The sequence below is a fragment of the Paenibacillus marchantiophytorum genome (assembly GCF_014640555.1).
GTDB lineage: Bacteria > Bacillota > Bacilli > Paenibacillales > NBRC-103111 > Paenibacillus_E > Paenibacillus_E marchantiophytorum.
In genome coordinates this window covers 1-57,671 of sequence record NZ_BMHE01000025.1, presented here as the reverse complement: position 1 = coordinate 57,671, position 57,671 = coordinate 1, and the positions used below count along the sequence as shown (strand labels likewise).

Sequence of the window (57,671 nt, the reverse complement as noted above, 5' to 3'; positions counted from 1 at the left end):
CTTTTCTGATTTAAAAAAACACCAGCATCCCTTCGCCGAAGAGCGATTGGAACTTACTGTGCTTCTATGGTTTGAATAGGCTAGTTTAGGTTACGTCGTAATCTATTATAACCTGAAGCGGCACTCTTTCAAGCTTAGAAGAAACCGTTCTACGAGTCTTCCAATACTGCAAGTTCGAATTACAAAATTGTAAGGTAGATGTAAGGCAAATCGATAGCTTAGGCCAGTCTGGCGGGATAAGATTGGAACGAACGAAAATAGAATTTTTTTAAAAGGAGAATCGAGATGAGGCTGTTTGAACTGTTGCTTTTTTTGTCAAACATCGGCTTGTTTGCTTTAACAGTCCTATTAAAAAAAGGACGGCGTAGGATTCCAGTATTCGTTGCAAGCGGGATCGCCACACTTTTACTGGTCATTCATTGGACGGTGGAAGGATACAGAGTTCAGCTATTTATCCCATATGGCATAACGATCATTTTTTTAGCCATTTCAGGTTATAGCTATTTCAGAAAAACCGGCCCCCAAAAAATCCCGCGATTTATATTGGGTTCAGCTTATACCGCTATAGCATTAATGCTGGTCGTAACAGCGGGTCTCATGTATGCTTTTCCTGTATGTAAACTACCTGAACCGACAGGCGAATTTAAGGTAGGAACGCAAACTTTTCATTTCGTGGATACAAATAGAGAAGAGATTTTCGACAAAGCTAGAAATGGTAAGAGAGAATTGATGGTTCAGGTATGGTATCCGGCTCAAGCTGGCACCGGCAAGTACGCTCCCTTTATTCCTGATGCCCAGATTTTACCTTATATGGCCGCGAACTATGGCCTTCCTGGGTTTACTTTTGGGCACCTGAAGTACGTATCCAGTCATGCATATTCGGAAGCCGAAGTCTCTTCGGCACAGACTTCATACCCGCTGATCCTTGCGAATCCCGGCTTCGGCTCTTCCAGGTTCCTCCACACGTCGCAAGCCGAAAATCTGGCGAGTCATGGATATATCGTGGCAGTGATCGACCACACCTACAATACATTTGCAACCGAGTTTCCGGACGGTCGAATCACGACCCTCTCAACTAACGACTTATTCTCGCCCGACCATGATTACCGGACGGAAAGCGGAAATCGCGACAAGTTGGGAATAGTTTTAACCGGCGATGTGGCGTTTACGCTGGACCAATTCGAGATCATCCAATCGGGGCAGATTCCAAGTCATCTACAAGGGAGGATTGATCTTGGTCATGTCGGGGTGTTCGGTCATTCCATCGGCGGAGCGACGTCTTATGACGCTTCTTACGATCCGCGAATCGCGGTTGGAATAGACTTGGATGGAGGGCTTTATCGACTGCGTGACAGAGAGGGTCTGCGAAAGCCGTTTTTGTTCATCAATTCGGAAAGCGAATTCGAAAAATTAAAGTTGGTGATGAATAACCACACGTACACGGAGGCAGAGCTTAAACGTATGGGCAACACAAAAGACTGGATGGATCAAGTAACGGAAGACAAAAAGTTGGAGCTTAAACGGATGCGCGAAACGCTCGACGAAGGAGGACAAGTCCTTTATATCAAAAATACGGAGCACTTGAATTTTGCGGACGTACAGTTCATTTCTCCGATTTTCAAAATGCTAGGCATTACAGGAAAGATTGCGCCCGAAAGAGCGAACTCCGTTATCAATGCCTATATGCTGGATTTCTTCGATAAGTATTTGAAAAATCAAGGCGGAATCTTAATGAAAGGACCGGATAGCCGCTTTCCGGAGGTGAAGTTCGTAAGTTCGCTATTATAAATTTGTCTGCACCATCCGCTGCACAGGAGGCAATTCACGCCCTTTGCATTTGTGGAGGGTGTTTTGCTTTGTATCCAAACTTTTATTTTGTATGATGATTGACAATAATTAAGAATTGTCATACTCTATAATAGACCGTCGGTCGGATTATTAATAGATAAGGTGGTGCTACACTTAATGGCCAGAACCGATATTCACCATGAAGAAAGAAAAAAAAAACTCGCCAAAGAATTGTGGAATATCTTTATCAAGTACGGCTATGAGAATACGACATTAGCGCTTATTATCCGGGAATTAAACATATCAAAGGGCGCTTTTTACCACTATTTCCCGACAAAAGAAGCCTGTGCGGATGTGGCAGTCGATTTGTTCGCATCTGATTGCAAACATAATATCACACAAAACATTCAAAATAATCTATTCGCTGTTGAGAAATTAAAGCGGCTGTTTATTTACAGCGCCACATTGTCAAGTGAAAACGCACAGGGAAATGAGAACCTTAATTCACCAACCAATGCCGTTTTTCATCAGAAATTAATGGCTGCACTTGTCAAAAAAATGGCGCCTGTTTATGCGCTTGTTATTGAACAAGGGGTGAAAGAGGGAGAATTTAAAGTTAAATACCCACTTGAAACAGCTGAAATGATACTGACTCTTACGAATTTCTTTTTTGATTCCGATCTTTTTAACTGGCAGCCCGAAGAAATGGCAAATAAGCTTCTTGCATTTAAGGAAATATTAACGCTGTCCTTACAAGCTAAACAGAACACCTTTGATTTCTTACTAAAAATGATGGAGGAAGAATCATGAAAATATTAATTGTGGGAACCGGTATGATCGGTACAATCTACGGTCAGGTTTTGTCTGCTCAAAATGAAGTTTTTCATTATGTCAGAACAAGCAGGTACTCAGAAAAAAACAACAAAACCATTCATTTTGATTATATTGATGAGCGCAGGAAAAAGAATGATCAAAATATAAACGGTTCATACCAATATTCCTGTGTTACCGCCGCAGACAGCAGCTATGACCTGATTATAGTTCCAGTTAAAACATTTCAGCTAATCGAGACCATGAAAGAGTTGGCCAAGCAAGCGCCAAAAGCAAAATATCTGATCTTCACACTCGATTGGAATCAAATGGATCAAGTTGACAGGATTATCTCCAAGGACCAGTATATCGTAGGTTACGCTGGCGGGGGAGGCACTTTTAAAGGGGATCTTCTTTGGGGCAACGTGGGAAAAGATATTATGCTTGGTACAATTTATCCGGAACAGCAGCCGATATTGAAGAATATTGATCAAGTATTCAGAGTATGCGGAATTATACCGGAAGTCCCGCAGAATGCACTTCACTGGTTATGGATGCATAATGTAAGCACCGCTCCTTTTGGGGCTGCGTTGGCAAAGCACAGAGATTTTATAAAATACTTGGACGATAAAGAATTAATCAAAGTAACATTTGGAGCTTGCAGGGAATGCTGCCTTATTTTGAAAGCGCGCGGCGTAAACCTCAAACAATTTCCAGAATCAAAAATGTATACAATGCCTTCATTTCTATATTTCATTCCTATCGCTATGATGAGATGGAACTTTAAAAAGAATCCGGTTATGCAGAGATATACTGCCCATGCGAACGACTCCCTGGATGAGATGTGCCTGAATTTTGAAGAAATCTATCAAACGGGACGTGAATTAGAAATTAATATGCCAAATATGGATTTCCTTCATAAAATCGTCGAAAAGAATCATACCATTTCCTGCATTTAAATTGAGCAAATGACACATGCTTTCAAAGAAAAGGCTCGTAGTTTCTCAGGCAATTACGTGCCTTATTTGCAAAATGTCCCCATTCAAATAAGTCTGCTACTGCACTCCCCACCCGCTCCACCCACCTAAATCCCTCTCCCCACAAGGCTTCAGACTCCCTATCTCCTTTTTGCAGCCTGCAATCCATTAAAATCTCATTTCTCGTACACTAAAACTTGCTTATAATCGTTTATATCATACGAAAAGTTGTCCACTTTTTTCTTAGTGTTGAGTTCCTTCTAACCCTTTGTAACCTTGTTTTTTCCCATCCTCTTTACAGAATAAAAAAGCACAAGCGACTGGAGCATACTACTCATGGTCGCTTGTGCTTTAATGGGTGGCGATTTTTGGTGGCCAAATGTGTTTTTTATAATTGCTGCGCACAACATACAATTCAATACTATTTAGAACTTGGCTCCAGCGGTCTCTTTTGCAGGTTAGTCAACAATGGTTTGATATTGCTATGTAATATGCTTTGACAGACCCCTTCAGCTAGTTGGAAGAACTGGACTTCCGGATGCTCAGCAGAACCGTTACAGCCTCTGCTCTTGTGGCATGGTCTTGAGGGGCGAATTGGTTATCGCCTTTCCCTTGCATAATACCTGCTTGCTTCACGTAAGCAACGCAGTCTTTTGCCCATACAGGAACGTCCTTATCATCTGCAAAGCCGATTGCAGCATTGGCTTTGATAGATTTACCCAGAGCTTTAGCGAGTATGACTGCCATCTCAGCACGTGTAATTTCTATATCCGGACGGAAAGTATTGTCCTCATAGCCATTAATAATGCCTGCTTGTACGGCTTGCACGACTGCTGTCTTCGCCCAATCTCCGATATTCGCTGTATCCGTGAAAGTCAGTGCCGATCCTTCTCCTTGAAGTTTCAGCGTATTCATTAACATAACTGCAAATTCAGCACGCGTTACGGTACGATTCGGTTTAAAAGTTCCATCCGGGTAACCCGTAACAATTCCGTCGCTTACCAATTGCTTGATATTGGCCTCCGCCCAGTGTCCAGAGATGTCGCTAAAATTCATAATTGGATTTACTGGCATATCAATTACTTGACCTACAGCCAATACCGCATACTTCGTAAAGTGATTGACATCCACAGTAATGTGATTACCGTTTACCTTGCCACCGACTTCTACCCATGACTTTTTCACTTCGTCATAATAGAATACAGACGCCTTTTGATAGCTTTTCAAGCTTGCTGGATCAAATACAAAGGTCAGTGTTACCGGATTACTGAAGTTCTCTGAGAAGTTTTTTAGAATTTCGAATACTGGACTAGCTAAAACCACTTTATTTGCGAGAAGCTTTTGAGTATCCAACACTTTTTCGATTGTTAATTTCAGTTCTTTGTCTGTTGCATTGGCTGGAATCGAGACGGTTACTTGATTACCTAAACTAACCTCGCCCGTTTTACCTGCAGAAAGTGTTAATTTGCCATCTGTGGAGGTTACTTTGGTGTCGGTTGGAGTTGCTGAACCTCCACCGCCACTATAGTTCGGTGCTGGTGTGTTGGCACGGTCCACTGTGAGAATATACGTATTGTTCGTCGTGCCATCCTGCGCGGTTACCTTAATCTGAATCGGATTAAAACCAACTATTAGGTTAGATGCAACGTAAGCATACACATTGCCCGTTACAGAACGGTAGGTCGCCCCCGTTACTGTAAGCGTTTCGTTTGGTTCTCCTTTGATTACATGAATAGTGAGATTTGAAACAGAATTGGACACACCTACTGCGTAGTTCAAATTCGATAAGGAAAACGCCGGTGATAACGTGCCTTGATCTACGGCCAGGCTGGACAAGAGCGCATTGTGGTTTGGTGCTGGCGCATTCACCGTGATGGTGTATGTTACCTTCGTTCCATCCTGCGCGGTAACTAGAACCTTCTTGCCTGTTTCCAAAGTTGTTGCTATGGTTGCTCCGTCTGCTTCGTAGACTTCAAATGATGCCTTCGCTGCTGGCGTGATCGCTGCCTTCAACGTGGCTAAGGTTGTTCCGTATGGAATATTCGTAATGGTTTCATTAGCTGTTCCGTCTGTGCTTACCGTTCCGATTGTTGAGGTCAACGTTGCAGCTGTACTTAGCGCTTGTGTTGCTGGGAACAGAGCATTAATAACGCCTGAACCAGCCGTATTTGTTGCTGCTGCTCCAGCTACTTTAAAGAAGTTTGTATCCACACCTGTTAAGGTATATCCTGCTGCTGGTGTCATTGTAATGGTTGCTGTGTAGGCTGTATTTGCAGCAAATATTGCATCCGCTGGTGACCAAGCAATCGTTGCTGTATACTCTGTAGCAGCTATTGAAGATACTGGCGTTGCCCCTGTTACTGGCGTTGTTACTCCAGCTATGTCTGCTGTTGCGATTATCGCTTCAGTTGCTGGGAATACCGCTGTTACAAATCCATTATTAGCATCATTTTCTGTTGTTGCTCCAGCAACTTTAAAGAAGTTTTGAATCACACCTGTTAATGTGTATCCTGCTTTGGGTTTGATTGTAATCGTTGCTGTGTAAACTGTATTATCAGCAAACGTTTCATCCTCTAATGACCATGTAATTGATGCTGTATATTCTGTTGTATCAGCTATTGTTACTACCGGCGTTGCACCTGTTACTGGTGCTGTTACTCCAGCTATGGCTGCTATTGTGATTTGTACTGCTGGCTTGATATTTCCTACATCTGCAATCAACAATTGTTTGGCGGACGCCGCTTGCAGTATTGTTTCCTTTACTCGGACGTAAATCTCATCGCCTTCCTCGACAGCAATGTTGTCCACGCTTGTTCCGTCAATCGCCGTGTACGAGCCTGTATTGACTTTGTACTCCATTGCACTCGTCACGCCGGTTAACTTCGTTGTTCCGAAATTCGTTCCTTGTACCAAAATTCCTGTTGTCGGTGCTGCTAACGGCTTGATGTCCGTTAGACTGACCGTCAATGTTTTTGCTTTTGAAGCTGAGACATCAGCTGCTACTCGGACGGTGATTGTATCTCCCTTTCCTACAGAAATGTTATCGATACTGCCATCGACAAATTCACCTGTGATCGGAATATACGCTCCACCGTTAACCGAGTACTCGATGCCAAATAAAACATGGTTCAACTTGGTTGTTCCGTTGGCAGTTCCTTGTGTCAAAGCTATAGAATTCCATCCATAGGAGCTGGCAGTGATTGCTCCAGTTCCGGCTCCAACCAAGCCACCCACAGATTGAGTTCCACTCACAGGTCCTGTGGCGTAGCTGTGGCTAATTGATGCATTTGCTTCAATGTAACCAGCCAAGCTACCTACATATATAGTTCCACTAACAAGTCCTACCGCATAGCTGTTGCTTATCGTTCCTCCCACAAAATAACCAACCAAGCCACCTGCAAACCAAGTGCCAATTACACTTCCGGTGACGTAGCTGTCGCTGATTGTTCCTTCATTTGTACCAACCAAACCGCCTACTTTCTGCCCGCCAGTAATATGAACATTTTCCAACTTCAAATTGGCAATAGAACTGCCCGCACCTGTATGACCAAATAACCCCACAGAATTGGTAGACGGCCTATTAATTGTTAGCCCCGTAATATTGTGACTGTTGCCATCTATGATTCCGTAAAATGGTGAATTATCAGTACCTATTGGCACCCAGCCCCCATTAGCTATGTAGGCTCCCAAATCAATATCTGCTGTAAGCTTGAAATATTTACCCGCTACTAAATAATTCCTCACCTCATTAAGCTGATCTGCGGTTGCTATCTGATAAGGATCCCCTTGTACACCTGTTCCTCCAGCGAAACTTGCTAGAGCATAGGCTTTTCCTCCAGGTGCAATAATTCCCGACATTCCACCCATCACCATCAACATCACTAGAATGATGGACATTCCTTTTTTATACATGTTACGCACTCCGAATCCTCCTTCAAATTTTGCATGTCATCAGGTTTCTTGATTTCAAATCTATGAATATCCTTTCTACTCATGATTAAGACAAGTATATCCCACCCCAATGACGGCAAAATGACAAACTTCGACAGGCGGGGGCAAAAAAAACACCGCCTTTTTTTAGTGGCGGTGTTTATAAGTGTTTATATCGTCAACCCCCAAACACGGGGTAACACAAAGACAGCGTGGTCGACGGCATTCCCACAGCCACCTCAAAGCAAAGGCGTACCACTAAACTATGATGGCCCTATCAAAGAAATCTGACGCAGCATACGGATCAATAACACAGCTGTTTCCGCGCGTGTCACCAGTTCAAGCGGGCGCAAACTTTGGCTGTCATCCCCCTGAAATACGCCCAGTCCGGACATGCGAGCAATTGACTCCTTCGCCCAAATGCTGGTCTCGTAACCATCTCGATAGCCATTAATAATTGACGTTACATCTATCGCGTCCCTGCCGGCTATCCAGTCGACAACCCTGCTCAGAATAACAGCCAGCTCCTTGCGGGTGACCAGGCGATCCGGCCCATACATGCCATCCTCGTAGCCTTCAAGCAATCCGAATTGAGCTGTCACAGCAACAGCATGCGCATACCAGTTTGCATATACATTCTTGCGAGGATAAATCTAAAGTTTCCTGCCATTATGTCGGAAAAGCCATTTCACGACCTGCTAATAGGGAACTTTCAACTTTCCTGCCTAGCACCAGCCGGACGTTCCAAATCTTGACGGACATGGTCCCAGGCGTGGCGCTCTCGCTCGTTCTTCGGTTTACTCCCAATCAAACGTAATACGCCTCCCGCAGCCGCTTCTCGTAATGCTCCTCAACGTAATCCATATTCACCCAAGAAATTGAGTGAACGCCTTTGAAAGAAATTCGTAAATTTCATTATTTCTAATGACATGATTCGGTCTCTACCTTTACTAACTTTCAAAATGTGCTAAGCCGTAACTCATAAAAATACTGCACAATTGGATGCTTTAACTTCATCTTCTCGGTCATGTTTAAAATTCGCTTTTTTCCAACTCTCCTGTCCACCAAAGCTAAAATATTCAATAAGATATCATTGCTCTCCAGGCTTTCCTCTATAGAAATAGATAAAAACTTATTTGCTACAACTACAAAATTGGATTTACTTAATGCTGACTGTACGGATAAAAGCTCTTTTGCATATTCTGATATTTTTCTATTTCTTGCAATTACTTTGAGACGATCCTCCGGAACTATCCCCTTGGTATCTTTTCTGACAGCTTCGATTTCTTCATTGTTGATAGGAATCTGGATATCTGGATCATTCTTTATTTCCAGTTCCGTATGATACCATCTGATTAAGGTAGTTATATCATTCATATTGAGTACGTTCTTTTTATCTACCGCAATATAACAAAGTCCTGCTTTATCAGGTAAATAACGGTAGCTGGTTGCGCGGTATTCGAACCTTCCATATAGCGCAGGACAGAGAAAGCTCTCCAGAAGTTGCTTCAATTTGCTCCAGGCCATGTAATCCTCCTATTTAACGAGTGAACTTGCCATTTAATACTTCTTTGAATTCCATAAAGGCTTCTATACCCTATTGAGGCAAGTCTTTTATTATCCATCATACAATAACCATCACTTCGATCATAGTGAACCTCCCCCACTTACTTGCTAGCACAAGTTGAGGTCGGGGCTCTTACCAACCCTAGGATGCATGACAGGAATGTCATACCTTGCGGTTTCTTATATAAGATTCGCTTCTGCTGCCAGAAGTAGAGTATAGTAGGAGTAGTTGAAAATATATTTCAGGAGGCTACAGCCATGTCACAGGACATTTGGATTAACCTGCCGGTCAAAGATGTTGAAAAGTCAACTGCCTTTTTCAATGCGATTGGGTTCCATGCGGTGAGCGTTGGTAACGAGAGAGCCAAGCTTGCCATAGGCCAAACAACGATTCTGCTGTTCCCGGATGCGGCGTTTGAGAAATTTACAGGTTCAAAAACCGCAGATACTTCCCAAAGTGCTGAGGTAATATTCTCCATTGGTGCTGAAAGCAGAGAAGAAGTAGATGCTTTTATTCAAAAAGTAGAGTTTGCCGGAGGAAGCATCTTTGGCAAGCCGAGTGAAACCGACGGCTGGATGTACGGCGCAGGATTTGCCGACCTGGACGGTCACCGCTGGAACCTGCTGTACATGGATGCGAGCAAAATGCCGAAACGCTAATATGGAACCGCCGGTCACCTGGTTAAGGTCACCGGTTTTTTTTATTTCAGCGATCTGCTTCCGTTTTTGAAATAACGTTCATCGTTCTTTTCTTTGACCAAACTTAGTGTGGAAAAGGCAGCCGAACATCATTTCTCGGCTGCCACGGTGTCTCTTATTCAGCTATCGTTTCTCGTGGTACTCACTAACTGATTTATCATCGGAATTATAAAGATAGCCTTCTTTTTTTGCGAAACTCCATAGATGATTAAATAGTTCCGAAAAAGAATCATTCTGATGTCTCCAGCTTTCGTTATAAGCTAATATTTTCTCGGGTGCAATTTGATTTTCTTTCCAAACCGTTCCCTTTGTATGTACGTTCTGAGCAAAAGCCTGCATCTTGTCTATTGTTTTAACGAATTGTGATTCGAGTGTGTCTCCTGATTCAAACTCATCTCTTGTGTAACAAAAGAGCAAACATACACATGTGCCAGGTATGTTCTGCATCATTTTCACGTCGTGCCGTATTCGATACATAGGTTTTACGTTCGATAGTTTTAAATTTGTCTAATACTGAAAGAAAATCAATTAACTGAGTAATACGGGTAAACATTAAAATTTCTGCCCCTCTATAATTGAGAATTTTATGAGTTCACTTCCATTTGGAGTAGCTTAAGTTTGAGGAAAATAAAGATTTTATTATTTAATATTTCTTACATCTCTATTCGTATTAGGAAGGAAGTGTAAGTAATCGAACTGCACTGCACATCCATCACCAACTGGACTCTGGGCAACTACACCGACTTTTAAACTTTGAATATTATTCATTCCAAAATACCGCACTAATGCCCATTCAGTACCATCAAGAGAGTAATGAAAAGCAATACAATTATCATATCGAGATACTCTTAAGAAAGGATTTATATTCCCGACAAAGTCACCGATACAATCATCCGAAATATCTTTAGTTACAACACTAATAATGGAAGGTCGACCTCTAAAATCCTCATAACATAACTTAGCCCAGTTATTCTCGTCTGCCATTACCATAAGGCATCCGGAGTCATTCCGTTCACGTATGTCAACGCTGACCCGAGTGGTTACAATAAAATTTGCATTTGTTGTCGTATACAGGAATGGAGCAGAATTATTTCTACTTTCCTGTGTTGGATTATGGAAGAAGTCTGCGCGAGGTGGCGCGGTAATCCTAAGTGAATTTTGTTCAGAAAATTCCCATTCATGTGGTTCATTAATCCATTTAAGAGAATTATTTAGACTCTTCCCCACGCAGTTATTAAAAAGACTCATATCTAACCATCGCCACCATTCGTATAGTATAAATAACATAGTGTATATCTAATGTGATTATAAAAGGGTTTCCACTCAGATAAAAGCTTTTCATGTAGTATGACGAAGCTGATAAGTAAAATGCAGCCCGAATCCTAACGGACACGCGCTGCATTTTATTATAAACTCAGTCGGTTCTCTGAAGCCCTGTTCGACAAAAAATCAAAGGTTTTGCAGTGATCTCTCATCGTGCGTCTTTCTTCGTTTAAAGTTCGCTATGAAATTTGGGAGGCGCCGTCGCCGGGGTGAGCCTTCGTTCACTGGGACTGTCGCGCCTGGAGGTTGTGAATAAAATTCTCGGCCAGCTCTCGCGGGACAAGTTGAGCCGGATCGCGTCCACTCAAGATCCAGAAGAAGCTAGGTCCGATCAGCAAGGCAGTGGCCTGGTCGAGCGGGACTGGCAGCGTATCCTTCCCGAGCGCGCGCTCGATCACGACACGGGCGCTATCGCCGAGCGGGTCTTTCGCGGATAGCAGTTCCGCCACGACGGTGTCATGCTGCGCTTCACCGAGGAGTGCCCGATAGGCGGTACCGGCCAGTGAGTGCGCGAGGAAGCGCAGGAGTGCTTCCAGGTAGGCCGTGATGTCGTCCAAAGGATCTCCTGAGAGACTAATCGCAAGCTCCTCCTCCGCATCGGCTGCGCTGGCCTCAAACAAGATCTCTGCTTTGTGTGACCACCATCGATACACGGTCTGCCTGGACACTCCGGCTCTCTCGGCGATGCCCTTCATGGTCATTGCCGCATACCCGACCTCGAATAAGAGGTCATCAACTGCATTCAGAATAGCCGTCCTCGCTTGCTCGTTTCGGGGACGTCCGACGGGATTGAGTTCTTTGTCCATGTCACAATTATACAAGTGGCGTTGCTCCTTGTCTATTTATGGAATTGCGACACAGCTGGCCGCTTTTCAAATCGGTGGCCGGACGTTTCAATTGATGCACAGCCGTCGCCTTCCCCACGCCTGTGATCCTGTTCACCGGGGCTCTTGTTGCTTTGACGGCATTCACACATGTTTATTTTAAATAATTAGTGGACACCATGCACCGTTTATAGTACATTAAGTTACACGGTGTCTCGTAATTGTAAAAAAGGATATCATCTCGTATTTTGATGATGTGAGTAACCGCAAAAATATGCTGTAGCCCACAAAGGCTGCAAGGAGGAAACAAGAATGAATGTATTTGTCACTGGAGCAACAGGGTGGATCGGTTCGGCCACCGTAGATGAACTGCTGAAAGCTGGACACAAGGTCGTCGGGTTAGTCCGTTCGGACGTCTCTGCTGCGTCGCTCGAGGCGAAAGGCGCGAAGGTTCTGCGCGGGGACCTCGATGACCTCGACTCTCTCCGCCGCGGAGCGGCCGAGGCGGATGCTGTCGTTCACCTGGCGAACAAACACGACTTTGCAAATCCGGCGGAGTCTGACCGTACTGAGCGGGTCGCAGTCGAAACCATTGCTGAGGCGCTGGTCGGTACCAACCGCCCTTTCATGGTCGCGACTGGAATGTCCGGTCTGTTTCAGGGGCGGCCGATACTGGAGACGGACCCGTCACCTGATGTGGGCCCGGATTCTCACCGAGGCGGCGCGGAGAACCTCGCTCTCGACTACGTCGGTCGCGGAGTACGGACTATCATCATCCGGTTCGCACCGACGGTTCACGGGGCAGGAGACTGGGGCTTTGTCAATTTCCTGATGAGCGCTGCACGCAAGCATGGCGTGTCTGGGTACATCGATGACGGCTCCCACGCATGGTCCGCAGTGCACCGTTCCGATGCCGCCAAGCTCATCCGGCTCGGAATTGAGAAGGCGCCGGCCGGATCACGCCTGCATGCGGTCGCAGAGGAAACCATCTCCACCCGGGCGATCGCCGAAGCCATCGGCCGCGCCCTCCATATCCCGGTGGCCACGATCGCGCCGGAGGATGCAGTTGCGCACTTCGGTTTTGTCGGCCGCTTCTTCAAACTATCCATGAATGGTTCCAGCGAACGCACCCGTGAACTACTCGCATGGACGCCCGCCTGTCCGACTCTAATTGATGACATCTTGGCCGGTGCGTATAAGAAAGCCGGGCAATAATGAGCGACCCACAGACAATGTCGCCTGGTGCCGTGAACCCGTCACGGCAGCCTGGGCTGGTTCTGGCTTGCGTGTGCGCGTGTACCATCTTGGTCGTGGGCCTTGTCGCCGCCATCAATTTGGCGGTTCCAAAGCTTGCTGCCAGCGGGTTGCACCCGAGCTCTTCGGAGCTGCTGTGGATCGTTGACGCGTATGTCGTCGTGTTCGCTGGCCTGGTCATTCCGAGCGGCGCGGCCGGAGAACGGTTTGGACGCAAAGGCGTACTGATTGCCGGTCTCGTCACATTCGCAGTTGGAGCTGCGATCTCAGCAGCCTCGGGGAACGTGGCTTGGCTGCTACTCGGCCGTGCGATCACCGGCGTCGGTGCAGCCATGGTGCTTCCGAACTGTGTGGGCGTACTTATCCACGAGACATTACCAGAACGACGCAGCCGGGCCCTCGCCATTTGGGGCGCGATGACCGGCATGGGCGGGCTCGTCGGCAACATTGCCGGCGCGGTGCTGTTGACTGCAGGCTCGTGGCGAACCCTATTCGCGGCCATTGTGCCAATAGCACTTCTTTGCGCGTTTTTGACGGCACTGGTCGTACGACGCAGCAGCCGCAGCCCGCGCAAACTTGACCCTGCTGGCACGGTTTTGCTTATCGCAGCAACCATAGCTCTCTTAATCGGCATCATCGAGGGGCCGGAGAACGGTTGGAGCAGCTTCATCGTTATCGCAGCGTTCGTCGCCAGTATCGTACTCGGCGCCGTCTGGGTCGTGGTCGAACTGCGTATTCGTCACCCCTTGCTCGACCCGCGTCTGTTCCGCATCCCTCTGCTCAGCACCGTGAGCCTTGGCATGCTCGTGATGTTCTTCGGCAGCTTCGGCCTATTCTACCTCAACGCTTCGCTCCTGCAGTACGGTCGCGGGTACTCCGTCCTACAAGCAGGATTTGCGATTGTTCCTATGACAGTGCCGATGCTGCTCGGCGCACGATTCGTTCCTGATCTGGTGAGGCGCTTCGGCATTCCCCTAACGCTGTCTGCGGCCTTCCTCGCCATCGGCATCGGACTGTTCGGCCTGGCCTCAGCCGTGTATCAGCCATACTTTGCCTACGCGGCTTGGCTCGTCCTCATCGGGCTTGGCTTCGCGCTCGCGCTTCCGTGCTTGACAGCCGAATTCACCTCGGCGCTGCCCGCCGAACAGGCCGGCGTTGCAGGAGGACTTCAATCTGCAACCCGAGAACTCGGCAGCGCCCTCGGCGTCGCGGTTGTCGGCACCGTGCTGACCGAAAGCTTTACCCGTCATCTGCCGGCAAGCCTTCAGCACGTCGACCCGATCCCGCGTACGGTCGCCGAGGGTATCGCTACAGCCCCCGCTCAAAGAGCTGCGATCATCGACGCCTTCACCGCTGGAGCCATTTCCGCGCTGCAAGTTGCGAGCGTCGTCACGCTCATCGCAGGCGTCCTCATCGTAGCGGCAGCATTCCAGGCGCGTCGACGGGAGCGGAGCTCAACCACTATGGGCTCGGCAGCCCCCGATTGATAAGAAAGCTCAGCCCCTTCCGCCATAACGACGGAGGGGACTTTTGCCTTCCGTAAGCATAAGCCACACATGTAGGACTAAATTCTCCCCCAATGAGGAATCATCTTCCGCTTAAATACTCTCTAAATCTTAAGATTTAGATGATTTGCTAAAGCTTCGTCGATAACTTAAGATTCAGCTTGGTTTACTACGTTTTCAAACAATTCTCTATAATGTATTGATCCAAATTCTCTTTCAAGTCCATTTACACTACTCCAGAAGTTTTCCTCATTAAATCCTACAAAATTCTCCGTAATGGACAAGGCAAGATTGTGAAAAGCATGTGCTATTCGAAATACACGATTATAGTTACTTGCATTGAATTCGCCACTGTTTTTAATATCCAATAACGCTTGATAATTAAGAGCTAAATAAGCCTTCTTTTTACTTTCCTCCAAAACCCATCACTCATTTCTAAAAAGACTATGATGTATTTATTCCTAGTATTGTTCTTTAATCCCTCTCTGAATGTCGAGAGTTCATTAACACAAACACCCGGTAGTATTGAATGAATAAAGAAAAGCGGCTTCGCCGCTCTGATAGATCAGTCTCTTCTTAGCGGCAAAACCTTGTAAGGGAACTAGAGGACGCTAATTAGGCAAAAAGTAGGGATGCTAGGGTATTAACGGAACTACAGGGTTTTATTTCCACGAAAAACGCTGAATTTGCCTTGAAACAGCAAAATAGCGGACTGCAGTTCCCTCATCCCTGCGATATGGATACATTTGGCTAGAATAGCGGAATGTAGTTCCCTCCTCTGTTCGCACAGGGCGGCTGGAGTAACTCCGCGTTCACTCCAAAACATATAAACTCTTATATTTCAAAAAAGGAACTTGCAAAGCAAGCTCCTCAACTATTGTTACTAGAATGAGCAATCACTTTTTGTTGCGCAAACAACATCCATGGCGAAACTCCGATGGTCAAATGGCCCGAAACATGAATACGGTGTTATCTGACGTAATTGGACCTTCTCAATTGCTCCTTCTAAAGATCGGTTACTTTAATATCTTTAATTGAGTTAACAATAATGTCTGCCCTTGATAAATCTTGATTGCCTGAGTTTTTGTTTATAAATCCAATACATGTCATTCCTGCAGATTTTGCGGATTGAATTCCATTTCTTGAATCTTCAAGAACAACACAGTCAGACGGGTCGACTCCCAAAAGTCTAGCAGCTTCTAAATAGACATCCGGCTCTGGCTTGCCTTTTGCTACTTCTTCTCCACTAACTATGCAGTCAAAATAATCCCGTATTTTAAACTTTATTAAGACTTCGTTTATAAATTTGATCGGAGAAGAAGACGCTATTCCTAATACTAGATTGTGCTTTTTAAGTTCTAGAATTAATTCAAATATACCGATAATTGGACTGATTTCAGTTGTTCTTATCCATTCAATCTTTGATGAAAGTTGATATTCGATGATATCCGATACTGAATTTGAGAGATTGAATTTTTGTTTTAAAATCTTCCACATTTCTGGATTGGTCATTCCTACGAATTCTTCTAGTTCCTGAGGGGAAATAGTAACCCCAAAAAAATTCATTGTCTTAACATCAATGTCAAAGTGCATTGGTTCACTATCAATAATGACACCATCCATATCAAAAATAAAAGCTTTCAATGTTTCAACTCCCTGCAATTCGAATTATGTTGCGTCATTCAGCATAAATTCTTCGATCAGCTTCAGATACACTTTGACCGTTATTTCTAGCTCGTTAATTTCGACATACTCTACATCTCCATGTGCGGTATGTTGATCGGGTCCACAGCATAACACCGGAACTCCCAATGCATTTGCCAAAATACCCGCATCCGTAACAACCTTTTTCCCAACTAAGGGAAGATTGATTTTTCTCACTTGGCTAACAGCTCGCTGTAGCGCAGCGACTGCTGAGCTGTGTTTATCAATACGATAGCCGTCTCTTACTTTTAACATATCGAGATGGATTTGAACACCATGCTGCTCAGCAAGCTCATTCATTCTGTGCTTTAATGTTTGTTCCACATTCTCGAATTTATGATGCGGATCATATCTTCTAACACCAACCAAGACCGCCTGTTTTGGCAGCTGGTTATAGAATTGACCACTGTGAAGCGAACCGACAAAAAACGAAGCATAGCCAATATCCTCTATCCATTCTTTTTCCAGCTCTATATTCCATTGATCTAATAATCGCACGATTTCAGCGGCAATAGTGATCGGATGTGGCGTGTTTGGTGCCGCATATAGCTGATGGCATGTGTCTCCCTCTCGTTCAACTGTAATTTCGAAGGTTGCCGATCCAAGCTGAGCTATCGTACAATCTACAGATGCTCCCTCCATGACAACTGCCATGTCAGCTTTCAGAGGGATTTGTGAGGTCAAGGCGTACAAATCCTCGCCTCTCCCTCCCGGACTTTCGTGCAAGCTGTTGGCGACGATGATTAATTTGCCCGGCAGCACGGTGTTCGTCTCGTGTAAAATTCGCACGACCTCCAGAATACAGGCAAGCGAGCCTTTCATATCGCAAGTACCTCTGCCATAAATGCGCCCATCTTTTACTTCCGCTCTATCATGAGCAAGTGGAACTACATCCATATGCCCGTTGAAAAGGATTGATTTCCCTCCGCAGTCTTCCCCATAGACGGCGACAAGCGTAGGATTATTCGGAATAAATTCGTAGCGCTCTACCGTACAGCCCACTTCGCGAAGCATCTGCTCATATCGGGCCGCTACATCCAGTGTATTTCCAGTTGCGCTAGGAATATGGACCAGATCTAAGGTATCGGAAATTACACGATTTATATTCACATTTTCTAAGGAATACACCATGAATGGGGTCGCCTGCTTTCATTAAGATTGGAAAGCCCTATCAGCCCCGACCAACAATTGGGGGCACGAATACGGCTTCCTGCTTATTTGTAGGTCGCAGAATATCCAAATCGCAGCCTTCGTGGGCTTGGAGCGTATGGTCTGCAAACAACCGCGGGTAACCGCGGGTATGCTGCGGTTCAGGAGCTATCCATTCAGCTAGCCTAGCTGCAATTTCTTCTTCCTGAAGCATCAGATTTAAGGATGATGCCTCTATATCCAGCTCAATCCAGTCACCATTTCGGATAATCGCAAGGGGTCCGCCAATGGCAGATTCAGGCGAGACATGCAAAATTACTGCCCCATAACTTGTCCCGCTCATTCGGCCATCACTGATTCGAACCATATCGCGAATTCCAAGCTTAAGCAGCTTCGCAGGAATTGGAATTGAACCCCATTCCGGCATACCCATTGCTACAGGGCCGCAATGCTTTAGAACAAGCACGCTGCTAGCGTCAACATCTAAATCATCACTGTCAATTCGCGCTAGCATATCCAGATAATTTTCGAAAACGACAGCTTGACCGCGATGTTCAAATAGCTCTGGCGAAACGGCTGATTTTTTGATCACCGCTCCGTGAGGCGAAATATTTCCTTTGAGGATGGCAAATCCTGATTTATCTTTAAATGGCTCTGCAATAGAAGAAATCACTTCCGAGCTCGCTTCATTCTCCCACATTTCACGTCCATAAATCTGCTCAATTGTTTCCCCTGTACATCCCAAGCAATCTGTATTCAGCAGGGGCAGCAATTTCTGCACCACACGCTGCAATCCTCCAGCATTAAAAAAATCATCCATACTGTGCATGCCGCTCGGCTGTAAATTAACGATCAGTGGAATATCAGCCGTTAGCTCAGCATAGGTTTCGATCGGGATGCGAATGCCCAGTCTGCCTGCAATAGCTGTCAAGTGAATCGTTGCATTCGTTGAACCGCCGATAGCAGCTGCTAGCTTTATTGCATTGCTGAAAGCCTCCATTGTCATTAGCTTAGATGGCGTAAGCTGCTCTCGCACCATTTCTACGATTCGAATACCTGTAGATTCTGCGGCTACTTTGCGATGGGCATGGGTGGCTGGGATGCTCGATGTACCTGGAAGCATCATGCCAAGCATCTCCGACAGGCTCTTCATCGTTGAAGCGGTACCCATCACAGGACAGCCGCCTAAGCTGCATGAAATCGATTTCTCCAATTCATTCCAATCCTTCTCGGAGAACAGCCCTGCTTTATAATCATCGGAATATTTCCATAAGTCGGTTCCGTAATTGACCTTTTTCCCCTGGAAACTGCCTGAGGAACGATGGCCTGCCGCCAATTGAAGAGTAGGCAAATCACAACTTGCCGCTCCCATTAATTGAGCAGGAACTGTCTTGTCACATTCACATAGCAGCACCACTCCATCAATAGGCTGAGAGCGGATGCTTTCTTCTATATCCATGGACAACAAATTGCGATATAACAGATCGGATGGTTTCATGAAATCTGCGGGAGTGGAAATCGTATGCATCTCAATTGGATAACCTCCAGCAAGCAGTACTCCCCGCTTCACATACTCTACCAGCTCTTTATGAGGATAATTGCAGCTATTAAAATCATTCCACGCATTAAAAATTCCTATAATTGGCTTCCCAACAAAAGAATCAGGATTATGTCCCATTGCCCTCATGGCAGATCGATGTTGAAAAGTTAATTCCGCATTTTCATTATTGAACCATTCCCTACTGCGTAATTTATAATTCGCTTGCATTAGCCAGATGCCCCCCATCCACAACTACGGTGCTCCCATTGACAAACGCAGCTTCCTCAGAAGCCAGGAACAGAAAAGCATTAGCAATTTCTGCGATTGTTCCCATGCGTTTCATCGGGTTTTTAGCCGAAACCTCATCGAGGGCGCGGTTTTCCTTCTTCTTCAGTTCATCGTCCAACGGAGTACCAATATTTCCAGGTGCAACCGCATTAACGCGAATCCCATATGCTGCAAGCTCCACAGCCATCGATTCCGTCAATAGGACGACTCCCCCTTTTGACGTATTGTAATGCGCCAATTGACCGCTACCTTTTAACCCATTCTTAGAGGTCATGTTAACAATGCTCCCGCCACCGCCTTGTTCGACCATTTGTTTGGCCACAAGCTGGCTAATTAAGAACATCGAATTCAAATTTACATTCATTATTTGGTTCCATCGGTTGAGCGGGATGTCGAGGAAGGACTCCCGAACGGCCATACCGGCATTATTAATTAGGATATCCATGCCGTTCCAGCGGGAGATGGCTTGCTCTACTACCGCTGGAATAGCAGACAGATCATTCAAGTCAATGACAGCGTAATCAAAACTATCGGCATACTCCACAATTTCCGCTTTAAGCATGCTTAGTTCCGTTTCCTTGATATCCAGAACGAATACTTTAGCACCCTCACGTAAAAACCGTTCAACAATACCCTTTCCGATACCCCTCGCTCCACCAGTAATTAACGTGCGCTTGTTGCTTAACCTCAAGATAATCATCCCTTCCTGCAACTGAGCTTCTTCTTTTCTGGCATTGTTTAATAGATCCTCATGCTGAAATCACCGTGCAAACTCATTTCTCATCAAATAATTCAATATGTTGAATCATAATTATAAAAACTTTACCTGTATTATATGAATCTTTACCTTATCCGTCAACGGTCGTTATTCTTGACAGATAAACCATTAAAATTGTAAAGTAAATGTTATAGTTCAACATACTGAATTTTATTTAAACTAACCACTATTCCTTTAGGAGGTATCCCATGGCAAAAGGAACCAAAGAATACACCGTACCCGCTTTGGAAAAATCAATTCAGATTCTGAATAGTCTTGCTAACGAAGAGCTGTCAATTGGTGATCTGCACTCTAGGTTAAATCTTCCTAAAACCACTACATTCGTCATTCTGAATACGTTGGAACAATTTGATATCATATGCAAAACGCCTAGTGGTAAATATCGTCTTGCCCACGGTGTGCTGCGTTGGGGAAATAGCTACTTGAATTCCATGGATATGGTCCAGATCGCCCGGCCTCATTTGGAACGTTTGGTTCACGAAACACCCTATACTTCCCATTTGGCAGTATTGATTAATAACAAGCCGATCTATTGCGATAAAGTCGAGGGTAATGGTTTCGTTCGATTTGCCACATCCATCGGACAAAGCCAGCCTCTGTTTCAATCGAGCGTAGGCAAAGCCCTTGTCTCTGACATGTCTAATGAAGAAATTAAAATGATACTTCCTGAAGATAGGAGTCAGCTTTCTGATAAAAATGAACGAAGTCTGGATAAATTTTTGGAGGATGTTGAATTTGTTCGCGAGTACGGATTTTCAATTGAGGATGAAGAATTCGAAGAAGGGGTTCGCTGTATTGGTGCACCCATCCGCAATTTCACTGGGAAAGTGATCGCTTCGATGAGTATAACTGCACTAAGCAAGGATTTGCCTGCGGTCAAGTTCATGAAAATCGGTGAACAAGTAAAAGCTACCGCTTTACTGATCTCCCAAGACTTGGGTTATATTTTCAATTAGTCGCAGGTCCTCCGCATATTTCATTAATATTCTACCTACTCCTTTTCTTTTTGCTTCAATGTCAACAACAATCACTGAAATCTCACCGTATCTTGCTATGTCTTCTATATTCACTCGAATTCTAAATCCTAATGTACCCATTATTTGCTCTTCTTCATATACAAATAAAGAATCAAACGGACTTTGAGCTACAAAATCTATTCTGTCTTTCATTATATTCTCGGTGATTTCTCTATTTAGAAGTTGTGTCATTAAGCGGCTCAATGCTAAACAATCATTAGATACAGCCTCTCTAATTGTATATTTCAATTTAAGCTCTCCTTAGGTTCTGAAATGTTTAAATAAAGACCTATTGTTCGTGCCAGCCTTCGACATTCAACTATACTTCTGCGTTAGCTGAATGAACGAAGGCAACTTATTACAGCTCATCTGCGATCATTTTTGCCTTTTCCGCAAGCTCCCTCATATCATCGCTCGGAACAAGCTCGGCTAAATCGTAGGACATCGGATTACGGGAAAACTTGTTCAATTCATCCTTAAGCAGGTTTCTATCTTCTTCGGAGGCATTGATATAAAGTTTGCACGGCTGCCTAGCCTCATCCAAATCATGCAAATCGACATAGCCTGATTTAAGACTCTCCAATACAATGGCTGAAAGATCGATTAGAGCGCCGCAGGCAAAATCAAGTTCTACCCGAAACATGCCAGAAGTGCTTCTCCTATCAAATCCAATATTTCCGCCGTTTTTCAAGTCTCCCTCAGATAGCAGAATATCGAAACCCAAGTCCTTTAAAATCTGATTGAGCGTCACATTCGTTAATTCCAATTGTGCCAAATAGTCTATTAATGCCAGCGAATCATCGGAACCGCCAATTAAATCTCCCCACCATTTGCTTATGTACATGTTCATCTCCACTTTCTCAAGTAGGGTAACAAATAACCGGACTCATTTCATAAATTATGGTATGAAAATACGCTAACAGCTACTTGTTCCCATTTCCAATCAATCTAATTCAGCTCGTGAAAATAGGTCTTTTATTAATGCGTCATCTTCACATGCTTCCTTAAAGGCTATTGCAAAACTAACTATTGCTTCACTATTGTCTGAATAAGCAGTGAACATATCGGCTTCAGGGTCAAATCGTACGATATCAACTAAATGTGGCAGTTTTTCTTCACGAAACACGGCTGCTAATGAACCCCAACCATAGCCAAAAATATCTAATAGCTTCATTATAATTTTCTTGATTATTAAATGCTCTTGCCAAATGGCAAACTAGGTCATAGTCCCTGTCTGCTTCGGGTATTTCCATAATATTGTTAATAATTTTCTGATACTGGTTCTTGTTATGCCAAAGAGTGAGCTGTTTCATTTGATCCGTATCCATCTTGTTATTCTCTCCTCAGAGTTATTCAACACGCTCAATTTTTCTCCTCTATATTTCCCCAACAAACTACCAATCACGCTCACGAATGGCGACTTCTGTATCTATTTCGATACCAAAAAAGGCTAACATATCTTCAACAGTTTGTGCAATTGATTCTCTTGCAACTGTTTCAATTTCGCTGTCATTTTCGTCAAACTCTTCTGCAAGATCATTGATTGCTTGGATGGCGAAATCAAGCTTTGATTGAACTTCTTCGATATCTTGATTTCCTTGTTCCAAAAATCGAACAACTTTAACTAGTTCAGCTTTGACTTTATCCACAAGAAAATTAGGGAAATATCCATCATTATACATGTCCTTTAAATATTCAAATGACACAACATTTACTACAGCTTCAAAGGGAACTTCAGTTGCTTCGTTAACCGTAGTTTGTTCGTTCATAACTTTCAATGTGGCGACTTTATCTCGGCTCCAATCTAATAATGTCAAAGTATCTCGGTCTTCTGGATCTAGCTTATCTGTAATTTCAAATTCTCTTAATGCTTCCTCATATTGTTCAAGATAATAATAGGAGTAGCCTACGCGAAAATGCCAAAGAGGGTCGTCCTCACCTAGTTTTGCAATAGTCAAAAGCTGTTGAAGTGCTTCATCGTAACGTTCCAGATTATTCATAGCTCTTGCCAATAAACTAACCGTATCATAATCTCTGTCTGATGGGGGAATTCCCATAATTCTATCAACTATTTTTTCATGTTCATCTTCTTGATGCCAAATTATGAGTTGTGCGAAAGTGTCTTTTTCCATGACTCTGCCTCTTTTCGTTTGTAAGATAGTTACACTTCCTATTCTACAGAAGTATAAATATTCCTTTTCTTAACTCAGAATTGCTTCATCTTGCAATCTCGTCATAATTTCATTAACAGTTTCTTCTATCCAATCCTTCAACGGTCCAAACACCATATCCTTTTTTAACACGGTCCGATTCCCTTAGTGTGACAACAGACGAATTTGGACAAAGAACCACCACATAAAAAGGTCGGCTTTGGATATAGGATATAAACTCATTCAACATGGGTCCAACCACGACGTCTTGAACTACTACTGTAAAGTCTGCTTGAAAATAGGCATCAGCGGACTGTGCGGCAAGCAACTATGCTACCGTTGATTTCCCACTCTGGCCAATGTTGGATTTTCCCAATCAATTCATCTTTAGTCTTTACCTCGTAAGGATTTATGTTCGAGTTGGAATTAACCTCGTTTTGCTGTAACCCGAAAAAAGGGTTTAAGCTGCTCGCATGTGAAGGGTGCCACGATCTTAAGGTGGTGCCCTATCGGTGCAAGGCACGTTCCTCTAGCTTTGCAATTCCGCGGAGATAAGGGAACGTCAAGCCGCGATACTAGCAAAATGTGTCAGGATAGCGAATCTGAGGGAACTACAGTGCGCTATAATTCTTAAAACGGCTATATTCCACGCCAGAGGGAACTACGATCCGCTATGTGACCATTTCCCAGTTGGAATTAGCAGGTTCCGCTTAAATAGCGGATCTCAGTTCCCTTTCATGCTACGTTTACCCCAGATTCCGCCATATAGAGGATCATAGTTCCTTTCACACGACGCTCTCTGTTATTGCAAAGCCCAGAGGGAACTAGGATCCGCTATATTGTTGAAAACCGCTATGAAGACGCTGATCTCTAAGGGCAGCAAAGCCGCTTTTCTTAGTATATAAGCGTACCCCTTATATTTTGACAACCACCGCAGCTTTCTTAGCTACGGCGGTTTTTGGTCTCAAAGGCCATCTATCTAATGAACTGTATGATGCTTATAGAGCGGAAAATGGCTACTTTGGAGATTTAATGAACGGAGTTGACGCTACCCGGCACTTTATTGGCCGAATGTTGATCTTTTGCTTGAAATAGCGAATCTGGCATTCATTAGATTTTCAGAATGAGCGATTTTGGTCGAATAAAGGGTATTGAGTTCGTTAGGGGGCTTGAGGTTGCAACAAGGTTCATTTCCTGGGTGGCCTGGGTGAGCTAGCCGCAGGCTGTGGTTTTTCTCATCTGCTTGACTTGACGGCAGTCTCCGGTGAGGGAATCAGCACAGTGTATAGGGACTACTACCAATGGTTTCAGGCTAAATTCAAGCAGCGCATGCCGATTGACCATTGGCACGCGCTGACTGCATAGCTTTATTCACCTTTTAGAAGTTGGGCACCAGTCGAATCAGTTTATCCGGAGTGCCGTCACCGTTTTTATCGCCATTGTTGCTGGTAACGAAATAAAGCGAACCGTCCGGCGCTTCTACAATATCACGGATGCGGCCGTATTTATTTACATACAGATAATTGAGATTATTGCTGTCGATCGTCGGTTTGCCGTTCTGCTGTCCGATCACCATGCGAATGATCTGTTTGCCCTTTAAATTGGCGACAAGCAGATTCCCCGCCCACGGCCCTTTGGTTACAAATGTGATGCCAGAGGGCGCCCAGGTTGTGCCATTGGCATAAATAAGCGGAGGCGTAATGCCTGGGTGATTCTGATCATCGCCCTCATATTTGGGCCAACCGTAATTGTTGCCAGGTTCAATGAAGTTGATCTCATCATGGGAGGCTTCGCCATGCTCCGACTCAAATAGACGGTTCGTACCAGGCTGCCAGGCGAATCCTTGAGGATTACGGTGACCTCTGCTATAGATCGGAGATGAGGCACCAAACGGATTGTCGCTTGGAATCGTACCATCCAAATTTAAGCGGAACGTTTTTCCTCCAAGGAAAGTCAGTGTATCGTCTTTGTTTCCGTAATTGCCGTCACTGAAATACAGTTTCTTGTCAGGGCCAATTTTCAAACGGCCGCCGTTGTGGTAAACCGCACCTGGAAGATTAGTAATAAGAACCTTGTCAAGTGTAGCTGTGTTGTTATTTTCTATAAGGCGAACGACCCGATTAGCGACTTTATTGTCGGAGGTTTTGTAGGAATGGTAGATATACATGTAATGATTGGTAGCAAAATCGGGATCGAGCGCTAGCCCCAATAAGCCGCCTTCGCTCTTGGGCATGTAATAAAATGGCGAGCCCAGAGTAATGACTGGCGTTGATTTCAATTGCCCGTTCACAACGACACGAATTCTGCCGCTGTTGCGTTCCGTGAAGAAAATCCGCCCATCCGGTGCAAAAGCGATAGCCCATGGCGTTTCCAGATTGCTTGCGACAACTTCTGGCGTATAAGGATCGGAAGAGGCAGGGTTCGTTTTGACAGACAACGCTTTGCTTGCCACGGAAATATTTCCTGCTAAATCCCTTGCTTTTACAGTGAAATTATAGGTGGTATTTGCCGTAAGACCTGTCACATTGAAGGAAGCAGCAGGCGTGCTGCCGGCTAATATGCCACTTGTATATATGTCGTACTCATAAACGCTTACATTGTCTGTTGATGCCGTCCAGGTCAAATTAACTGACGAGGAGGTTTTGCTTGAGCTTGCAAGATCTGTTGGGGCAGTCGGGCTCTCTGTATCGGATTGATTGGTCGTTTTCACCGTTAGAGGCTTGCTGGCATTGGAAATATTCCCCGCCGCATCTTTGGCTTTCACAGTAATCGAATACGTGGTATCTGGCGTCAAGCCGGTAAAGGTATAGGAGGTGTTCGTTACATTCGCTTGCGTCAATACATTGTCTTTGTACAAGTCATAGCCCTTCACGCCAACATCGTCCAGCGATGCGGTCCAGGATATGTTAGCCGTTGTATTCGTTACACTGTTTGCCTGCAAGTTTGTTGGTTCGGTTGGGGGAAATACATCACCGGTAGCGTTTACTTTCACTTTGTCAAAAGTGGCCGTGCTTAACTTGGATGCATCATGGCTGGTGACAACCAATCCTACATAGAGCGAGGCACTCATGTTTAAAGTCAAGTTGCCCAAATCGCCCCAGTTCAAACCGTTGTTGGATACATATCCTTTGATGACGCTGCCTTTGCGTTCGAGCTTCACCCAGGCTGGGCTCGTCGAAGCAATTTTCACGCTTTGGGAAGCTCCGCCTGTTTCCGTCCGGTACTGAAAGGTGAATCCGTTGGTAGGAGTCATTAGTAAATCGACATGCTTGGAATCAGCCTTCAGTGTTTCCCTTATCATGATGCCTGCCTTGGCGAAATCGTTCGAGGTTGTTTGAGAAGAGACAAGAGCAATTATTGCTCCGTCTCCCGTCCAGGGCTGATACACATAATTGAACTGGTCCGATTTACCCCAAATGTCCGTGCCCGCGCCGCTTGCGGTAAATTGGTCAGCGCCCGGATCGTAAGAAGCGGTGCCCGTCATGGCTGGCGATCCAATATTTTGTTGCTTCCACGGATTCGGTACTGCTCCTGCCGCAGTTTCTGACTCAACCTCTGCCTGGGCAAAGCCTGATATAGGCAATAAAGTGAGTAGCAAACAAATGCTGAGACTTAAAGCCATAATTTTGCTTCGTGTAATCATCGCTAAACCCGTCATTGCAATCCGACCTCCACGGCTGGTGAATTATTTCTTATTCCTACTGCCTTAATAACAAAATTGTAGGATTTGGCAGGGTCTATCCCATTTAACGTATAGCTATAGCTCGTTTGTCCGCTTACAGCCGGTACATACATGCTCCAATTCGTGCTGACTTTATCGTTCTTCTCATATATCCGGTAGCCTCTTACTGGTTCAATACTATTTGCAGGTGCTTTCCACGTAAGGAGCGCACGGTTAGAGTTCTGCTTTACCGCACTTGGACTTTCGACTTTGCCCGGTTTGCCATCCGTTCGTTTAATACTGTAAGCATCATAGACGGCAAGGGGTTTGTCTTTAACTGCTGTATAGGAAGTAAACTTGAGCACATCGCTTGTAAGTGAAACATCCACGAACATTTTCTTGCCTGGTTGAGCGTTTTTAGCAGCAAAAAACGTGTCTGTGTTAGGATTCAAGTCGTAGAATTTGGAAGCTGCTGAATTGCCCATCAAATAAATGCTTCCCTTGGGATTCAGCACATTTCCCTGCTCATCGGTAATGACATTCTTAATCGGAACGTTGTTTAGCATTTGGTAAGATCTCATATACATGTGATCGTGCCCCTCAAATACCATATCCACACCCAGTTCATCAAACAAAGGGATCAAATATTTCCGATAAAATTTAACACGATCGATTTCTGCCGATGCATTATCCCCTGAAGAATAAGCCCCCTTATGCATAGAAACAAATTTCCACTTCTTGTCACTCTTCGCCACCTGATTCCGCATCCACTCCAATTGCTTCGTAAACTGAGCATCCACTTTAGGAGGACTTACCTCCCCTTCATATTGGGAATCGAATTGCATAAAGAGGGCATCGCCATATTCAAAAGAGTACACGGCCCCCTCGTGAGCACCCGTTCCGACATCTTTAGGTAGATTAAAATGGTTATAGAAGTTATTATTCGGATAATCTTCTACCTCGTGATTGCCGAGAACCGGCGCAAATGGCACATTGGCAAATTCTTGCTTCGGTACGCCTAAGAACCACTGCCACTGCTGTTCCAGATCACCGTCGTCTATTAAATCTCCTGTTAGAAGAACAAACTTGGGATCAACTGTTTTCTCAATGGCTCTCTTGAAGGTATCCTGCCACAATTCGAAATTCGATTTGTCTGAGCCTTGCGAATCTGTTACGTAGAAGAAATGGAAATCCTGATTATCCATCTTGTCTGTAGTAAATGACCCTTCGCTCCAACCGTCCGCATCACCGTTCCCCGCCCGGTAGTTATACTTGGTTCCAGGCTTGAGACCGCTCACGATAACCTTGTGGCTGGCGAACTTATTATACTTCTTGGTGCTTCTGTCTCCTGCTGTCATTAAGGTCTCTATCACTGTCGAGCTGCCTTCATAAGAAGTGGTCAGTTGTTCCGGAAACTCATTTCCACTAACCTTGGAGGCTTCGACCACTTGTACGATTGTACCTCTGACTGTTTCGGCCGTGTACCAGTCAAATGCCATACTTGTCTTAGGGTCTCCGTTAAAAGTCATGTTCAGCAACGTCGGTACTTTATTGCCTGTGTCCGGAGATTTCGTGAAGCTCCAGATAATATCACTCTCTGGATTCAGGCCATCCTGATCTCCTTTAACGAGCCCTCTGGGGATAGTCACCTTGTAGGTTTTAGCGGCAGTGAAGCTTGGGTGACTGATTTTCACCGTGTCTGGGGCGAGTAGTGAGGCCGAAATAGTGCCAAAAGGCACATTGTTTTCTGTGATTATAGCTTGATAAGCGCTATCGAGTTTAATTGCTTTGTTGAATCTCACCGAAATCTCCGCATTGGCAGCTACATCCGTAGCCCCTGAAGCAGGGATTTTGCTTAACTCCAATGTGGGAGAATTACCGGGATCACCACTTCGTTTTCCAGTAACGACGACATCTTTGATCCTGCTAGAGCCAGAGCTCGACACTTTTCCGCCGCTCACACTTGTTGTCGAGTTTACGAGCCAGCGGATATAGAGATTACCTTGATTGCTGGCCCCTACAGGTAAGGAGAGATTCGTTAATTTGCAGGAATTATTGGAACAATTATAATTATTTTGGGCAAGAACAAGCCCTCCGCCAGTGATATCGATCCATGTCTGCTGATCCGTACTGTATTGCGCTTTAAAATCCTTGGGGCCTGTACTCGAGGATGTTTGTTGTGAAGAGAGGTTGATGTTCTCGAAGCCTTTGGTTGAAAGCGTAGCAAGCCAGTATTTGGTGCCTACCCCGTCCTGCCAGCCCTGATTACGTATGCTGTTCTCACCGGGCTCATAGGTGTACGCATCCGTATTCGCACCTACACCACGAATCGTGGATGCCGCCTGATTTACCCCTCCTGTAGCCGGAAATATCCCGTTCACACCTTTATCTTTGAAAATCCATTGGGCAATCGTATCCTGAGCTGCAGTTGCCTTGCTTGCCAAATCTTTTTCGAGATCCCCATTGTTTGCTGCAACAACGCCAGCCATATCGATTACAAGAAGTAAAGATACAACAATGGAGCTAATAAACTTGGACAATTTGTTTTTTGAATAGGTTTGATGATTATGCATTTGGTCCATCACCCTTCTCTCCCTTTACTCAGCAATTTTACATTTAGACACATTGAACCTACGTTCCAAACATGTTGAGCATAGATCCCTCCTTTTCCCAGAACTTGGTAAGTACAGTTAAAGTTTATATCAGGAAGTCGGTCTAAACCGCACATATCTTCTTGTAAGTTTTCATTTTTATACATATATTGCTATAACCTGACGATTAAGACTACAATCCATATAGGAGGTGTTGTATGAAGCCAGTATTTTATGAGTCTGATCTTCTTGAGATAAGCCGTAAGAAACAGGTATACACGAGCATGCCTTCAAGGCATTATCATGATGCATATGAGATTTTATATTTAATATCTGGGGATTTTTATTATTTTATTGGCGACAGAACCTATCAGGTTGCGGGCGGAACGCTGCTGTTTATGGGTATCAACGAAATTCATAGACTAGTTAACTCCGGCAACAATACGTATGAACGAGTTACATTGCTATTCAAAAAAGAATTTCTACAAGATTACTGTACTAATGAACAGCGTGAGGATTTGCTCGAACTATTCGAAAGTGATTATCGCTCATTGAAGATGACCGGGAAGGAACAATATTTCATCGAGGATCTTTTTCAGAAGATGATTTACGAGGGGAAGATGCGGGCTCGCGGTTATGAACAATACCAGCAACTATTATTGATGGAATTGCTCCTCTATCTTAATCGTAAAATATTTAACAATCAGGACACTTCATTAGCTGAATCCAATCGAACTCCCAAAAATGTGCTTAACATCGTTAATTATATAAACGAGAATTATATGGAATCCCTTAACCTTCGCGAAATTTCAGAGCAATTTGACATAAGCCCCTCCTACCTCTGCCGAACTTTTAAAGACGCAACCGGTTTCACTTTCATTGAATACATCAACAACATCCGAATAAAAAAAGCACGAGAACTACTCGTCGGCTCCTCGTATAATATTACTGAAATTGCGGGGATGGTCGGATATGATAATACGTCCCATTTTGGACGAACCTTTAAACTATTGATGGGCATTTCACCGCTCAGCTTTCGCAAACAAATTAAGGTGCAGCTTCCATGTGAGAAATGACAGGAATTGGTCAAAATCAATCTCATTCACCTTGCCGTTCTTCACCGCAGCCGTATTGGCCCACAACTTCTTATTGTGCTCAAGCGTTTCCTCGGCACCCTTGTTGGTCGCCAGCAGCAATGGTCGCCGATATATTTAGGAATAACCTCAGCCGAAACCTCACCGTCAAGGACATCGACCCGTACCTTCTCCTGAGGCGTCAAACCCAGATACTTGTATAGGACATTTCCCACCATATTCACATCGTCATAAATATAAAACTGTTTCGGTCGAACATTCGAAGCTCGTCGGCCAAGCTTTCGGCATGATTCGGAATGACCACTGTGGGGGCAATTTTGCTAAATGCCTCATACCCTCTCCATCACGCCAGGCTTCTGTCAGAATAATCAGATCCGGCTCCTGAGAGGTCAGCTTCTCCAGATTCAGTGGAAATATACCCAGATCTTCAATGAAATCATAGCATTCATTATGTCTTGTAAATGCCATTTAAAAGTTGCTACTTCTCCGAAAGGTCCTGTTGAACTTTACGGTTTTACTGCATGTATTTCCTTTGTAGCTTTTATGCCAAACGGACGCATAATCTGGTGGGTATCAAACATTATGTATGAACCACTGGTTTCATATGGCCCCCTGCATACATGAAATTAATATTAGTATATCAAGGTCTTCAGATTTAAAATGTAGACTAATCAACTAGAAATTTAATGTCATTAAGTAAAGCGGCTTTGCCGCCTTAAAAAATGAGCGTCTTCATAGCGGTTTTTCAGCAATCTAGGGGACCGTAGTTCCCTCCCTCTGTTCCTTTTGGGCTTTGCTATGACAAGAGCGTTGTGAAAAGGAACTATGATCCTTTATTTGGCGGGAAATGGGATAAACGTAGCATGAAAGGGAATTGAGATCCGCTATTTATGCGGAACCTGCTGATTCCAACCGGGAAATTGTGAGATAGCGGATCGTAGTTCCCTTTGAAGCGGAATATGGCGGTTTTCAGAATTATAGCGTACTGTAGTTCCCTCAAACTCGCTGTCCTGACACATTTTACTAGTATCGCGGCTTGACGTTCCCCAAACCAACAAAAAACATATCTCTCAGACCTTCGTCGATTGTCAAGATGACATGTCGATGATTGACTTGACATACGTCCTCAGACAAGAACCGGGCTCCACTCTTCCGTTTCTCCGCATGAACACGTCGTGCAGAAACGTCCCTTGCACCGATAGGGCCCACCTTAAGATCGTGGGCATGTAACAGGAAACTAAAAAGGGAGCCCGTTTAAATCCGCCCCTTCCTAGTATTCAAAAAAGCCACATCAGAATAATCCGATGTGACCCAAATAGAAAGATAGAATAGCTCCCTGAATTCTCGCCCCATTTTCATGCAACTGGTTCAAAAGGATTTCATTCAATATATTTGCCAATAGCGTAACTCACACAAATGAATTTCTTTCATTCGTCTTTTGATTGATTTTCAAATAAATGCTTGAGCATGTTGTCTTTGTTATTTAGAAACTGTCTCATAATTACGTAATGATCGGTTTCCTCCAAAGACCTGACTTCAATCCCGTCTGGACTTAAATTATAGATAACCGAATCCGGATATGCCATAAGGATTGGGGAGTGAGTTGAAATGATAAATTGTGAGTTTTGTTGAACTAACTCATGAATTCGAGCAAGCATCGCCATTTGACGGAGCGGGGACAAGGCAGCCTCTGGCTCATCCAAAATATATAATCCTTTGCCTCCAAATCGATTGACGAATGTTGAAAAGAACGACTCACCATGTGACTGCTCATGTAAGGACTTCCCACCGTAAGAATCTTTAATTGGACGACCAAAAGAAAATTGACTATCGAGATCATCAATATGTGTTGCAAGATTATAGTAACTTTCAGCTCTAAAAAAGAAACCATCTTTGGGTCGATGAGGACCTTTTATCAATTTAATAAATTCATACAAGTTAGAATGAGTAGATCGAGTCGAAAATGAAAAGTTTATAGTTCCACCCTCAGCGTTAAACCCCCACGCTACTGCGATTGACTCCATTAGTGTTGATTTTCCCATTCCATTTTCACCAACTATATATGTTACCTTGGGGTGGAAATCAAGTTTATCGAGACTTTTAATTACTCCTAGATTAAAAGGATAGTGATTATAGGAGGAAACGCTCTGTCTCTTCAGCTGTATCTGCCTTAAAAATGATTCATGAGAATTCATATTCTGACACTCCATTTTTTAGTGTTACTTTAACGACGAAAAGCGCTGCCGCGGAAGAATGCACCGCTAGCACAAAAAAGCCCGCGCTCGCAATCACGGGCTCCGCTATCGTCTCCATTAGGAGATCGACGCTTCGTATATGGACCGAATGGAACGGCTCAGTATCTCGTTGAACTGCTCATCCGACTGTTGATCAGACAAACCTTCAGCCAAGGCGCGGGAGAAACTAGCGATCAAGCCGTGACTGCGGGCCAGCCGTTCGTTGGCTTCTTCCCGGTCATACCCGCCAGACAGTGCGACGACCCGAGCGACATGTGGTTCGTCCATCAGATCACGGTAGAAATCGTCCTCGGTTGGGATCGAGAGCTTCAGCATAACGCTCACATCGGGCGCAAGAGTAGACAATTGCTTGAAGATTTCGTCCTTCAAGATCCGTTCCGCTTCCCCTTTGTCGAGGCTGTTAATATCGACTTCTGGCTCGATGATGGGGACAAGTCCTGCGGACCAAATTTGCTTGCCGAGCTCGAACTGCTGCTCCACTACCTTGCGAATCCCTTGCGGATTCGCCTCGTGAATGACCGAACGCATCTTAGTTCCGAAGACGTTGCGCTCGACCGCCCGCCGGAGCAAGTCGTCCAGATCCGGAATCGGGTTTAGCAACTGCACGCCGCCGTCTAATTCTGCCAGCCCCTTGTCAACCTTCAAAAAAGGCACGATACCTTTCTTCTCCCACAAGTAGTCGCTCGTAAACAACCCATCGATCTTCCGATCCATAGTGTTCTCGAACAGGATGGACCCAAGGATGTATGCCGCGTCAAACGCAGGGCTCTTGATGATGCGCGTTCTCATTTCATGCACCTGCGCAAACATCTCCTCGTCGCCCGAATAGCGGCTCGGCTCGATGCCGTACTGCTGGAGCGCCTTCGGTGTACTCCCTCCGCTTTGGTCCAGCGCTGCGATGAATCCTTGACCAGTGCGAATCCGTTCCATCTGCTTCTTGTTCATATACGTAGTTCCTCCCTAAAATGCTTTTTTCATTCATTGTACACCAAATCGGTCAACATTGGAAAAAGTGTCGAGCTGTGTTCCTGTCCGTTAGCACAGGAGTTTGAAAATGGTTGAAGTCTGATGTTGTTAACTATGTATTTTTACAAGCTGTAAAGATAACGTTTCGTTCAAATTCACTGGGCCCTTCCTTCTTCTATTTAAACCACCATAAGGTCGTTTAAATAGAAGAACAATATGCAGGTTTGCTTCATCCGCTTAATTATCTGAATCTTTCGTAACGTTGGATTTTGCGAAACATCCGCTTGTCGGAAAGGGCATTAAAAATGTATTTATCTGGCCGCGTATTGACCTCTATGATCCAAGGCTTCATCTCTTTATCAATGCCTATATCCACCCCATACGACCTGAAATTCGGAAAAATGCCACTCATATGTTTGCTGATCCTAAGGCCTAGCGTCTTAAGCGACTCCACATAGGAAAGCTGCTCCTTTTTAGACATAAAAGGGGAAAGCAGCTTTTCCACTGGCATCGGCCTACCCCCGCTATGATAGTTGGTCACGACCTTATTAGGCAGGGCTACTCGTCCCACGATTCCGGTTACCTCCCACTTACGCTGCCGGTTTCTTTGTACCATAATACGCAGATCAAACGGAAGTCCCTGATAGCGGAGCAAGGGTATGCCCTTCTGCACCAAGTAAGCTTTCTTCCTTTTTGCTTTCTGGAAAGCGACGTACGTTCCCTTAAAGGTTGCGAATGAACGGTTCCGCGTGCCGTTCTCCAACCGATATCGTGCATCCATGCGAGACAACTTAAAAATGCCATAGCCTCCGGTGCCATTACTCGGCTTTAGATAGACGACTCGATATTTTCCCAGCATCCTCTCCACATTTGCTTCGGTTGCAAGGTTGGTTGGTGGCAGATTAAGAGTTAGTTCCTCATTCGTTAATAACGCCTTGTATTTGCCTAACTTGTTATTCCAGTAAACCATGCCTTCACCCCAAGTATCAGTATTCATACGAAGCGTAACCATGCTTTCGTCGATATCCGTTCTATCAATCCGGCACAACCCGATAAACGCTTTTCTTACCTACATTTTGCAAAATGCGAGTTGGCACCCTTGAAATTTTCGTCACATCCGTTATCCCTTTTGCATTTTTCGTTACGGTTAATATCAAGATTGTTCCTCGCAGTCTATCGGGATGCCGGGGAAGTTCGGTAGATACGAAATTTCCTAGAGAAGACGCCGCTACCCGATTTCTAGTGAGTCCGTCGATGTCCTTCACCTTAGACATTCTTATCGGATGCAGCACATGGGGATGCGCTCCCAGCACGACATTCACCCCATTATTAAACAACACCTGAATGAGCTGGATTTGGTTACGGTCGGGGTAAGTTCGAAATTCTTTCCCGAAATGTAAGCAGGCGATGATAAAATCTGTTCTACGCTTCAAGCTGCGCACGTCCGCTATTATTTTTTTCTGATTTAGCCGGTTGACTAACCACGGCTCCGGGACTGGGATCCCGTTCGTTCCTTTCGTATAAGCCAATATTCCGATTTTTATTCCCTTTACATTAACAATCAGTTTCCGTTGGGCTTCCTGGGCGGAGCGATACGTGCCCGTATGTCGCAGACCTTGTCGATCGAGGACGTCTAATGTCCGCCTCAAACCGGATAGTTTCCCATCCATACAATGGTTATTGGCTGTTCCTAATACATTGAAGCCCAAGTTCCGGAGCGCAGCAGCGAATTTGTCCGGGGAGTTGAACAAAAGTTTTCCGGGCTCTTCGCGGAATTTTTTGCCGGAGAAGGTCGTCTCTAGATTACCTATCGTTAAATCGGATTTCCGCAGATAGGGTTTCACTTTTGAGAAAATAGGCGCGAATCCGCCTTCCCTTGCGGCCGAGGCAATCATCTGCTTTTTCATCAACAAATCCCCAACTGCTGCGATTGTGATTTTCATCCATCCAGCCACTCCTTTCATGATTACACTTTATGCGATAGAAAAGCGAAATGCCTGTAAGTTGGGCACCTACGGTACGGCTAGAAGAAAAAAGCCCCAGCCTGGATCGGCTTGAGCTTTCGCCTTCTAACGATGGGAGCAAAAAACTAAATATTCCTTGACAGGAATATGCCTATAAAGGTATATTCAAAACAGAACAGATTAGACACAATCATGGTTATTTCGCAGGAATTACAAAAGAAGGAAGTGAAGAGTGTTAGGCAGTAATCCTGCAGGAATGTGTAATCAAATGGCACTGAAAAAAATGGTTGATGTAACTTAAGGAGGATGAAATGCAATGAAAAAAATTATAATTCCTTACTGGATTTTTACTGTGCTAGTTGTGTTGTTTATGGGCGTGGGTGCGGTTACTGATACGCTAAAAGTAACAGATGCGGTTAAACTTTTCGAACACTTGGGTTATCCCGATTACCTTCTTCCCTTTCTTGGAATCGCCAAGATATTAGGGGTCATAGCAATCCTTATCCCTGGCTTTCCACGAATCAAAGAATGGGCATATGCCGGTTTACTCTTTGATTTGACAGGCGCGACGTACTCAACCATCGCTGTGGACGGCTTTTCGGCTGGATTTAGTTTTCTAATTGGTTATATTATAATCGCAGGTTCCTATGTTTATTATCATAAAAGACAGAAATCTGGCTTGTTGAATCAAACGAATTAAGTAAAGCAAGCATGACGCGCTCATTAAGCGTTTAAATACCAATACACGCGAGCTTGCAAAGAAACAGCGACAGGTCCAAGACGAGAAAGCCTCGTCTTGGACCTGTCGCTGTTCGGGCATCCACATCGGAAGCAATCAGGTCTGCGGGTGATTAGCCGCCTGATTGCTGATGAATGTGTTCATATTCTCCGACTTGATGCCTTCGGCATCCAGCAGTTTTTTTATCCGCTGCAGATGCAGATCACCGAGTCCGTACAACAGATAACCGTCACTCTTAGCTTTCTTAATATGCTGGAACATGGAGAAATCACGGGCTTTCTCCGCCTTCATGATTTCTGACCCCTCCACGTCATAATCCACCTTGGCAACATGCCAATTATCGGCAAATGCCTTTTTGTCGGCTGCAGATGCATGCGCTTGCTCCTCCTGAATCTTCGCCGTGGCATAACTCGTCAATTCCTGCACGAACGTAGTAAACAGTGCGCTGCTGCGAGCAGTCTGCATCGCCTCAGTCAAAGGTGCAGCTGACATAGTATCGCCTTCAAGGCTAGTTGCAGTATTATTCCATAACTCTTCCTGGGCGGTGTACGCCCGATAGAGGCCCGAATCTTCATTCGCACTTGCGGCAAATCGGATGGCCATCCTCAATAATTTCCTTTCCGCTTCCGACCCTATTATCTGATAATCGTGTCTGACGTTAATACCTTGCAAGCCTCTGATGATTTTGGGATAAAAGCTTTCAGCATAATGCGATTTAGCCCCAGGGCTGGAGCCAATGCCACCAAACTTCGCATTGCTGACTGCATCACTCTGACGCATGGTCGCTTGTAGCTCCTGATTGTCGGCAGCTTCAGCAGGATGTTCTGTATATCCTTCATACATGAACTTATCAGTTCCCACAGCTTTGACAACATCTTGCAGTGTGGTGGCCGTATGCTTTTCCCCGATAACCGTCAACTCATCAGGAATACGAATCCAGGTATTCGTCTTCTCGACGTGACCGATTTTCTCAGTGGTATTTGCAGCATATTGTGACATCTCATCCTTGCTGTTAAAATAACGCGACTTGTCATCCCCCATCATCGTTTTCACGTTCCGCTCGCCTGCGCCTTCGCTGCCGCGGCCTGATTTGGTTTTGTTTCTGTAGCCGCTGAATAGCGTCTTTTTAATATACACCTTGCGCTGAATATCGGCTTGGGTGGCCGTAGGCGCTGCTTGAATTGTGACGGGAGCCGCAACCGGTTCAGCACGCTTCTCGTCAGGCTTGGTTGCAGCCGAATTCTGTTTAAACAGCTCGGCGACCGAGTGGTTGCCGATTGTGCGCTGAAGATGCATGATCTGTGCCGTGCTCATCGCTTGTGGGTGCTGCGTCGCACGCTGAAGGGCAGAGCCAGGCAAGCGCCCTGCTGATACGCTTTCATACGTATTCAATAAACCGGAGGCGGTGGAAGTAGGAACATTATGCTGAACGGTTTTGCCCGATTGTGAGTGTGTTTGCATCAATACGCCTCTTCCTGGAATGATAGGTCACTCGATTGTATCATACCTTGATGGGGTTCCCTGGAAATTCTCGCTTCTTAGTTATGTGAATTCTCTGGATCTATTAAACAGAGAATAATTTCTGGTACCTAATGGTCATATCTATTATATCCAATGTGTACCTTATATTCCATATGCATCATTCACGCTTCAGGACGCGTTCCTTGTTTCAGCTGCGACGGGGCGCTGCGCCTTGTCGGCCGGCAGCAGCAAGATCAAGACCGCCAGGAGAGAAGCCGTCAGGAAAACGGCTGAACCCACAAGCGAAACGGAGATCGCATGGGCAAAAGACGTACCCGAAGGAACCGCCGACCGGTTCGCCGCCTCGAAAACGGCAATAAGAACCGCGAGCCCGAGCGACGCACCGGTCTGATGAGCGACGTTGACGAGCCCCGACGCCGCTCCTGCATCCTTGTCCTTCACGCCGGACAACCCCAGCGTCGTGAATGGCTGGAAGATCATCCCTGCACCGCACCCCATAATAATCAACGGGAAAAATAAATGAACGAAAAAGCTCGAATCGGCTGAAATGAAGCTCAGCCAGCTTGTTCCGGCGATCGCGATTACCAATCCGGCGATCAGTACTTTAGCGTTCCCGAATCGGGTTACGAGCGAAGGCATGGCATACATCATCCCGAACTGAACGACCGTGAACGGCATAATCGCGAGTCCCGCTTCCAAAGAATCGAAATGAAGGACGTTTTGCAGAAATTGCGGAACGAAGAAAAAGATCGGATAATTTCCACACAAGAGCAACAGCCTACCTAAGTAGGCTCCAGATCGCGTTCGGCTGGCGAACAAGCGAAGAGGCGTAATCGGTTCTGTGGCTTACGAAAGACGCTAGTGAGACACATCCGAGAGCAATAGAGCCCCATACTACCGGCACTTTCCATCCGACAGACGCGGCTTGAACGAATCCGAAGGCCAGTGCTGTCATGCCGATTACCGACGTTATGGCTCCCCTGCAATATCAGAAGCAGCTCCGACTCCAGGAAGCGAGACGCCTAATGCTGAACGGCTCTGCGAACGCAACGGCCGCCGCGCTAGAAGTTGGATACGAGAGCCCTGCTCAATTCAGCCGGGAGTACCGCCGGCTCTTCGGGCTCCCTCCGCTTCAAGATATTAAAGCTTTTCATAGAAAACCTGTACCGGAAGCGTTCGAGACTAGTTAAAACCTTAAATTGTAAGAGCAACTGCTAATTAACAGCTCATCTATTAATTTTGAAGCTTATTACTAAAAAAAGCGGCATTGCCATCCTAATAGATGAGCATTTTCATAACGGTTTTCAACATTCTAGCGGATCCTGGTTCCCTTTGGGCTTTGCATTGACAGAGAGCGTCGTATGAAAAGGAACTATGATCCCCTATATGGCGGGAACTCGGGTAAACGCAGCGTGAAAGGGAACTGAGATCCTCTATTTAAGCGGAACCTGCTGATTCCATCCAAGAAATGGTGGAATAGCGGATCCTAGTTCCCTCTGGCGTAGAATATCGTGGTTTTCAGAATTATAGCGTACTGTAGTTCCCTCCAACTCGCTATCCTGACACGTTTTGCAAGTGTTCAGATTGGAAAAAATTGCCAGGCCGCATGCGGCATCTTCGCTGCCTTATGCGCTCCGATCTGTTTCACTGCGCAGACGGTTTGTATCATACAGTGTGGTTTCTAAGTGGATTTGATGGCATAAAAAATACAGAGCAACGGCGGTTATCCCGCCATGCTCTGTATTCACACTTTGCAAGCTGCTGTACGTCTTTCCGGGCTGACTAACTCCTGTAACCAACATGATGGAAGCTTAGTCCTTGCAGGACCGCCTCTTGATCACTTTCCGTGATTTCAACGATAATGCCCCGAACTCTAATGGCAGGGACACGAATAATTGCCTTATGTCCGATATGCTGTCCCTGATGAATGGCCACAGGTCGCCTTGTCTTTTGGGTAACGATGCTAATTTTGAAGCTTCTTACATTTTCGCCGGCAGTCAGATCCTCTTGGATGACGATTTGGTCGAGCAACTGGGGCACCTCGGTCTCATATACCCAGGAATTCCCTCTTCTTTCACATTGCGCAAGTGTGGCGAATGGGCTTCCCAAATGCCTGCGAATTTCCGAACCGAATTCCTGAAGTCGCTCCACATCCAGCTCTGGAAGCAAGCCGTTGCGATCCGGCCCGATATTGAGAAGCAAATTTGCGCCCCTGCCAACGGAATGATCATAAATGCCCATCAGCTCTTCCACACTTTTCAGGGTATGTTCATCGCTATCGCTATAAAACCAATTCCCCCGCATCTGGACGTCGCATTCCGCAGGCAGCCATAGGCGATCGCCCAACTGCTCTTTCTTCTCCGTCAAAATTGAAAATTCCGTTGAATCCACAACGTTCCAGCACGGAACAGGCGCAATCCCGTCCTCATTTCCAACCCACCGAAAATCCGGATCTCCCATGTTGAAAATTAAAATATGAGGCTGCATGCGGCGAATTTCACCGATAATCCGGTTCCAATCATACGAATGCCCTTCAGAGCCGCAACCGTCAAACCAAAGGATGTCAATCTCTCCATACTGCGTGAGCAGTTCGGTTATTTGATTGACGAAATAATCGTCGTAAGCCTTCGCATCCTGTGTGTAAAAATCGGCTGAACCATCATACGGGGAATAGTATAAGCCTGGTTTCACATCATATTTATGGCAAGCATCCACAAATTCGCGAATGACATCCCCTTTCCCTTCCTTCCACGGAGAAGCGGCCACACTAAATTGACTGTAACGAGAAGGCCAATTGGAAAAACCGTCATGGTGCTTCGCCGTTAATACGGCATAGTTCATTCCGGCTTCTTTGGCCGTTCGGATCCACTGTTCACATTCCAAGAGTTCAGGGTTAAAAGCATCCGGATGCATGCGCCTCTCATCAAAATCGACGTATCCTTCATAGAAGGTACGCAGTCCAAAATGAAGGAACAATCCGAATTCCCAACTTTGAAATGCAAGCTGTCGGGTTGTGGGGGTTAACTTTCCAATAAAATCCATATGATCCGACCTTTCTTGTCCCATTTGCTATTTGGCAACCGCCTTTTGATAGATTTCAATATATTTGCCGAGCTGCAGGCCATCGAACCCTTTTACATAGCTATCCCAATCTTTCTCGATATCTTTGCTTCCCGTTATAAACTGCGCCATGTTGGACTTGACGTAATCGCGGATTGACGTTTTCAGTTGAGCCGCAACTTGCGCGTCTTCCAATGCGATGAACACGCTGGATGGATAATTCTGCTTCGATTGGAACGGTTCATATTTGGCCGATTCACGCTTCAGACGAACCTCATATGCGCCATCGGCAAGCGGATTTTGCAGAGCTGCCCAAGAATCGCGATATTGGAACGTGCGGAGCGACGGGCCGAGCTGATCCCAACGGTCGTTATAGGTCGTTTTGGTTTCAACATCAGGAATAATCGCATATTTCGCTTGCTTGCCGTTCATATCCATCTCGCCGTCCTTCGCTTTGCGCCATCCTTTGCCTTCCAGACCGCGTTCTTCAAGCACAATGGCTTCTTCCGTGTACAAGTAGTCGGCCATGCGGATCGCAGCAATTTGCTGTTCTTTCGTCGCTTTGTTCGTAATGGCCATTTGCGAGCTGCCCACTCCTGCAAAATATCCGGCTTGCTGCACGCCGTTCGGTCCTTTGAGCGGAGGTACGGTGACATACTCTTTGTGACGCGGGTGCTTCTCGTCCGGGGAATGCGCGTAACTAATCAGAGCAGTGGTGATGCTTCCCATCACGTTTGCGTCCTGGCGGTTGCCGAGCTGCTGAATCGCATCGGAGTTTTGTGTGAAGGACGCTGGATCGATCAGACCTTCCTTATAGAGCTTATTCAGGTACAGCAATCCCTGCTTCCATTCTGCTTTGTTGGCTGCTAGCGCCACCTTGCCGTCTTTTAACTGGAGGAAAGTTCCGCTGTCTTTGTCCACTTGGTCGTCGATGATGAAGGCATTCATCAAGAAGGAGGCGACGTTCCCTGCCCACATATCATCGGAGCCGGTAAGCGGAATTTCGTCTTTTTTACCATTGCCGTTCGGATCTTTTTCTTTAAAAGCTTTCAGCACTTCGTAAAACTCGTCCGTCGTTGTTGGCATTTTCAGCCCAAGCTTATCCAACCAAGACTGGTTAATCCACATTTTCTGGGCATAGTTGCAGTGATAGCACTCGTTTACTTGCGGAAGCGCATAAATGTTGCCGTCTGGCGTCGTAATGGAACTTTTCAAGTAAGGTAGTTCAGCCATAGCTTTCTTGAAGTTAGGCATATACTTATCAATTAAATCGTTCAGCGGAATAAACACGCCTTGTTTACCGTACTTCATCTGCTCTTCTTTGGTTAAGCTCCCTTGCAAAATAACTTCGGGATAATCGCCGCTTGCCAGCATGAGCTGTTTGCGGTCGTTAAGAGCTTTATCAGGTACGAGATCCCATTTAATTTGAATATTGGTCTTGTCCTGGAGGTATTTCGTAAAGGAATTGGTCTCCATATTCTCGAGCACGGCGAGCTGCGGTGCAAACATTTTGATCGTCATAGGCTTATTGACTATCGGAAATTGCCCAACAGGTGTAAATACGTCGCTTGCTACCGGTGCGCTGCCTGAAGGTGTGTTGTCTGCAGGTTTACCTGAATCCGTGCTGCATGCGCTCAAAACGAGCGAGAAACAGAGGGCAGCTCCCAATGTGCCTGTGTACGATTTTTTCCACTTTTTCATCTTGTCGACGCCTCCCATTTTATAAAACCATGTCATCTATACGTTAGAAGGTATTCCTAGCTGATCTAAGCTGCAACGCGGCTGCACCACCTCCTTTATCATTGGGCGTGAGGTACCTCCCATGCGTTAACCTTTCAAAGAACCAATCATAACGCCTTTCACAAAATACTTTTGCACGAATGGATAAATGATCAGGACGGGTGCGCTCGCAACGACGATTAGCGAATACTTGAGCAAGTCCTTCAAACCTTGCTGAGCCAACATCTGATCCACCTTGGAGACCATGGTCGGATCTATTGTGTTCAGAATAAGAATGTTGCGCAGCACGATCTGGAGCGGGAACAAATTCGGTGATTTCAGGAAAATCAAAGCATCGAAATAGGCGTTCCAATGGCCGACCGCATACATTAGCGTCAATACTGCCAGAATCGGCTTAGAGAGAGGAATGACGATGCTCGTAATGAATCGTAGATCGCTGCAGCCATCGAGTTCGGCTGCCTCCGCGATCTCATCGGGAATCGAAGTCTGAAAAAAGGTGCGAGCAATAATCACTTGAAACACCGCCATCGCTCCCGGTATAATCATCGCCCAACGCGTGTCGAGGATGTGCAGGCTTTTCACAACGAGATAGAAAGGGATAAGCCCACCGTCGAACATCATCGTAATGACCAGAAGCACCATGATGGCATTGCGGCCGAAGAACGTTTTTCTGGCGATCGGATAGGCGAGCATAACGGTCAAAACGACGTTGACGGCTGTACCGGCTACCGCGTAAAAAAGCGAATTCAAGTAACCGGACACGATTTGCGGGTTGCGGAACACCGCTTTATAGCCTTCGAGCGTAACGTCTACAGGAAACAGCCACACCTTGCCAGATACGACGGCTTGCGGCGAGCTAAACGATGAAGAGATGATGAAAATGAGTGGAAATAGGACGATAATCAACACTAAGCTCAAAAAGATGTAGATACCTACTAGAAACAATCGGTCGCCTTGCGATTCCCGAATCCTTGACGCCTTTAACATGGATGAACCTCCCTACCACAAACTCGAATTGGATAACTTCTTGGCCAAGTAGTTGACACCCACGAGAAGCATCAGGTTGATTATGGAGTTGAATAACCCAATGGAAGCAGAAAAGCTGAAGTTGGAGCTGAGCAAGCCAACCTTGTACACATAGGTCGAAATGACCTCTGACGTGCTGACGTTTAGGGGGTTTTGCATCAGATAGACCTTCTCGAAGCCGATCTTCATAATATTCCCCATATTCAATATGAGCAGAATGATAGACACCGGGATAAGACTCGGAATATCAATACTGAAAATTTTCTGCAACCGGGACGCACCATCCACTTTGGCCGATTCATACAGTTCAGGGTTAACCCCTGCCAAAGCAGCAATGTAAATAATAGCCCCGTAACCTGTATATTGCCATACATCCGACCAGACATAAATCGATTTGAACAAGCTGGGAATTCCCATGAAATTCGTATTTTCTACGCCGAGCATGTGCATAAACTTGCTAATGATTCCAACGTTAGGTGACAAGGTTACGATAAGAATAGAAACCATGATAACGGTTGATATAAAGTAAGGCGCGTAAGTAATCAATTGCACACTGCTTTTGAAGAAACCGTTGCGTATTTCATTCAATGCCAAGGCCAACAGGATTGGAGCTGGAAATCCAACAAGCAAACCATACACACTGATGCCCAACGTGTTCTTCATATACAGCCAGAAATTCGGCGATTCGAAAAACTGTTTAAAATAGTCCAAGCCTACCCAAGGGCTTCCCCAAATGCCTTTGATGACGTTGTAGTCTTTGAACGCAATGACGACACCTGCCATAGGGATATATTTGAAAATAACCAAATACAGCATCGGTAGAAATATGACCAGATATAACTGCCAGTGACGCTTCATCTTTTTCCTAATTAATTGTAAGGATGATTTGCTGCCGGCCGAAGCCGCCTGATAGGGCTTGTTTTGCCCAGAAGGAACGGGCGCTCCCAATTCCTTGTGCATGCTTGACATATGCTCCTTCTCCTTTCGTCTGAACTGATCACTCGTTCGTATCTCCATATTAGACTGCGTCAACCAATAGCCGCAAGAAACAAGAATCGCGGACTTAACCGTTTTCGCATGTGCTGAAAAAGCTCTTTGCAAACCATTTTCTACCGCCAAACCAAATTCACCCGTTAGAAAAGGCAAAAAGCCGCAAGGTCCAATTACGAACCTTGCGGCTTTCCCCATTTCTAACCCCTCGCCGGCCACAATCACGGCACCGCGCCTGTGCTAATGAGCGTCGAGATCGTGCACATTTACTCCCAGTAGAACAAATCAGCCATACCTCCACCGAGTGTGATTTCGAGTTTATACACAGTTCCTGATACCGGAGTCAAGGTAACAGCTTCCGTATTTCCCGTAGTACGACTAACTCGCTTTAACGTATTCGGATTGCGGCTGCCGAGATCGAACGTAAGCGTAATTTTCTGGCTTGTTTCGTTCAATGACCCATGCTGCTGAGACTGCACTTTGCCGTTGCCTGTCGCAAGTCCGTTCTGCACCATGAAATATTTAGCCGTTGAAGTCGGCATGGTTGACGGATCCACCCCAGGCAGCTTTTTAAAATAACCTATGATTACGTCGCCTGGCAGCCCGTCATTTTGCGTACCTAGATTTACCGCGCTTGCGTTTTGAATGTAGTAGTCCGGCTTCGCCGTAAAAGAAGAAACATAACTTGGCATCGAGTTAAGGACATTGCTGCTCCCGGACTTGTGCTGTCCCGGAACAAATTGAACATCACTACTAGATAAACGCATCAGGTGCTGACCGATATTCCTTGCTTGCCTTGCCATCTCAGCGTATTGAGCATATTGAGGTGTTGGGTTTCCTTGGCTGTCAATGAATAAAAACACGGAAGGATCGTACTCCCAACGAAACACACTAAGCCATTTTCCGCCCAAGGTTAGGGTCAGGAAAGGAACGAGATTCAACTGGGATTCGGTTGGAATGTAGTTCCCCGATGCCCATGGATTGCTCCCGGTTTTGTAACCAAGCAAGTACTGGCCGAAAGCGATCGGCTGCTGACCGGTTCCGTCATAGCCTTCCAGCGACATTTTGCGGAGGAAAGCCGTCTTTTGAGTGATGCTGGACGTAATGTTGACATCCGATCCGCTTTCGTAAAAGTAATAATCGTCATACGTAATCAAGTCTGGTTGTGCCGTCTGGATGTAGTTGCGGTACTGCGTTTCACTCCACAGGGTGCCTTGATTGTTATGGACAAGCACATTGGGATACAGATTGCGGCTTAATCCAAACCAATCTTTTAAATATTGGACCATTTGCGTGCTGTAGCCTTCTTCGTCGCCGAACTGCATACTGACCAGGTTGGATACATTCGCTCTTTGCTGCGGGCTCAAAAAATGATCGCTGCTCGGAGGTCCTGCATTTAATTGATTGGCATAAGGCACTTTGGCCAGTGACCATTGTGAGTTTGGCAGGGCATTGTAGAATGTTTGATTGTACATCGGCGCCTCATAATAAGTCGGAGCCGTGAAGTGGATATCGCTCCACTCTTGGGCTGTGGGGAACCTTCTGGCTGCTAGGCTGCTCGTCGAGCCGATCTTGCTCAGGGGAAGATTGATGACAGCCGCATTCGACTCCTGGAATACCCCATTTACATAAAGCGACGTGCCCGTATTCGTTCCAACAAAGGTCAGATGTACCCAAGCAGCCTCCGGAACGATGTAATTAAACGTATAATCTGCAACGCCGATCTTCGTAAACCCGACCTTATTCGTATCATTCCATTGTTCAAGTCGAAGTGATGACCCCGATGAGTTTAGTAAATCCGAGTAGGTATCCGTACTGTTTTTGCGGTTCACCCACATTGCTGCTGTCCAGGCACCTGACAGATCCGGCTTTCCTACATGAACAAACTTATTTCCGTTCAATAACAACCCGCTTCCCGATTTCCCAGAAGCTGTCCAAGCCGCAGAATCCACAGTTCCTGCATTGTTTCCCCAGCTGTCACCTACGTTCGTTCCGCTGCCTTCATTGAAATTCCAATTGGCGACCCTACCCGTTTGAGGCGATGTTCCAGCGCTTGCAAGATTCTGAATTTCTGATGAGGTAAGTGCCCGGTTATAAATCTGTACATCGTCCAGGGTACCGTTCTCAGCCTTCGGATCTGTCGCCACCCAAGCCTGTACTTGCAGCCCCTTTTCAATGAAAAGCCGGCTTGTGCGAGAAAGCTGCCCATTGCCGCCTCCAGGATTCGCAATCGCAAAAATTTCCGCTGCTGATAAAGCGCGGTTATAAATTTGCAGATCATCGAGCGATCCTTTCAGGAACCCTGTCGTGCCGCCTTTCTCAACACCGATTTTATCCATTGGCAAGCTGATTATGGCCGAATTCGTCTCTTGCAATGTGCCATTTACGTACAGTGTAGTACCCGTGCTGGTCCCGACAAACGTCAAATGTACCCATGTTCCCGTCGGAGCCGAATAATTAAAGGCATAATCAGCGACACCGTATTTCGAAAATCCAACCTTGTTTGTATGGTTATACTGCTCCAGCTTTAATGCATAGTTGGCCGAACTCATCAACGATGAGCTGGCTGCTGTGTTATCCGTTCGATTGACCCACATAGCCGCTGTCCAGGCCCCGGCAATATCGGTTTTACCCACATTGACATAGTTGCTGCTCCCATTAAAGACTAATCCCGCTCCGACTTTCCCAACCGTCGTCCATGTTGCTCCGTTCACAGTGCCCGTGTTGGTTCCCCATGAATCCGCTGCGGATGTTCCGCTGCCTTCATCAAATTTCCAGTAGGCAACACCGCCTGTTGGTGCCGTGTCTGCGTATATATTTGTAAAAGCGGGAACAAGTAAAGCGAGACAGATGAGTGCAATCATCACAGAACGAAGCCGTCTGGTTGTATGAAATAATCCTCTTACTACCATAAATTCATCCCTTCTTTCTATTCGAATTACTGCCTAAAACCATGCCTCTTCTCTACGTCCCTCCTCCCTGGCCGCATTGGTTTTGGCAGCCTTTCCAACCGCGCTGACATGCTGCTATGATGTGAGGCCAGTATAATCCGCAAATTTGAATGCTACAATAAACAATTTTCAACAATTTAACATTTTTCAAAAGGGGCAAAACCAGAAGTATATGCCTTTGTCCTCCGGCATAATCAAAAAGCCGCAAGGTTCCCATGAAGAACCTTACGGCTTGCTCCCATCCATTCCTTGAATGATTTTGGCCTGCGAAGACGAACCCATTTCACCCCTGCTGCTTGCGCGCCGCTTCTTCGCGGAATTCGCTGGGCGAGCTGCCAACCACTTTCTTAAACACACGGCTGAATGAGATCGCGCTTGTATAACCGACCTTCTCAGCGATCTCTTGTATAGTGGCTTGCGTTTCCTTAAGGAGGCGCTGCGCAACCTGCAGACGGATATCAATCAGGAAGTCGACGAATTTCTGTCCGGTTTCCTCCTTGAACAGTTTGCTTACATACTTGCCATTAATATTGAAGGTCGAACTCAGATAATCGAGCGACATATTCGGATTCGCATACTCTTCTTCGATGAATTTCCGCATGTCGCGTATCGTAGCTCCATGCAGACGTCTGTCCTGCGCTTCCTGCAAACCCGTGAACAGGCTATTGAGCAAAGTCGAAGACTCTTCCCGCATTTGCTCGAGGGAATGGGATTCATCGATGACTTTACTTAGCTTCGGCAGACCATCCGTGGTCCAGATCTCTTGAAATTCCTTCGTCATACCGGCCATTTCCCGTCCCAAATAGTAAATCAAATAATTCATTAAATTCGTAATTTCATCTTTCGTCAACAAGCCCAGTTTCATTTCATTAAAGAGTTCGTCATACTTCGTCCTCCATTCGTCTTCAAGAAGTCGAAACGACTGGATGATGGATCGGATTGCGTTCAGATGCGAGAATACCTCAACTTGACCTTGGTTAGTGATGTGTTCGCTTGTAATGAGCCGGTTCTCTCCAAGCACAATTTTGTATTTAAGCGCCCTAAGCGACTCTTTGTACGAATGGGCAACGCTGGAAAGTTCTGTGACCTGCTCGCCGATGCCAACCGTTACTGTAAACTTCAAGTTATCCTGCGACCACAAACGAACGTTCTCAAAAAGCTCGAGGATCACGGAAGATTTGCCTTCATCCTCGCTATCGACGAACACCATGACGCTGAGCTGAAATGCCGAGGTCCACTCTGCCCAAAGTACGATCTCATACTTCGGAGCCATCTCCTGAATGACGCTGCGCAGCGCGAATTTAAGAAGATTCTGGTCTCTGCGCGTGTATTGGCAGCAGAAGTCGCCATATTTATCGATTTCGATTACAAGCACCGCTTGACTGTTAAAAGCGTACGGAAGCTGCAGAATGCTGGCTTCTTTCTTCCATTCGTCATGGGTTAACCCCGTGTCGCCTTCGATGAGCTGGTGGAATAAGTACCTCATCCGCAGATGCCTGTCTTCTTCATGCTTTTGCTGATATTGATTTGATTGCTCAATAATATTGGACAAGGCCGATTCGATGAACGAAAACTCATCTCCCGCCTCTTTGGACAACGGAAGACGGTAATCGCGGATACGAGCCACGATCTGTTCCAGCGGCCTTGTATTGCGTCTGGTGACATAAAGCATCCAGGCCAATCCGACAACAATCATCGCGATTCCGATAATAAACCAAACGTTGTACAGCGAGGAAATGACATGGAACACTTTGCCTTTGACAAGTCCACTTTGGTACGACCAACCGGTATAGCTTGAGACATAATTGGAGAAAATCTTTGTCTGCTCATTCGTGCTCGAGCCGCTAAACAACGCATGACCCACGGCGTCCCGAATTCCGATAAAACTTGTCTTCGAATCGTATAGGTCGGCGATGCTGTTCTGCAAAGAATCGGTCGCCACATTGATGACGATCAGCCCTTTTTCGCCGGTAATGAATGGCGCGCCCCGCACAAGACTGACAACAGGCTTTGCGCCTTTCACCGTGAACTGCTCGAAGTTTCTTACGCCCGACCATTGCTTGGATACGAGCGGGTCCATGGCCTTTATAATAAACGGCTCATCCCTATAGTTGCTAAGTTGATCGCTTGTTGCATTGCTAAGCACATAATTGTCTTCGAAGCGCACCAAATAGATCGAATCAATCATGGGATACGAGGAGATCATATCCAGCATTTTTTTTACCGCGCTGATGTTGACGTACATGTTATTTTTCGCTTCATTATTAAAAAAATCGCTTAATTCCTTATTGTTAATTGTTTCAATCATCACCATGTTGTCAATCGCTTTCAGGGAGGTGTCAATCAGACGCATCGCCTGTAAGGACAGCATTTTGTTGGCATTAAGCGCCTCTTTGCGGCTTTGCTCGCTCAGCACCTGAAAAAACACGAAAAATGTAAACGTGACCACGATAATAAAAATCGGCATATAAGATAGCAGCAACCGATTAAATAACGTTTTCTTCATGTTCAGCCCCCAATTGGAATGACAGCGGTGAGAAAAACTGAGAGCAAGAAAGTCTCTGCCTTTATGCGCCCATGATACAGTCAATGAGATGATCTAATCATAAATACTTCCCACTGCCTTTTTCAACGAGCAAAATTCTACTGAGCAAACTATTTTCTATTTCGAGCCCACAACGAGGAATGGTGAGAGTCAGAATCAAAAAGCCCTCTAAGGGCAACCCCTAAGAAGGCAATTAATGAATCAGTTTTGGAAATGAAAACATAAGGAAGTATGCTTATAAACTACGATTCCTTATGTTTATAACCGTCAACGATTAAATCCAACTTTCCTGTTTCTGGGTCGATTACAAGGCCATGAACTGGAATGTTTTTGGGCAGGAGAGGATGGTTCTTGACCGTGTCCACGCTTCCTTTGACGGAATCTTCAACACTATCGAAACCGTGCAGCCACTGTTGCAAATTAATTCCGGAACTTTCGAGGGTCTCGATCGTATCGGACGATATGCCGTTATCCTTCATTTTATTAATGGTTTGGACAGGATCAATACAGCTCATCCCACAATCATGATGTCCGACCACGAACACTTCATCCGCATTTAATTCATATACAGCGACAATAACGCTTCGCATAACGCTGCCAAACGGATGCAAAACAATCGCTCCAGCATCTTTAATGATTTTGGAATTTCCATCCTTAATATTTAATGCTTTGGGAAGAAGTTCGGTAAGCCTAGAGTCCATACAAGTTACAACAACCATCTTTCTATCTTTGAATCTTGATGTTTTATATTTTTCGAATTCCTTCTTCTCTACAAACTCCGAGTTAAAATTTAACATATCATAAAGTCTGTCCAAGCTTATCACCTCCATTTTTCTCTTGTTATCTTATCATAACCTATCCCATTATTGATAGAATTTTTATAGGCAGCAATTTTGTCTTTCAGCACCTTCTCAGTAGCTGTTAAGTCTCTGATTTGACTTTGAACAGAGTTTCTATGATTCTCGAGTAAGCTCAAACGGGCTTGGGTCGTGTGCTCTCCTTCTACATATAACTGTGCATATTCTCTGATTTGTGAGATCGGTATTTGGGTTTGTTTCAACTTCATCACAAATCGCAGCCAAGCAAGATTGGCGTCATCATATACTCTTTCTCCATTGGCATTACGTATCGGAGCAATAATCTCTTCCTTTTCATAATATCTCAGTGTATGTGCGGTTATCCCCAGTAATTTGGCTACATCGCTGATTGTATACATACAAGCCCCCGAATCTATGTTGGTTTTAAGAGTTCCCTATAATTATAAAAAACATTTGACTTAGAGTAAACTCTAACCTGTATGATTAAATCGTTGTTGGTTCACCATACATTCTTGTTGTAAATGGGAGGAAGTCACATGAAATATACGGTAATTACAGGCGCCAGTTCAGGTATAGGTTATGAAACCGCTCTAGCTTTTGCAGCTCGCGGCAAAAACTTAATTATTGCAGCCCGCAGAAAGGAGCAGCTGGAGGAATTAAAGTCTGAAATCACACGGGTCTACCCCGATGTAGATGTCGTCATTCGAGCGACTGACTTATCCGTTTCCGAGAATGCTTATAAGCTGTATGAAGGTCTACAAGAGTTCCAAATCGAAACTTGGATCAACAATGCGGGATTTGGCAACTTTGCTTCAGTGGCCCAGCAAGATTTAGATAAAATATCTGCCATGCTGCATCTGAACATTGAATCGTTGACGATACTTTCCTCTCTTTTCGTTCGTGATTACTCCAATGTAGAAGGTACTCAATTAATCAACGTTTCATCCGGTGGCGGCTATACGATTGTGGGAAATGCCATTACGTACTGCGCGACTAAATTCTATGTGAGTGCTTTTACGGAGGGACTCTCTCATGAGTTGAGCAGCCAAGGTGCACTTATGCAGGCTAAAGTGTTAGCACCTGCTGCAACAGAAACAGAATTCGCAAAGCGTTCTTTGGATGTCTCTGAATTCGAATACCACGGGACTGTGCCGAGGTTCCATACCGCGAAGGAAATGGCTGGCTTCCTGCTTGACTTGTATGATAACGATCACGTTGTGGGAATTGTCAATGGTTTAACGTACGAGTTCGAGTTGAGAGATCCCATCTATCATTATGTGGCGAGCACACGATAGGCTCATCTTGTAATGGCAATCTAATGAAACATGGCCATCCTAGGCAATGATAGGGTCGATAGGGCATTCTCCAACCAACCTGATCATGTCTAGCATGATCAAGTCACCGAATCTCCCCCCCTCTACATTAGATAGATACGGACACCAGACCTTTGGGACAGGAGTTCGACCCGGCGAGGGGAGTCGAACTCCTGTTCTGACCTCTTTAGTTGGTTTTAAGTTATATTTTTCAGTGCCGCGGAGCCTTATTTCATGCGGGTTACGGGGCTCGGTCCGTGTTAATTGATGTTAGCTGATTTTAACGCCATTTAAATCTTTTGGCTACACTTTGACTACAAAAAAACGAGGAGATTCTGGGGTGAAGTATTCGAAAATTTATTTCAAATTATTTATTATTAGAATGTTTTTTGAATGTCTTCCCCTTACATTCACCGTTTGTGGTACATATTATCCTAGATTGTAATCTGTAGCAATCCGCTGAAATCTTGATTGATGGCCTCATCATTATAGTTCTTATGACGATTTTCTTCCCTAGTTCGTCACCAAAATATAACTTACAATGTTTCCGCACTCCACATGTGTGGAGTCGGTGAAAGGGATATAAATGATGCCTTATGAAACCTTGTATTCATTTAAGACTTATTCATGAGTTGAGTTTTTACTAATATATACTTCTAAACATCTAAAAATTATTAATAGTAACTCACAAAGTAATTTCCATACAACAACTACTATAACAAAAGATAATACTCCCACAAAAAAACCAAGTAAACCATTTGATTCGGTTGCTCCAGTGAAGCCTCCATATTGAGATGGCACTGAAATTTGTTGAGGATACACAGTTGCAGTAATGCTACCAAACATAATGCAATAAATAGGCGATAGGTATGATCCCTATGATAAAGAGAAGTAATATTATTTCTTTAGCTTTCTTTTCTCCTAAACTGAAAAATGTCATATGAATTCCTTTCTACTCCCTTATAAGTTTAATGAAATTGCTCAAAAATCACCGTTTTTCTTGTTCGTCAACTATTCCCATCAAATCGAAGGTTCAAGCACTTCCTTATTTTACCAAGTCCATGATCAACAATAGAAACTAAATAATTCAAGCAAGTCACCCGTATAAAACTTCTCTTTTATTGTGCTAATGTCCCCAGTTAATTTAAATAACATCGTACCCAAACCTTCTAAAAAAGACTTGCTCAGCTGAGACAATAAAGTCAATTAACCCCAAATCCTGACTCTGAAGCAACATGTGAAACTCATATCTGTCATCCACTTTATATACTTCCTCATATAACCACCATGAGTTTTCCAATCCATCATCTTGCTTAATTATCGTAACATTCTCAAAGATCACTTCGTCAATATCTGTAAAACCACCAGAGGTGTCAAGAAGTAATGTTATACATTGATCATTCAGAATTGATTTGGTAATCTTGCAATCATGAAAACTGAAATTCTCAACAATTCCTCTATCCAATGATATTGAGGCTTTTTTATGATATTTTCTGCAATTTTCACCTGTTGTCTCTACAGACCTTTTATTATCCTCACAAAATTGAGCAACAGCATTTATTACATCACTTGTTGCTTTATTTAAGGCAAAAACCCTTAGATCGGCTATCTGATTCAAAATAGTTTCAGGTAATGACTCTCTTAAATGCTCTTGATTAAAAATGGTCGAATCATGAAAATGTTTCGTTTCTTCCTCTTTATTGAAAGGCTCATTTGTTCCGTTCGCTTGCATCATGGAAGCCACTTCTTCTTGAAAATGAAGCCATTTGTTTAATTCATCACTATAGATTTGGTGAAAATATGCTTCTGAGAATGTTTCCGCTTGTTTTTCTTCCTCTAAACCTAAATGAAAGCTCATTTTTTGACAAAGTTCGTACCATTCTTTCGTTAAATATTTCATTCAATAATGTTCTCCTCTTACCACAATATTTCATACATCTCTCACATATGTCGTTAGTCATTTGACACCTTATTTTGTTATGTGCTCTCCATCCAGTTCAAATGAAATCCATGTTTTGTTTAAGCAGTTCAATGTTATCACCCCTTCCATAAAATCCCTCTATTTCAAGGGCAAGCCTTTTTGTTTCTTTACCAATGTAGTTCAATGCTTGTTTCAAAATGTTAAAATCATCACCAATACGTGCCATTATTGTTGTTGATACTACATTCCTCACATCAATATCATCACATCTAGCCATTAGTTCAATAAATCCAAATATGTTCAATACGAATTGTGTATCTTTTTCGCTTTTGCCATAGCCTAAAAGATTAATTGAAAATGGGTTAAATATATCTCCAAAAGCTATGTGAGGCGGAATTTCTGCATCATCTCTCCACAAATCATTTAGTTCAGTTTATATGTTTGTTCTAGTTAAGGTACTACTTTGAGCATTTCTTGAACAATGTTGCCATAGTGTAGATTCAAAGTATCCACCCCAATTCTCAAAATAAAATTACTCTTTCATTAATCTTTATTTTCCTTATCAAATAATGTTCTTACATCCAAAGGTTTTGAAGGGCGACTACTACAGTAAATACAAGTTACATCACCGCATGGGGCTTTCAGCCATGTATTACAATAAGCACAAAATTCATGATCATACTTATCGTAGTAAATAATTGCAGTACCACATTTAACACAATTTTTATTGGGAACAATTGCTCCACCAATTTGAAAAAAGTCATCTACTATTACTTGGCGCTCCTTTTTATTAACTCTTATCTTCATTCATCAACCCCCCTTTTATATAAAATCGTGCTTTCATGGTAATCCATTATTCATTTACATTCATTAAATCCATTCAAAACAATATGACCCAACTCATGGTCATTAACAGACACATCGACTAAATACTCCGGGTCATTCTTTGAATGAGTATAGCCAGTTGTCTTGTACTTCTTCATAGTGCTTATTTGATAGCTGTTTTCTTTAACATTATAGGTTACGTTTATGAGCAACTTCGTCCTTATGAAAGAAACCATACTTTTTACTCCTTCAGCCTCGACCCAAAAATCCCCTTTCACATCTTTAGGTAAGTATGGTTCTGCAATACTTATTTGAATAGCTTCTCTAATCACTTTTCCAACATCAGAATCTGTGTATGGAGGTACTAATTTAATAAATTTATAATTAGTTGACCTGCAACCAATTGGATTGATTACGCTAGGAATTATGTATATCAGTGAAGTCTTGAAATCTTTATACACAGCTACTGATGGTAGATTTAATAAAATTTCGTTATTCCGTTTATTTTCTACGTTATCTTCTAACTTTTTTCTTTGAAATAACCTGAACATAGTGACCTACCCTTCAACATTAAATAAAATCATTCTTTCAAAGCCAATAATCACTACTGCCCTCATCTTAGTATATAATTCAAACTTTAAATTTTCCATTAAATTCCCACAAAAAATATGTTTACAAAACAACTTGCCATCCCTTCCCATCAGAGTTATCATACACACACTCGAACAATGGGAAGGGGATAGCACTATGGAAGATTGGCCAGAATGGGTTTTAAAGGGGTTACACGAGAGGTTTGATGATTTATCGCTCACTGCTGAACAACAGGAACATATTGCCCCATTATTCCAGAAATCATTGAAATTGCTTACGGATTTGAAATAGCAAGTGGATAGTACTGCTCACGGTATTCTGTTGGAGTGGGAAGATGGCGTTCAGTATCTGCATTCGGCTGAAAAGGAATGGTTTTATCTGCAAGGGGTTAAGGATGGCATGGGGATGAACAGGGAAATGAACCTTTATTTGAAAAATAACCAATCGGAGTTCTGACGACTAACAGCATGGAATCGACCCATGCCATCTGTCAAATCATTTCAATTCTACATACTAGGTTGGAGCTTACTCCTCGAACTCTGCGATCTCCAACCCACTCTTCAAGGTAAATAAATAACGCGTTGGCGAGAGAATGGTTATCTTCTCTACCATCGCGTTAAATAGGTCATCGTCAAATTGTTCAAGTAAATCCTGCCGTGCGTTCATGACTTGTATAATTTCGTTTACTCGTTGTGTGACTTGGGATTTGTGGTCGTTATCCTTTTCAATTGTGGCTTTTTCCTGCCGGAGTTCATCCAGTTCCTTAGATATTCTGGCATTTTCAACTGCATATACGGATTCTTCGATTTGATCACGTAATTTTAGGCTAACCAATCCCTTGAGGTCATCTTTCAATTGTTCCATTTGCTCATCAATCTTCAACAATGGCTCCTGAGCATCTCGCTTAGACAATATCGTTTCAATGTTTGCCTTCAGCGTTCTGATAAAACCATCCTTATTTTCATACATCCGATTGAATACGCGTACAAAGGCATCCTGCAGCACATGCTCATTAACCGCTTTGGCATCACAAGCTTCTTTACCTTCATTCACGTAGGTTCGGCATTGCCAAACGACTTTCTTCGATACATTGTTACTGTTCCATGTCCGTCTTTTGAAATTAGCTCCGCAGCATCCGCAGAACACTTTGCTACTGAGTGCATATTTGCTGGAATATTTCTTCCTATCCCCCATAATATTTCCCTTCAAGTGTGCGCGGCGTTCCTTCTCTTTCTGAACCGTCTCGAACATTTCTTTCGAGATAATCGGCTCATGGTTATCCTCGATCAAGTATTTCTGTTCTTGCCCTTTATTTTTCAATCGTTTATGGGTAAGGAAATCCACAGTAACGGTTTTCTGCTGAAGTAAGGCTCCATAGTACTTCTCATTGGTTAATATGATCGTAATGGTCGAATCCCACCATTTCACATTCCCAGTTACGGTTTGGATCTTATCCTTCATCAAGCCGTTCGCTATCGACTGATAACTTTTACCCTCTAAATACTCCTCATAAATCCGTCGCACAATTTCGGCTTCCGCTTCGTTAATGATGAGTTCACCTTCTTTGTCCTTATCGTAGCCAAGGAACCGTGTGGTATTACAATCTCAAACTTCGCAGCTTGAAATGGGCAAGTAAGCCTTAAGATAACTGGGCAAACCGGCGATCCATTGTTGGAGTTGACTTTTAATCAATTTTGAGAGCTTTTTACTTACCTGTGTGGCTACTTCATTGATCAAATCAACGAGTTGTTGCAAGGCGACCACCCAGTCCATGGTGCTAACCTCATCGCACAACAAATAAAACAAACCGCCAAGTGAACGCTGATCTGTGCTTTGCC

General features: G+C 44.7%; 49 protein-coding genes and 3 pseudogenes. 13 read left to right on the top strand and 39 right to left on the bottom strand.

What is annotated here, in order from left to right; translation table 11 throughout:
• Positions 1-285: 285 nt before the first annotated feature.
• From IEY34_RS21495 to IEY34_RS21485, 3 genes are all read left to right on the top strand, one after another.
• The gene (locus IEY34_RS21495) at positions 286-1,788 is read left to right on the top strand and encodes an alpha/beta hydrolase family protein (protein ID WP_189014974.1); all 1,503 of its coding nucleotides are present in this window, start codon (positions 286-288) and stop codon (positions 1,786-1,788) included.
• A 177-nt stretch (positions 1,789-1,965) separates the two neighbouring features.
• Positions 1,966-2,598 carry a TetR/AcrR family transcriptional regulator gene (locus IEY34_RS21490; RefSeq protein ID WP_189014973.1) on the top strand — a complete coding sequence of 211 codons (633 nt, stop codon included), beginning with the start codon at positions 1,966-1,968 and terminating at the stop codon, positions 2,596-2,598.
• On the top strand, positions 2,595-3,557 hold the full coding sequence (locus IEY34_RS21485) for a ketopantoate reductase family protein (protein ID WP_189014972.1): 963 nt from the start codon (positions 2,595-2,597) through the stop codon (positions 3,555-3,557). The genes IEY34_RS21490 and IEY34_RS21485 overlap by 4 nt, the downstream gene beginning before the upstream one ends.
• A 531-nt stretch (positions 3,558-4,088) precedes the next feature.
• Here the strand turns inward: IEY34_RS21485 and IEY34_RS21480 are convergent.
• From IEY34_RS21480 to IEY34_RS21470, 3 genes are all read right to left on the bottom strand, one after another.
• Positions 4,089-7,487: an S-layer homology domain-containing protein gene (locus tag IEY34_RS21480; protein WP_229757774.1), complete on the bottom strand. Its 3,399-nt coding sequence runs from the start codon at positions 7,485-7,487 to the stop codon at positions 4,089-4,091.
• A gap of 281 nt (positions 7,488-7,768) precedes the next feature.
• Positions 7,769-8,158, bottom strand: a complete 390-nt coding sequence (locus tag IEY34_RS21475; RefSeq protein ID WP_268240156.1) for an S-layer homology domain-containing protein — start codon at positions 8,156-8,158, stop codon at positions 7,769-7,771.
• Positions 8,159-8,462: 304 nt separating this feature from the next.
• Entirely contained in the window at positions 8,463-9,032 is a 570-nt protein-coding gene (locus tag IEY34_RS21470) for an SF0329 family protein (protein WP_189014969.1), read from the bottom strand.
• Positions 9,033-9,329: 297 nt separating this feature from the next.
• Here IEY34_RS21470 and IEY34_RS21465 point away from each other — a divergent pair, with 297 nt between their 5' ends.
• Positions 9,330-9,731 carry a VOC family protein gene (locus tag IEY34_RS21465; protein ID WP_189014968.1) on the top strand — a complete coding sequence of 134 codons (402 nt, stop codon included), beginning with the start codon at positions 9,330-9,332 and terminating at the stop codon, positions 9,729-9,731.
• A gap of 162 nt (positions 9,732-9,893) precedes the next feature.
• Here the strand turns inward: IEY34_RS21465 and IEY34_RS37890 are convergent, their stop codons facing one another.
• From IEY34_RS37890 to IEY34_RS21445, 4 genes are all read right to left on the bottom strand, one after another.
• Complete coding sequence (locus IEY34_RS37890; RefSeq protein WP_373291305.1) at positions 9,894-10,217, bottom strand: HD domain-containing protein; 324 nt, start codon at positions 10,215-10,217, stop codon at positions 9,894-9,896.
• Positions 10,162-10,323 carry an HD domain-containing protein gene (locus IEY34_RS37885; protein ID WP_189014964.1) on the bottom strand — a complete coding sequence of 54 codons (162 nt, stop codon included), beginning with the start codon at positions 10,321-10,323 and terminating at the stop codon, positions 10,162-10,164. Before IEY34_RS37885 ends, IEY34_RS37890 begins: the two co-directional genes overlap by 56 nt.
• 86 nt (positions 10,324-10,409) lie before the next feature.
• Complete coding sequence (locus IEY34_RS21450; RefSeq protein ID WP_189014962.1) at positions 10,410-11,018, bottom strand: DUF1349 domain-containing protein; 609 nt, start codon at positions 11,016-11,018, stop codon at positions 10,410-10,412.
• A 296-nt stretch (positions 11,019-11,314) separates the two neighbouring features.
• Positions 11,315-11,914, bottom strand: a complete 600-nt coding sequence (locus IEY34_RS21445) for a TetR/AcrR family transcriptional regulator (RefSeq protein WP_229757767.1) — start codon at positions 11,912-11,914, stop codon at positions 11,315-11,317.
• A 315-nt stretch (positions 11,915-12,229) separates the two neighbouring features.
• Here IEY34_RS21445 and IEY34_RS21440 point away from each other — a divergent pair, with 315 nt between their 5' ends.
• Together IEY34_RS21440 and IEY34_RS21435 are read left to right on the top strand one after the other, a co-directional pair.
• Positions 12,230-13,132 carry an SDR family oxidoreductase gene (locus tag IEY34_RS21440; RefSeq protein WP_189014960.1) on the top strand — a complete coding sequence of 301 codons (903 nt, stop codon included), beginning with the start codon at positions 12,230-12,232 and terminating at the stop codon, positions 13,130-13,132.
• Positions 13,132-14,658 carry an MFS transporter gene (locus IEY34_RS21435; RefSeq protein ID WP_308423040.1) on the top strand — a complete coding sequence of 509 codons (1,527 nt, stop codon included), beginning with the start codon at positions 13,132-13,134 and terminating at the stop codon, positions 14,656-14,658. Before IEY34_RS21440 ends, IEY34_RS21435 begins: the two co-directional genes overlap by 1 nt.
• A gap of 167 nt (positions 14,659-14,825) precedes the next feature.
• Here IEY34_RS21435 and IEY34_RS21430 read toward each other — a convergent pair whose 3' ends face one another.
• The 5 genes from IEY34_RS21430 to IEY34_RS21410 form a co-directional block, all read right to left on the bottom strand.
• The gene (locus IEY34_RS21430) at positions 14,826-15,095 is read right to left on the bottom strand and encodes a hypothetical protein (RefSeq protein WP_189014958.1); all 270 of its coding nucleotides are present in this window, start codon (positions 15,093-15,095) and stop codon (positions 14,826-14,828) included.
• Positions 15,096-15,681: 586 nt separating this feature from the next.
• Complete coding sequence (locus IEY34_RS21425) at positions 15,682-16,320, bottom strand: HAD family hydrolase (protein ID WP_189014956.1); 639 nt, start codon at positions 16,318-16,320, stop codon at positions 15,682-15,684.
• A 24-nt stretch (positions 16,321-16,344) separates the two neighbouring features.
• Positions 16,345-17,511 (bottom strand): M20 family metallopeptidase, encoded by a 1,167-nt coding sequence (locus IEY34_RS21420; protein ID WP_189014954.1) that lies wholly within the window; start codon positions 17,509-17,511, stop codon positions 16,345-16,347.
• A gap of 40 nt (positions 17,512-17,551) precedes the next feature.
• Positions 17,552-19,297 (bottom strand): dihydroxy-acid dehydratase, encoded by a 1,746-nt coding sequence (locus IEY34_RS21415; protein WP_189014952.1) that lies wholly within the window; start codon positions 19,295-19,297, stop codon positions 17,552-17,554.
• Positions 19,281-20,048: an SDR family NAD(P)-dependent oxidoreductase gene (locus tag IEY34_RS21410; protein WP_189014950.1), complete on the bottom strand. Its 768-nt coding sequence runs from the start codon at positions 20,046-20,048 to the stop codon at positions 19,281-19,283. Before IEY34_RS21410 ends, IEY34_RS21415 begins: the two co-directional genes overlap by 17 nt.
• 275 nt (positions 20,049-20,323) lie before the next feature.
• On the opposite strand from IEY34_RS21410, the gene IEY34_RS21405 reads away from it, so the two are divergent.
• Entirely contained in the window at positions 20,324-21,091 is a 768-nt protein-coding gene (locus IEY34_RS21405) for an IclR family transcriptional regulator (protein ID WP_189014948.1), read from the top strand.
• Here IEY34_RS21405 and IEY34_RS21400 read toward each other — a convergent pair.
• From IEY34_RS21400 to IEY34_RS21375, 6 genes are all read right to left on the bottom strand, one after another.
• The gene (locus tag IEY34_RS21400; RefSeq protein WP_189014946.1) at positions 21,053-21,400 is read right to left on the bottom strand and encodes a GNAT family N-acetyltransferase; all 348 of its coding nucleotides are present in this window, start codon (positions 21,398-21,400) and stop codon (positions 21,053-21,055) included. The two genes, IEY34_RS21405 and IEY34_RS21400, sit on opposite strands and share 39 nt — an antisense overlap.
• A gap of 109 nt (positions 21,401-21,509) precedes the next feature.
• Positions 21,510-21,995 (bottom strand): imm68 putative immunity domain-containing protein, encoded by a 486-nt coding sequence (locus tag IEY34_RS21395; protein ID WP_189014944.1) that lies wholly within the window; start codon positions 21,993-21,995, stop codon positions 21,510-21,512.
• Between the two features lie 99 nt (positions 21,996-22,094).
• Positions 22,095-22,325 (bottom strand): Imm51 family immunity protein, encoded by a 231-nt coding sequence (locus tag IEY34_RS21390; protein ID WP_189014942.1) that lies wholly within the window; start codon positions 22,323-22,325, stop codon positions 22,095-22,097.
• A gap of 220 nt (positions 22,326-22,545) precedes the next feature.
• Positions 22,546-23,283 (bottom strand): DUF5713 family protein, encoded by a 738-nt coding sequence (locus IEY34_RS38150; protein WP_444544032.1) that lies wholly within the window; start codon positions 23,281-23,283, stop codon positions 22,546-22,548.
• Positions 23,284-24,679: 1,396 nt separating this feature from the next.
• Positions 24,680-26,959: a PQQ-dependent sugar dehydrogenase gene (locus IEY34_RS21380; RefSeq protein WP_229757766.1), complete on the bottom strand. Its 2,280-nt coding sequence runs from the start codon at positions 26,957-26,959 to the stop codon at positions 24,680-24,682.
• Positions 26,956-29,544: a metallophosphoesterase gene (locus IEY34_RS21375; RefSeq protein WP_229757765.1), complete on the bottom strand. Its 2,589-nt coding sequence runs from the start codon at positions 29,542-29,544 to the stop codon at positions 26,956-26,958. Before IEY34_RS21375 ends, IEY34_RS21380 begins: the two co-directional genes overlap by 4 nt.
• A 227-nt stretch (positions 29,545-29,771) precedes the next feature.
• Between IEY34_RS21375 and IEY34_RS21370 the strand changes: the two genes are divergently transcribed.
• The gene (locus IEY34_RS21370) at positions 29,772-30,629 is read left to right on the top strand and encodes an AraC family transcriptional regulator (protein WP_189014941.1); all 858 of its coding nucleotides are present in this window, start codon (positions 29,772-29,774) and stop codon (positions 30,627-30,629) included.
• A gap of 1,071 nt (positions 30,630-31,700) precedes the next feature.
• On the opposite strand, the pseudogene IEY34_RS38145 reads toward IEY34_RS21370, so the two are convergent.
• From IEY34_RS38145 to IEY34_RS21350, 5 genes and pseudogenes are all read right to left on the bottom strand, one after another.
• Positions 31,701-31,851: pseudogene (locus tag IEY34_RS38145) on the bottom strand (transposase zinc-binding domain-containing protein); the annotation flags it as partial.
• A 223-nt stretch (positions 31,852-32,074) separates the two neighbouring features.
• Entirely contained in the window at positions 32,075-32,842 is a 768-nt protein-coding gene (locus IEY34_RS21365) for an AAA family ATPase (RefSeq protein ID WP_189014938.1), read from the bottom strand.
• A 117-nt stretch (positions 32,843-32,959) separates the two neighbouring features.
• A complete protein-coding gene (locus IEY34_RS21360) occupies positions 32,960-33,847 on the bottom strand; it encodes a fructose bisphosphate aldolase (protein ID WP_189014937.1) in 888 nt (295 codons plus the stop codon).
• Between the two features lie 262 nt (positions 33,848-34,109).
• Positions 34,110-34,865, bottom strand: coding sequence for a YheC/YheD family protein (locus IEY34_RS21355; protein WP_189014936.1), 756 nt, complete (start codon positions 34,863-34,865; stop codon positions 34,110-34,112).
• 37 nt (positions 34,866-34,902) lie between these two features.
• Positions 34,903-35,811: a CapA family protein gene (locus IEY34_RS21350; RefSeq protein WP_189014935.1), complete on the bottom strand. Its 909-nt coding sequence runs from the start codon at positions 35,809-35,811 to the stop codon at positions 34,903-34,905.
• Positions 35,812-36,148: 337 nt separating this feature from the next.
• Between IEY34_RS21350 and IEY34_RS21345 the strand changes: the two genes are divergently transcribed.
• The gene (locus tag IEY34_RS21345; RefSeq protein ID WP_189014934.1) at positions 36,149-36,532 is read left to right on the top strand and encodes a DoxX family protein; all 384 of its coding nucleotides are present in this window, start codon (positions 36,149-36,151) and stop codon (positions 36,530-36,532) included.
• Between the two features lie 135 nt (positions 36,533-36,667).
• Here IEY34_RS21345 and IEY34_RS21340 read toward each other — a convergent pair whose 3' ends face one another.
• Together IEY34_RS21340 and IEY34_RS21335 are read right to left on the bottom strand one after the other, a co-directional pair.
• Complete coding sequence (locus IEY34_RS21340; RefSeq protein WP_189014933.1) at positions 36,668-38,032, bottom strand: hypothetical protein; 1,365 nt, start codon at positions 38,030-38,032, stop codon at positions 36,668-36,670.
• 189 nt (positions 38,033-38,221) lie between these two features.
• Positions 38,222-38,821 carry an MFS transporter gene (locus IEY34_RS21335; protein WP_229757764.1) on the bottom strand — a complete coding sequence of 200 codons (600 nt, stop codon included), beginning with the start codon at positions 38,819-38,821 and terminating at the stop codon, positions 38,222-38,224.
• Between the two features lie 203 nt (positions 38,822-39,024).
• Here IEY34_RS21335 and IEY34_RS21330 point away from each other — a divergent pair.
• A pseudogene (locus tag IEY34_RS21330) lies at positions 39,025-39,243 on the top strand (helix-turn-helix domain-containing protein); the annotation flags it as partial.
• Between the two features lie 592 nt (positions 39,244-39,835).
• On the opposite strand, the gene IEY34_RS21325 reads toward IEY34_RS21330, so the two are convergent.
• The 8 genes from IEY34_RS21325 to IEY34_RS21290 form a co-directional block, all read right to left on the bottom strand.
• Complete coding sequence (locus tag IEY34_RS21325; RefSeq protein ID WP_229757763.1) at positions 39,836-41,119, bottom strand: alpha-L-fucosidase; 1,284 nt, start codon at positions 41,117-41,119, stop codon at positions 39,836-39,838.
• Between the two features lie 3 nt (positions 41,120-41,122).
• Entirely contained in the window at positions 41,123-42,814 is a 1,692-nt protein-coding gene (locus IEY34_RS21320) for an ABC transporter substrate-binding protein (RefSeq protein ID WP_229757762.1), read from the bottom strand.
• Between the two features lie 126 nt (positions 42,815-42,940).
• Positions 42,941-43,840, bottom strand: coding sequence for a carbohydrate ABC transporter permease (locus IEY34_RS21315; RefSeq protein ID WP_189014931.1), 900 nt, complete (start codon positions 43,838-43,840; stop codon positions 42,941-42,943).
• Positions 43,841-43,852: 12 nt separating this feature from the next.
• Complete coding sequence (locus IEY34_RS21310) at positions 43,853-44,848, bottom strand: ABC transporter permease (RefSeq protein ID WP_373291303.1); 996 nt, start codon at positions 44,846-44,848, stop codon at positions 43,853-43,855.
• A gap of 287 nt (positions 44,849-45,135) precedes the next feature.
• Entirely contained in the window at positions 45,136-47,781 is a 2,646-nt protein-coding gene (locus tag IEY34_RS21305) for a LamG domain-containing protein (RefSeq protein ID WP_189014930.1), read from the bottom strand.
• A gap of 322 nt (positions 47,782-48,103) precedes the next feature.
• Positions 48,104-50,326, bottom strand: a complete 2,223-nt coding sequence (locus IEY34_RS21300) for a helix-turn-helix domain-containing protein (protein ID WP_189014929.1) — start codon at positions 50,324-50,326, stop codon at positions 48,104-48,106.
• Between the two features lie 281 nt (positions 50,327-50,607).
• Complete coding sequence (locus IEY34_RS21295; protein ID WP_189014928.1) at positions 50,608-51,180, bottom strand: beta-class carbonic anhydrase; 573 nt, start codon at positions 51,178-51,180, stop codon at positions 50,608-50,610.
• Positions 51,181-51,185: 5 nt separating this feature from the next.
• Positions 51,186-51,581 (bottom strand): MerR family transcriptional regulator, encoded by a 396-nt coding sequence (locus tag IEY34_RS21290; protein WP_189014927.1) that lies wholly within the window; start codon positions 51,579-51,581, stop codon positions 51,186-51,188.
• 138 nt (positions 51,582-51,719) lie between these two features.
• Here IEY34_RS21290 and IEY34_RS21285 point away from each other — a divergent pair, with 138 nt between their 5' ends.
• Positions 51,720-52,478: an SDR family NAD(P)-dependent oxidoreductase gene (locus IEY34_RS21285; protein ID WP_189014926.1), complete on the top strand. Its 759-nt coding sequence runs from the start codon at positions 51,720-51,722 to the stop codon at positions 52,476-52,478.
• Between the two features lie 1,162 nt (positions 52,479-53,640).
• Here IEY34_RS21285 and IEY34_RS21280 read toward each other — a convergent pair.
• From IEY34_RS21280 to IEY34_RS21265, 4 genes are all read right to left on the bottom strand, one after another.
• Positions 53,641-54,396: a DUF4085 family protein gene (locus IEY34_RS21280; RefSeq protein ID WP_189014925.1), complete on the bottom strand. Its 756-nt coding sequence runs from the start codon at positions 54,394-54,396 to the stop codon at positions 53,641-53,643.
• A 97-nt stretch (positions 54,397-54,493) separates the two neighbouring features.
• On the bottom strand, positions 54,494-54,835 hold the full coding sequence (locus IEY34_RS21275) for a DUF7674 family protein (protein WP_189014924.1): 342 nt from the start codon (positions 54,833-54,835) through the stop codon (positions 54,494-54,496).
• Between the two features lie 125 nt (positions 54,836-54,960).
• A complete protein-coding gene (locus IEY34_RS21270) occupies positions 54,961-55,224 on the bottom strand; it encodes a hypothetical protein (RefSeq protein WP_189014923.1) in 264 nt (87 codons plus the stop codon).
• A 50-nt stretch (positions 55,225-55,274) separates the two neighbouring features.
• Entirely contained in the window at positions 55,275-55,793 is a 519-nt protein-coding gene (locus IEY34_RS21265) for a hypothetical protein (protein ID WP_189014922.1), read from the bottom strand.
• Positions 55,794-55,989: 196 nt separating this feature from the next.
• On the opposite strand from IEY34_RS21265, the gene IEY34_RS37350 reads away from it, so the two are divergent.
• The gene (locus IEY34_RS37350) at positions 55,990-56,124 is read left to right on the top strand and encodes a hypothetical protein (RefSeq protein ID WP_268240152.1); all 135 of its coding nucleotides are present in this window, start codon (positions 55,990-55,992) and stop codon (positions 56,122-56,124) included.
• A 3-nt stretch (positions 56,125-56,127) separates the two neighbouring features.
• On the top strand, positions 56,128-56,289 hold the full coding sequence (locus IEY34_RS21260; RefSeq protein WP_189014921.1) for a hypothetical protein: 162 nt from the start codon (positions 56,128-56,130) through the stop codon (positions 56,287-56,289).
• 69 nt (positions 56,290-56,358) lie between these two features.
• Here the strand turns inward: IEY34_RS21260 and IEY34_RS21255 are convergent, their stop codons facing one another.
• Positions 56,359-57,381, bottom strand: coding sequence for a recombinase family protein (locus tag IEY34_RS21255; RefSeq protein WP_373291302.1), 1,023 nt, complete (start codon positions 57,379-57,381; stop codon positions 56,359-56,361).
• A 57-nt stretch (positions 57,382-57,438) separates the two neighbouring features.
• A pseudogene (locus IEY34_RS21250) lies at positions 57,439-57,671 on the bottom strand (IS4 family transposase); the annotation flags it as partial.

Excerpts from the sequence above, each read along its gene's own strand:
- IEY34_RS21480 (WP_229757774.1), bottom strand. The coding sequence starts at position 7,487 with ATGTATAAAAAAGGAATGTCCATCATTCTAGTGATGTTGATGGTGATG.
- IEY34_RS21485 (WP_189014972.1), top strand. The coding sequence starts at position 2,595 with ATGAAAATATTAATTGTGGGAACCGGTATGATCGGTACAATCTACGGT.
- IEY34_RS21390 (WP_189014942.1), bottom strand. The coding sequence starts at position 22,325 with ATGAAGCTATTAGATATTTTTGGCTATGGTTGGGGTTCATTAGCAGCC.
- IEY34_RS21280 (WP_189014925.1), bottom strand. The coding sequence starts at position 54,396 with ATGAAATATTTAACGAAAGAATGGTACGAACTTTGTCAAAAAATGAGC.
- IEY34_RS21470 (WP_189014969.1), bottom strand. The coding sequence starts at position 9,032 with ATGGCCTGGAGCAAATTGAAGCAACTTCTGGAGAGCTTTCTCTGTCCT.
- IEY34_RS21405 (WP_189014948.1), top strand. The coding sequence starts at position 20,324 with ATGGCAAAAGGAACCAAAGAATACACCGTACCCGCTTTGGAAAAATCA.
- IEY34_RS21380 (WP_229757766.1), bottom strand. The coding sequence starts at position 26,959 with ATGACGGGTTTAGCGATGATTACACGAAGCAAAATTATGGCTTTAAGT.
- IEY34_RS38150 (WP_444544032.1), bottom strand. The coding sequence starts at position 23,283 with ATGGAAAAAGACACTTTCGCACAACTCATAATTTGGCATCAAGAAGAT.
- IEY34_RS21360 (WP_189014937.1), bottom strand. The coding sequence starts at position 33,847 with ATGAACAAGAAGCAGATGGAACGGATTCGCACTGGTCAAGGATTCATC.
- IEY34_RS21285 (WP_189014926.1), top strand. The coding sequence starts at position 51,720 with ATGAAATATACGGTAATTACAGGCGCCAGTTCAGGTATAGGTTATGAA.
- IEY34_RS21345 (WP_189014934.1), top strand. The coding sequence starts at position 36,149 with ATGAAAAAAATTATAATTCCTTACTGGATTTTTACTGTGCTAGTTGTG.
- IEY34_RS21365 (WP_189014938.1), bottom strand. The coding sequence starts at position 32,842 with ATGAATTCTCATGAATCATTTTTAAGGCAGATACAGCTGAAGAGACAG.
- IEY34_RS21325 (WP_229757763.1), bottom strand. The coding sequence starts at position 41,119 with ATGGGACAAGAAAGGTCGGATCATATGGATTTTATTGGAAAGTTAACC.
- IEY34_RS21355 (WP_189014936.1), bottom strand. The coding sequence starts at position 34,865 with ATGAATACTGATACTTGGGGTGAAGGCATGGTTTACTGGAATAACAAG.
- IEY34_RS21465 (WP_189014968.1), top strand. The coding sequence starts at position 9,330 with ATGTCACAGGACATTTGGATTAACCTGCCGGTCAAAGATGTTGAAAAG.
- IEY34_RS21440 (WP_189014960.1), top strand. The coding sequence starts at position 12,230 with ATGAATGTATTTGTCACTGGAGCAACAGGGTGGATCGGTTCGGCCACC.
- IEY34_RS21415 (WP_189014952.1), bottom strand. The coding sequence starts at position 19,297 with ATGCAAGCGAATTATAAATTACGCAGTAGGGAATGGTTCAATAATGAA.
- IEY34_RS21270 (WP_189014923.1), bottom strand. The coding sequence starts at position 55,224 with ATGAAGATAAGAGTTAATAAAAAGGAGCGCCAAGTAATAGTAGATGAC.
- IEY34_RS21340 (WP_189014933.1), bottom strand. The coding sequence starts at position 38,032 with ATGCAAACACACTCACAATCGGGCAAAACCGTTCAGCATAATGTTCCT.
- IEY34_RS21315 (WP_189014931.1), bottom strand. The coding sequence starts at position 43,840 with ATGTTAAAGGCGTCAAGGATTCGGGAATCGCAAGGCGACCGATTGTTT.
- IEY34_RS21265 (WP_189014922.1), bottom strand. The coding sequence starts at position 55,793 with ATGTTCAGGTTATTTCAAAGAAAAAAGTTAGAAGATAACGTAGAAAAT.
- IEY34_RS37885 (WP_189014964.1), bottom strand. The coding sequence starts at position 10,323 with ATGTTTACCCGTATTACTCAGTTAATTGATTTTCTTTCAGTATTAGAC.
- IEY34_RS21450 (WP_189014962.1), bottom strand. The coding sequence starts at position 11,018 with ATGAGTCTTTTTAATAACTGCGTGGGGAAGAGTCTAAATAATTCTCTT.
- IEY34_RS21305 (WP_189014930.1), bottom strand. The coding sequence starts at position 47,781 with ATGGTAGTAAGAGGATTATTTCATACAACCAGACGGCTTCGTTCTGTG.
- IEY34_RS21300 (WP_189014929.1), bottom strand. The coding sequence starts at position 50,326 with ATGAAGAAAACGTTATTTAATCGGTTGCTGCTATCTTATATGCCGATT.
- IEY34_RS21290 (WP_189014927.1), bottom strand. The coding sequence starts at position 51,581 with ATGTATACAATCAGCGATGTAGCCAAATTACTGGGGATAACCGCACAT.
- IEY34_RS21370 (WP_189014941.1), top strand. The coding sequence starts at position 29,772 with ATGAAGCCAGTATTTTATGAGTCTGATCTTCTTGAGATAAGCCGTAAG.
- IEY34_RS21490 (WP_189014973.1), top strand. The coding sequence starts at position 1,966 with ATGGCCAGAACCGATATTCACCATGAAGAAAGAAAAAAAAAACTCGCC.
- IEY34_RS37350 (WP_268240152.1), top strand. The coding sequence starts at position 55,990 with ATGGAAGATTGGCCAGAATGGGTTTTAAAGGGGTTACACGAGAGGTTT.
- IEY34_RS21395 (WP_189014944.1), bottom strand. The coding sequence starts at position 21,995 with ATGTACATAAGCAAATGGTGGGGAGATTTAATTGGCGGTTCCGATGAT.
- IEY34_RS37890 (WP_373291305.1), bottom strand. The coding sequence starts at position 10,217 with ATGCAGAACATACCTGGCACATGTGTATGTTTGCTCTTTTGTTACACA.
- IEY34_RS21420 (WP_189014954.1), bottom strand. The coding sequence starts at position 17,511 with ATGGTGTATTCCTTAGAAAATGTGAATATAAATCGTGTAATTTCCGAT.
- IEY34_RS21495 (WP_189014974.1), top strand. The coding sequence starts at position 286 with ATGAGGCTGTTTGAACTGTTGCTTTTTTTGTCAAACATCGGCTTGTTT.
- IEY34_RS21350 (WP_189014935.1), bottom strand. The coding sequence starts at position 35,811 with ATGAAAATCACAATCGCAGCAGTTGGGGATTTGTTGATGAAAAAGCAG.
- IEY34_RS21435 (WP_308423040.1), top strand. The coding sequence starts at position 13,132 with ATGAGCGACCCACAGACAATGTCGCCTGGTGCCGTGAACCCGTCACGG.
- IEY34_RS21310 (WP_373291303.1), bottom strand. The coding sequence starts at position 44,848 with ATGTCAAGCATGCACAAGGAATTGGGAGCGCCCGTTCCTTCTGGGCAA.
- IEY34_RS21320 (WP_229757762.1), bottom strand. The coding sequence starts at position 42,814 with ATGAAAAAGTGGAAAAAATCGTACACAGGCACATTGGGAGCTGCCCTC.
- IEY34_RS21375 (WP_229757765.1), bottom strand. The coding sequence starts at position 29,544 with ATGGACCAAATGCATAATCATCAAACCTATTCAAAAAACAAATTGTCC.